The organism is Pseudomonas sp. R3-52-08, assembly GCF_003851745.1.
GTDB lineage: Bacteria > Pseudomonadota > Gammaproteobacteria > Pseudomonadales > Pseudomonadaceae > Aquipseudomonas.
Window position 1 is genome coordinate 2,962,045 of sequence record NZ_CP027730.1, and the last position, 57,671, is coordinate 3,019,715.

A 57,671-nucleotide genomic window follows, 5' to 3' on the forward strand; every position below is an offset into this window, starting at 1 on the left:
AGCGTAGCGCTCAGTTGAGTTGCTCGATCCAGGAGGACACCGGGTCACCACTGCTCATGTTCGGCCGGATAATCCCGTTGATCATGAACGTGGGCGAAACGTGGACGCCGTTCTGTCGAGCATACTTGCACTGCCATTTGATGGCCTGATCCAGGGTTGGAGTTGCGAAAGCCTCTGCCAGTTTGACGCCACTATAACGCTCAAGGCGCTCAATGATGTCTCTGGGCGTTACGTCCAGATTGGGACCTTCAGCGTGATTGTCGAATTCGAATTCCCTCCGGTGCGCTGCGACAGCGGCCATGACGCCCTTGGCATTTTTTTTTCCGCCCTCAAGCGTCGCCGCGGCAAGGATGCACCGGATGATGACGCCTGAAAACATATGCCAGGGCTGGGACTGCAGGCGAATGATCAACGTGATCCGGTCTTCGCCGGCCTCTGCGAGGAGCGCATCGAATTTGAGGAACGCCTTGACGGAATAGGGGCAGGTGGGCTCAAGAAAAACTTCAAACAGGTGAGGGCCATGGCCCCACGAAAGAGTGTCCACTTTCACTGGCTGGTCGTTTTCAGGTTTTTGCATAAAGGTACCTTTCAATGAATCAGATCGAAGTGGGGGGCCCCTGTGGGAGACAAAATAGCCTGAGTGCACTCAGGCATAGAGCACATCCCAGAGCCGTTTTAACTTGAGTGTCATATTGGTTTCAGACACGCTCTGAAGTGTTATGGCTTCTTTGAAATATTTGGCGTAAATCGCTTCAGTTACGTGTCGGACCTCGCCGTTTTCATCCAGTTCGACATCGGAAAATCGAAGGATACCTACAGGCTCGAACCCCGCACGCTCAGTGAACTGTTGCATGGCTTTCGACTTCATCGTGACGTATGAAAAAGCCATTGCGATACCCATCGCTTGAGCCAGGGCATCCACAATATAAGCCGCAAAAAGAGTAGCGCCCGTGCCCCGATGCGCCGGAGCGCACACACCATAGCGGCTATGGAGCGTCAGCGCGTCTCGATCCACTTCCAGGCACAAGGCGCAGACAATTTCCTCGCCGTGTCGACCGATGTAGACGATAACGTCCTTCGTCTCTTCACCCGAAAAGTAAACCTTCGCCTCATAGAATCGTGGGTCAATATACTTTTTGCCAGATCCGACACTGATGTCCGGATACCACGATTTGATAAGCGCGCATAGAAGGTCAATATCGTTACGTTCCAATTGCTCGTAGTTATATTCAGTCGGAGTGATGGTGTTTTTGGGCAGCTCCGTGAGTAGCGGCCAGGATGCGTGTTTTATCATGTCGATCTCTTGGTGCGTTAAAGTTCAGGCGTGATGCTGCTGACGATTTGAAAGCAGTTGTTTGCCCGGAGTTATGGATTTTCAGGCTCGAAGCCGGTCAGTGGTGCCTTAGCCATTTCAGAAACCCTCCAGGTACCGCCGTCGGCGCTTTCTGCATAAGAATGGAGCGGGCATGTTGCTGGCGGAGCATTTGGAGGCGGGTGAGGGACGTGCGTAATTGCGACCTTTCACCCATACACCGACGTACTTCATCCCGATGCAGTTGAAGTACTTTCACGGCGGAAAGCGCAATGAATTGCGCGCCGTTTGGCTTGTTATCCATGACGCCTTCTTCGCCTAGTACTTCCCCTGGCCCCATCCGCGCGACTTCGACCCAATGGGCTCCATCGTTCAACTGGACGGACACCACTCCACTGCCGATAACCAACAAGTATTCGCTGATTGCGTTGGCTTTCAACACAAAGTCGCCAGTTGCCAGCCAGGTTGATAGCAGGTTCATGGCAAGACGGTCTTTATCCTCTGAAGTGAAACTTGCGAAAATGCGCACGTCGTCCAGCACAAAGCGAGTGATACCGGCCACCGGGATTTCAGCGGAATTGGCGATATCAACGCCGGATGCGCGTAGATGCCTGTAAGCAATGTCGTAAAGGCGATTACGTGCTGCAATTTTTTCGGCAGGCGTGCCGACAAAACCGATGACCTCATACTCCAATAAGCCTTCCGTTATGTTTTTGAGGATGACCTTGGGCGCAGGAACTGGCAGTAGCGCTGAATAACCCAGCAGCGCCTGCTCGAGTATTTCCTGGACGCGTTCGGGTCGAAATCGCAGAGGCAGGTGCAGGCTTATCGTCACCCCGTGTTGATCTTGGGGCCTGCTCATGTTTTGTATTTTGGTTTTCGCCGCCACCGAATTGGGTATGACGACGATGCTGCCTTGCGAGGTCAGCAACAGTGTGGCGCGCCAATCGATGTCGGTGACCCTGCCTTCCATGCCATCGATTTGAATCCAGTCGCCCACTTGATAAGGGCGAGTGGCATTCAGGACAATCCCGCTGAATACATCGCTGAGTGTGCTTTGCAAAGCCAGGCCGACGATAATGGCCAACGCGCCAGAAGTGGCGAGCAATCCTTTGACGGGAAGTTCCAGTACGTAGGCTGCCGCTGCGACGGTGGCGACCAGAAAAATCAGAGCGCCGAGCACTTCCCTGAGCAAGCGACCGCCTCCCTCAGTTCTGGATATCAGGATTGCGCCGAGCAACTCCGTCAGCATCCGCGCGCTTAAAAACCACCAGACGAGTACCAGCAGTGTTGCAGCCAACTGCCAGGAACCAGAGTCAGGATCGCGCACGGGTTGCAAGGGGGAGTTGCCGGACAGAAAGATGGCAGCGCTGTAACAGGCGTAGAGACAAATATTAATGCCCACGCGCAACCCCTGCAGCCTTCGGGGAACAACCCACCAACCAATAATATCGGCGATTAATATCGCCCCGAGGAGGGCGCACAGCCATTCAAGTGTCACGATGTGGCCCTCCCGGAGTCTGGTGCATTCGTGCTTTCCCACAAGCGGCGGAACAGGCGATCAAATGGCGACGCCACGCCAGAACTGGTGGAGTTCAGCACTGATGAATTCAGGCTTTTCCTCAAATACCCAATGTCCGCACTGCGCGATGACACCACCTTTTGCCGACAGCGCGATGTGTTTTGCCGAGGTAAAACAATGGTCGCCAAATGACACTTCGCCACCCCAGGCCAACACTGGGATCTTTAGCTTCCCCTTGGTCAGTTGCGCGGTCTGCTCCGCCATTTGCGGGATAGAGCCATAGTGATTCAGGCTGGCACGCAGGTTGCCCGGTTGGCGCATCTGCATGACGTAATAGTCGATGTCTTTCTCGGGCATTGCCGTCGGGTTGTAGGCAAAATCTCTGAAGAAGTGCCGCAGGTACATATCCTCCCGACCTTCAATAAGGGCACGGCTGATGTCCATGTTCATGTGCATGCTCAGATGCCAGTAGGGCACCCGCGGATCGACATAACCTGGAAAATCCAGGCCAAAAAAAGGTGTTTCGATAGTGGCCAACGACAAAGCGCGTTCAGCCGCCAGGTAGGCCAGGGCAACCGAAGGCGGACCTCCCAGGTCATGGCTGAGGATGTGGAATGTATGAGCCTGTTCAACCTCCAGCAGACCGAGCATGTCTTTAGCGATATTGATGGGGTCGTAACCTTGATACGGCTTATCGCTGTCGGCGAAGCCGCGGAGGTCGGGGGCGATGAACGTGTAATGTTCTGCGAGCCTGTCGATGACCGGCATGAACTCTCGATGATTTTGTGGCCAGCCGTGCATACAGAGGACCACGGGGCCTTTCCCGGCAACCACGTAGTTGAGTCGAACACCGTTAACGGTGGCGCGTTTGTGCGTCAGGTTGGTCATGGCGAGTGCCTTTTTTGTCCCGTCTGACCCGGGCCTTTCGAGCCCGGGAGCGTAAGGCGGGTGTGCAATGTGATGCATGCCGGACCCGGCCGGGTGAACGGCATGCGCAAGGCTTGCTTAGTTAAGGTGAGCCTTGAGTTCTGTGCCCGCCTGCCTCATGGCCGCCTTGACTTCCGGTACCTGGCTCAACGGGTTCAGCAGGCCATAGTCATGGATCATGCCGTTGTAGCGAACCGCCGTGACATTGACCCCGGCCGCGTCCAGCTTCTGCGCGTAGGCTTCGCCTTCATCGCGCAACACGTCCAGCCCCGCAGTCTGTACGAGGGCAGGTGGAAGTCCTTTTAACTGATCGATGCTGGCCTTGAGCGGGGAGGCATGAATTTCCGTCCTGGCTTTCAGGTCGGTTGTGTAACTGTCCCAGAACCAGGTCATCATGTTCCTGGTCAGGAAGTGGCCTTCAGCGAACTGCTTGTAGGTGTCCGTCTCGAAGTTGGAGTCCGTGACCGGCCAGAGGAGCAGCTGAAATCGAATTTTCGGAGTGGCTTTTTCTTTAGCCATCAGGCTCACGACAGCGGCCATGTTGCCGCCGACACTGTTACCGGCCACCGCCAGGCGCTTGCCATCCACGTTGATCTGTTTGCCGTTTTCCGCCACCCACTTGGTGGCCGCGTAAGCCTGGTTAATGGCGGTGGGATAATGGGCCTCAGGGGATGGTGTGTAATCGACGTACACCGCGACCGCACCGGAGGAGACGACAAGGTCGCGGATCAGGCGCGCATGGGTGGGATAATCCCCCAGGACCCAGCCGCCACCATGAAAGAACATAAAGACAGGAAGCTCGCCTTTGGCTTTTTCAGGCCGAACCACCGTCAGCTTGATCGTCTTGCCATTGGCGGTAATGGTCTTGTCACTCACCTCAACGCCCGATAGATCAACCTTTACCGAGTTTTGCGCGCCCGTCAGCACCGCGCGGGCTTCTGTTGGACTCAATTGCTCGAGCGGCTTGCCGCCACCCGCCGCCAGCGCATTCAGAAAGGCTTGGGTTTGATGTTCCGGTATTGGATTGCCTGCGGCCATTGCGGACCCGACCGATAGGGCGATCATCGCCGGCACTGCTTTCACGACGTGTTTCATGTTGCCTCCTGAAGCCATTGGTTTGTATGAAGCGTGTAAGAACGAGGGCGACTATCGGTGTCATCCGGCCAGCCTCGTATGGGGGGTTATTGGGCGAGATAACCGTTGCGGGCGAATGCGAAGCAGGCGGCTCGACCAATCCCGGTTAATGCTCCGGTCACAAGAACGACGTTGCTCATCATGGTTTCCCTTCTAATAAGACATGGCCACGTCAGGACGACGCAGCGCGTGAGCTGTCTCGACGTCAAACCAGTCGCGAACCTCCATCGATATTGATCGTGGCGCCGTTCATGAAGCCGTTGCTCATCAGAAACACCACGGCTGCACCCGCTTCGTCCGCCGTGCCGAGGCGATGCAGCGGCAGGGTTTGCTCCAGCGCGGCGACATAGCCATCGCGCGCATCGCCCAAGGCTTTCGCAAGGATCGGCGTGTTGATGGGCCCTGGAGAAAGGGTGTTGACCCGGATAGGTGCAAGTTCCAGAGCAAGGCCACGGGCCAATGCCTCCATGGCAGCCGATGCAGCGGCGAGCACCGCGGTGCCGTAAGCGTTTGGCCGATCTGCCAACGCACCTGAAATCAAAGTCACCGAGCCCTTTTTGGAAAGGCGATCGCCGAGAGCCCGCAAGGCATGTACCGACGCCCAGATCCGCTCATCAAAAGCGCGCTGCAAGTACGGGATGTCCGCTTCGAGGACTTTGCCGGCGACGAAGGTCCCCGCCAACAGCACCAAATGGTCAACCTGCTGTATGTCTGCCATTGCGGCATGGATCTGTTCGGGCCTGGTGATATCGGCCGCGCGCCAGCCGTCCAGCTCATGGGTCTTGGCGGCCTGCTCTGCGCGTTGCGGATCTGAACCCAGAACAATGACCTTTGCACCCCGGCCCTTGGCCTGAATCGCGACAGCCAGGCCAATTCCGGAGGTCCCCCCAAAGACAACAATGTTTTTGCCTGCTAAATCACCGGTTAAGGCGTCCTGCGCGGAAGTAATAGAGTTCATGTCTTAATCCTCATACTGATAGCGGTGGTGTATTTTTGAAGTCTTGTCCGACGCTACTTGATGGTCTGCCGGAGGGACGTTCGGAGCCAGTTCGATACGGCCTGTGCAAAGGCTTCAACGTCTTTTCCATTGCCAGTGATGATCCACTTCAAGGCCACAACATCGTCGGGCATAAATATCGCGCCATAACTACTCAACTGGATCACCAATTCGACGGAGTTATTGATGGTTGCTTTTTTTCCAACCAAGATGCCTGCCTGGGCAAGCACTATTGCGCCAAGTCCAATTCCCGCAACCAACTTTCGGGCTTTATCGAATTCTTGTAGTTGAGCGATAACATTGATGTTATTCCACAAATACTCTTTAGTCCCCGCTCCCCCCATCACAGCGATGGCATCGAAACATTCACTGTACAGCTCTTCCAGATCTTGAGTCTTGATGTGTTCAAAAGTCATTCCGTGCGTAGTGCGTGCATCGACGGAGAAAATTTTCAGGTTATATTCTTTGCGCCATACACCCAGGCACGATAAGAGCATCGGTGCGTCTATACGTCTCGGCGGGATAATGATGGCTAAGCTTTTCATAGATGTATCCTAACGACCCAGCTAACTAAAGGTGCCGTATAAAAGTGCATATTGGCTATCGCCGTTATCTGTAGCCGCTGCACCGATTGCAGCTCTGGAGTGAGCATCACCCTGTCGCATTTAAAAATACAGGTGCGCTACGGATTAACACCTAAACTCTTGCGATGTAAATGCGTGCAGTCCAGAGTTTTAAAGGCGTAGCGGCATTAGCACTAAATTCATTTAAGTCCTAAATGCTGGCGTGCGTTCTCTTCTTCGCTGCTTGGAAATATGATCCAACTGCAAAGGGTTTACTCGTTGATCAATCTGCACGGTGACCCTTCCAAGGCGGCATGTCGTCAATTGAACATGTTAAGGAAATCCGTGAGGTGTTGAATGAGCGAGCCATCGGAAAAGCTGCAGGTGTTCGTAAGCTATAATCAAATCCGGGTGCAGTTCCATGCCTGTCCACCTCGGCCTTGGCCTGAACTACAAGATGCCCTCGATCGCCTCGCATCGTTGCCTGGGTGCGTTAATTACGCATTAAGCTATTGGACACATAGTGCATTCCAATGGTCGATTATGGGTGTATGGACTGACGAGGAAGACCGTGATCGTCATTACTGTAGTGAACAGATTCAAGTTCTTTTCAATTGCCTTATTCAGCAACATGCCGCATTGATCTGTTGCAGCGAGGGGCAGATTTGAGCTTTGTGGCGGGGAACGTCTGAGCGTCCTACATGCGGGAGAATAAAAGTAATGAGCTTCGAAAAGCGTTATCAACCTTATCGCGGCCCCGCAGCAGGATGGGGAGCTCTTTTGTCCGTTGCGAAATATTGGATGCGAAGTGGTAATGCAATGAAAAATGTCCGCGCGCTTCGACTGTGCTGCCGAGTAAAGCGCCGCTCAGGCGGCGCTCGCGCTAGCGCGTTGGCCCGGGATGGCGCCAATCAGCTCACGGGTGTAATCGCTGGTCGGGCGGTTGAAGATGCGCTCCACCGAACCCTGTTCGATCACCCGGCCATTGCGTAACACCAGCACCTCATGGGCGAAGTTGGCGACCACCGACAAGTCGTGGGACACCAGCACGTAGGCGATGCCCATGTCCCGTTGCAGCTCTTGCAGCAGTTCAAGGATGTGCGCCTGCACGGACACGTCGAGGGCGCTGACCGGTTCATCCAATAGCAATAGATCCGGTTTCAGCGCCAGGGCGCGGGCGATGGCGACACGTTGGCACTGGCCGCCGGAAAGTTCGCGCGGCAGGCGATCGAGGAAACTCACCGGCATGTGCACGCGACTGATCAGCTCGCGCGCGGCCTGTTCCAGGGCCGGGCCCTTGAGCAAGCCGAACGACACCAGCGGTTCGACGATGCTGTCGAACACGGTGAAGCGTGGGTCCAGCGCCGCAAACGGGTTTTGTTGCACCAGTTGCAGGCGCTGGCGCAGCGGGCGGAAGTCGCGCCAGCTGAGGTCGGTGACGTCCTGTTGCTCGAACCACACCCGCCCGCGGCTGGGTTTTTCCAGGCCGAGGGCGATGCGCAGCGCGGTGCTTTTGCCCGAGCCGGACTCGCCGACAATCGCCAGAGTCTGCCCGGGGTAGACCTGCAGGCTCAGGTCCTCCAGCGCCACAAAGGTCGCGTCTTCGCCCTTGACCTTGGGCAGCGCGAACGTCTTGCCAACGTTCTGCAGTTGCAGGATCGGCGGCTGCGTTGGATTCGGTCGAGCCAGTGGCTGGCGGCGCTTGGCGAACGCCGGCGCGGCGGCGATCAAGGCGCGGGTGTAGTCATGCAGCGGCGCGCCGAGAATCTGCCGGGGTGCCCCTTGCTCCACCACTTGCCCCTGTTGCATCACCAGGACGCGGTCGGCGCGATCCAGCGCCACGCCAAGGTCATGGGTGATGATCAGCAACGAAATCCCGCGCTCACTGACCAGCCGTTGCAGGTGGTCGAGGATCTTGCGCTGCACGGTGACGTCCAGAGCACTGGTCGGCTCGTCGGCGATGATCAAGCGTGGGTTGCCGGCCAGGGCAATGGCGATCAGCACGCGCTGGCGCATGCCGCCGGAGAGTTCATGCGGGTACTGGCGCGCGCGCAGTACCGGCTTTTCGATACCGACCTGTTGCAGCAGCTCGACGATATCGGCATCGACGCCGGGGTAGCGCTTGCCCTTGGCCAGGATCAGCGCCTCGGCAATCTGCTGGCCAATGCGCAGGGTCGGGTTGAGGCTGACCATCGGGTCCTGAGGCACCAGGCCGATGGTGCGCCCGCGCAGGCCGCGTCTCTGGCGTTCGCCGGCGTGGGTGAGGTTGTTGCCGTTCACCCACAGCTCGCCGGCGCTGATGGTTGCGCTGTCCGGCAACAGGCCGAGAATCGCGTTGGCCAGGGTGGTTTTACCCGAGCCGGACTCGCCGACAATCGCCAGCGTCTCGCCTTGGGCGATGGTCAGTGACAGCTGGTTTACCGCCAGGTTGCCGTGCCGGTAGCTGACACTAAGCTGGCGAACATCCACTAAAGCATTCATCGCTGAACCTCCTCGAACGTGCGGGCAATGTGGTTGAGGCTGAACACCACCGCGACCAGGAACAGGCCGGGCAGCAACGACACCCAGGGGGCGGTGATCAGAAAGTGCCGACCGTTGGCGATCAACGTGCCCCATTCGGCGGCTGGAGGCGCGGCGCCGAAACCGAGAAAACTCAGGCCGGCGGTGGCGAGGATGGCTGCACCGAAATCCAGGGTCGCCAGTACCGCCACTGGGCCCCACGCGTTGGGCAGGATGTGCCGCAGCAAGGTGCGGCCCCAGCTGGCGCCGCCCAGGCGTGCGGCTTCCACGTACGGCAGGGTCTTGACCCGCAGCACTTCGGCGCGGGTGGTGCGGGCGAATCCGGGGATAATCCCGACGCCCACGGCGATAGCCACTGGCACCGTGCCGAAGCCGATGGCGGTGACAATCGCCAGGGCTAGCAGCAAGCCGGGCAGGGCGAGCAACACGTCGACGAACCGCATGATCACTGCATCGATACGCCCACCGGCAAAACCGGACAGAATGCCCAGCCCGAGCCCGCCCAACAACGCGATCCCCACCGCCAGCAAGGCCGCCAGCACCGACAGCCTGGCGCCGTAGACCACTCGGGTGTACAGGTCGCGGCCCAGCTCGTCGGTGCCGAACCAATGGCTCAGGTCAGGCGCTGTGAGCTTGACCGCAGGTGCGGTGGCATAGGGGTCGAAGCTGGTCAACCACTGCGGCGCCACGGCGGCCAGCAATGAAAACACCACAATCAACACCGCCAGGCTGAAACCCGGTCGCCGCAGCAAGGGCATTACCGCCGCCGTGGCACGTTGTCGGCGGGTGCGGCGTTGCCAGAGTGGGGGCGCAAGGCCGAGGTTTTGCTCAAGGATAGTCATGGTCTAGGACACCTTTGGCGTGTGGGAGATGCGCGGGTCGAGCCACGGGTACAGCAAGTCCACCAGCAGATTGACCAGCACAAAGGCTGCCGCCGACACCGTGACAATCGCCAGCACCACCGGGATGTCCTGGCGCAGCACGGCCTCCTGGGCCAGGCGGCCGATGCCGGAGCGGGCGAAGATGGTTTCCACCAGCACCGCACCGGACACCGTGTTGCCCACCTGCAGGCCGATCAGCGTAAGAATCGGCAGCGCCGCGTTGCGAAACCCATGGCGCGCCTGCACCTGGCCGCGGCTCAGGCCCTTGGCGTAGGCGGTGACGATATACGACTCCTGCCACACGCCCTGGAAGCTGCGCTGCAGCACTTGGGCATACACCGCCGCACTTGGAATCGCTAGGGTGATCGCCGGCAGTACCAGGCTTTCAAAGCCCCGGCTGCCGGTGGCGGGGAGCCAGCCGAGGCCGAAGGCGAACACCTGGATCAGCAACAGGCCCATCCAGAACACTGGCACCGAAAACCCCAGGGAAGGCAGGCGCGCCAGGGCTTTTTTCAGCGGTTGCCAGCGGATATAGGCGGTCAGGTAGGCCAGGCCGACACCGCCGACCAGCGACAACACAATCGCCAGACCGGCCAGGGACAGGGTTTGCGGCAGGCGCTCGGCGAGCAACTCGGCGACCGGGCGGTTCAGCGACAGGGACTGGCCGAAATCTCCGTGCAAGGTGCCCAGTAGCAGGTCGACATATTGCTCGAAGAGGCCCTTGTCCAGGCCGTAATAGGCGCGTGCCTTGGCCAGGTCGGCCACCGACAGCGAATCGGCCTCCATGCCCGAGGCACTGAGCATGATCGACAGCGTGTCGCCCGGCAGCAGATAGAGGATGAAGTAGGTGATGCTATAGGCCCCCCACAGCACCAGAAGGGCTTGGCCGACGCGGCCGATCAGGTAGCGGCTCATGGCGTGCCGATCTCGATATCACCCAGCAGCGCGAAGCCCTCGGCGGTCCAGCGAAAGTTCTTCACCTTGGGCGACGTTGCGGCCTGCCACACGCGCTCGTACACCGGGAATGCCGAGCTTTCGTCGATCAGCAGGTCCTGCAGGTCGCCATAGGCGGCGGCGCGTTGTGCGCCTTGGGTGGCTGTAATGCCGGCATCGAACAAGCCCTTGGCTTTTTCCAGGGTAGCCGATTCGTAGGTGTTAGTGGCCACGGTGGAACTGTTGGCGCTGCGCGGGTCGAGGATGGTTTGCAGGATGATCGGGTCGGCGCGGGTCATGTAGTTGATGGTCAGGTCGTAGTTGCCGGCGGAGTTGTTGGCCACCCATTCGGCGCGGGTCACCACGCTGAGTTTCAACTCGATGCCGACCTTGCGCAGTTGGTCCTGGATCAGTACGTCACCCGCGGTTTCGGCCGGGCTGATGTTGTAGCTCAGGCTCAGGCGCTTGCCGTTTTTGCTGCGGTAACCGTCCGCGCCCTTGGCCCAGCCGGTTTGATCCAACAGTTTCTCGGCAGCTGCCGGGTCGTAGACGAGCTTGCTGCCCTGGCTTTTGAAGTAAGGCGTGGTCACGTCGAAAATGCCGTCCACCACCGGAAACTCGGCGTTATACACGGTGCTGGCGTAGCTCTTGCGGTCGATGGACTTCTGCACGGCCAGGCGCACGTGTTGATCGGCGAGGATGCGTTCGCCACGGGTGTTGGGGTACAGGTTCAGCGCCGGGCCCGGCAGCGAACGGCTCTGGATGGTCGCGCCCTTGGACTGGAACAGCTTCAGGTCGACTTCTGAAAACGGGTTGCGTGGCCACAGGATGTCGGCCTTGCCCTGCAGGAACAGGCCGTTGCGCACGCTTTCTTCGGGGATGTAGCTGATGTCGACGGCGTCCAGGTGTGCCTCACCCGGGTTCTTCATATTCGCCGAGGGCCACGCGTAACCCTTGCGTTTGGTCAGGTGCGCGCCGACTTCCGGGGTATAGCTGGCCAGCACAAACGGTCCGGTACCGATGATCTTGCCCAGCGAGCGCTCCTTGACCGTGAGTGCATAGGACGCGGGCGCGAGAATTGCCAGGTTGGTGGTCGAGGTGGCTTGTAAAAAGCCCGCGTTGGGTTTGGCCAGTACCAGCTTGACGGTGAAGTCGTCGACCACTTCGGCGTGGTCATAACCCGCCAGGTAGGTGGCGCCGAAGGTCGCCGGCAGCTCGGTGGCCAGGGCCTTGTCGCTGTCGAACGCGGTTTTCACCGCTTTTGCGTCGAAGCGCTCGCCGTTGCTGAACGTCACGTTGTCGCGCAGGTGAAAGGTGTAGGCCAGCGCGTCGTCACTGATCTCCCAGCTCTTGGCCAGCCAGGGGATGATCTTGCCGGTGGCCGGGTCCTGGTCGGTGAGCGACTCGGCGACATTGCGCAGCAGCACGCGGTGTTCCAGCCAGTAGACCTGGAACGGGTCGAGGCTGACCAGGGTGGTGTTGTCGCCAAAAAATGCAATATTCAGGGTTTTGTTCGCTTGCGCCTGGTCACCCGAAGGTGAGCAGGCGGCCAGGCTGATCGCCAGGGCGCAGGGGGCCAGCAGACGGCTCATCAAGTTGGAGGTGTTCAATGGGGTGCCCTCGTTTGGCGATGTGAATCAGAAGTCGTAGGCCAGCTTTGTGTACCAGTAGCCGCCGCCCGGATAGAACGGCGGGTTGCCGTAAGGCGCCAGGCCCAGGTTGCTGTAGACGGCGTGCCGGTCGGGGCGCACGTCGAAGATGTTGGTGCCGCCGATGCTGACGGTGATGCTGTCGACGAAGGTGTAGCTGACGTCGAGGTCGGTGATCCATTTGGCGCCGAAGCTGCGATCCCCGGTGGGGTTGACCGCCAGGGTCTTGACCGCGCCGTAGCGGGAGGTTTGCAGGTTGACCGCGAGGTCCTCGACCTTCCAGTTCGCGCCGAGGATCCACTTGGTCTTGGGCGATGCCTGCGTGAGGTCACCCTCGCGGTCGCGGCCCACCAGGGTCACGCCGGAACCGTTCAGTGCGGCCGGGGTGTCACGGGCGCCTTCGATGGTGGTCTTGTTCCAGTTGAACCCGAGGCTCCAGCGCACGTCGCCCCAGGCATCCAGCGGCGTGGTGTGGTCGGCCACCACATCCAGGCCACGGGTGCGGGTCTCGAAGGCGTTGGTGTAATAGTTGACCCAGGTGCCGGTGGGCACCCCTTGGGCGGCGAGGATCGCGTTGACTGCGCCATTGCCCTGGTCATAGATATTGCTGGTCAGGGCGATGCGGTCGTCGATATCGATCAGGTAGGCGTCGGCGGTGATGCTGGTGCGCGGCGCGGGTTGCCAGGTGAGGCCCAGGCCGAGGTTGCGCGACTTCTCCGGTTTCAGATCATCGCCACCCAGCGCCTTGGCCAGGTTGCTGCCCGACGGGGTCAGGCGGGTGACTGCCGGAACCACGTTGCCGTTGACGTCGGTGGCCACGCGGTTGTCCGCCACGGTGTAGCCGATCTGGGTCAGCGACGGCGCACGGAAACCAGTGCCGACGGTGCCGCGCACCGCCACGCTGTCGGTCAGCTCGTAGCGCGAGTTCACCTTGAGGCCGAAGGTGTTACCCGAGTCATCGTCGTAATGTTCGACCCGCCCGGCCACATCGAGGAACCAGCGCTCGGTGAGGTCAAAGCCCAGGTCCAGGTAGCCGGCGTAGTTGTTGCGGATCAGGCTGACCTCATCTTCGGGGCGAATGGTCACCGCCGCCTGTGCGCCCGATGCCGCCGGGTAGGTGCCGGTGATGTAGGCCTCGGGGTCGCCGGCGAAGGTGCTGAAATGCTCCCAGCGATGCTCCAGGCCGGCCGACACCTGCACCGGCGACGTGAGGTTGAACAGGCTGTCGTAACGGCGGGTGAAGTCGAGGTTGTTGACCCATTGCTCGAAGCGGAAGGTCGCCAGGTTGTCGAATTGGGTCGGCGAGGCGGTGCCCAGCGACGGGTTGATATTCAGGTCGCTGGAGTGGTGCACATTGTTGCGCCCGTAGGTGGTGCTCAGGTCCCAGTTCCACTCGGCCACTTGGCCCTTGCCGCCAAACAGCAACTGGTAGTCGCGGTCCTTGATGTTGTTCAGCGGAAAGTAACCGTCGGGGAACACCTCAGGCACCGCCGCGCGGCCGGTGGGCAGGCGCAAATAGTTGGCCGCTTCGGCGTCGCGCTCGCCGTAGGTGGAGAACGAATAAAGGGTCAGGTCTTCCAGCGCCAGCTCGGCGTTGTAGGCCAGGTTGAAGGCCTTGAGGTCGGGGTCGCCGTTCTTGATTGCCACTCGGTCCCAGGCCGCTTCCTTGGCCGGATCGTTGAACGCACGTACGCTGCTGTCGGCCTTGTCGTTCCAGGAGGCTTCGCCGCGCTTGCGCGCATCGGCCGAGAGGTGGAAGAAGCCGCCATCGCCGAGCTTGAAACCCTGGTCGCCGGCGACCTTGATGGTTTCGCCCTGGCCGGAATACAACTGGCCATAGCTGGTCTCCAGGTGCCCGCCGTTGTTGGTGGACTTGAGGATGATGTTGATCACCCCAGCCACCGCATCCGAGCCGTACTGGGCCGCGGCGCTGTCCTTGAGTACTTCGATATGGTCGACCGAGCTGACCGGGATCAGGTCGATGTCCACGGCATTCGCGCCGCTGTTGTCGATCGAGCCGCGCTGGCCGGTGGCACCGTTGTGGCGCCGTTTGCCGTTGACCAGCACCAGGGTGTAGGCCGGGCCGAGGCTGCGGTTGCTCAGCGGGCGGGTCACCGAGTTGTAGCCAGCGATATTGGTGCCGAAGTTGAAGGAGGGCAGCAGCTTGGCAATCGCCTCGGACAACTCGGCGCGGCCGGTCTTGAGCAACTGCTCGCTGTTGATCACATCAATGGGTGCCGGGCTGTCGGCGACGGTGCGCTCCTGGCCGCGTAAACCGGTGGAAATCACCGTTACCGTGCCGAGCTTGGCGTCCTCGGCGCAGGCGGGCACCGCCGCCAGCAGCAGCGAGCTGGTTAACAGCGACAGGCGGAATTTTTTCAGCGGGGCGGGGAGAGAAATATCTGGCATATCGAGAGAGATCCATGTCGGGAGTACGTCCTCCGCCAGGCATGGGGTCGGTCTGTGAGGTGAAGATATCTCTATAAAAAACTGCGGGGAAAGTCTTTTTTGGAATAAGCTAATTATTAGATAATGTTATTTTTCGGCTTAATAAGATCATCTATTTTTATTATCTGGCCGTTGGATGTGCGCGACGTCATCGCCTGTCATAATCCACCCGTCTCACCCCAGCCCCCACACGGAGTCCATACCATTGATGGTGCTGTTCAATCGATTGAGCGCGTTTTCCATCCAGGCGCGCAGGGCGCTGAAGCTGGTGTGGGGGACGTCGCGGTCCTTATTCATAGGCCTGCTGCTGGCAACCATCGTTGCCGGTCTGTTGCCTGCGCTGGCGGCCTGGATCGGCCAGCGTATTGTCGATGGCGTGGTGCACGCGATGCAAATTCACGCAGCCGGCAGCCAGGCGCCCGTGTGGCCAGTGATGCAATACGTGCTGGCCGAGGCGGGCGTGTTGGCGCTGCTGGCCGCCGCCCAGCGCGCGTTGTCGATGCAGCAATCGTTGCTGCGGGTGCAGTTGGGGGTGAAGGTCAACCTGATGATTCTGGAGAAAGCCCAGACCCTCTCACTCCTGCAATTTGAAGACGCCGAGTTCCACGACAAGCTGGTGCGCGTGCGCCAGGGCGCGTCGACACGGCCGCTGAGCCTGGTCACCAAGGGCCTGGGGCTGGTGCAGAACCTGATCTCGCTGATCAGCTTTGCCGTGCTGTTAGTGCACTTTTCGCCGTGGGCGCTGGTGATTCTGGTGGTCGGTGCCTTACCGGTGTTCTTCGCCGAGACGCATTTTTCGGGCAATGCGTTTCGCCTGTTCCACCGGCGCGCGCCCGAGACCCGTCAGCAGAATTACCTGGAATCGCTGCTGTCCCACGAGACCCATGCCAAAGAGGTCAAGCTGTTCGGCCTGGCGCCGCTGTTCCTCAAGCGCTACCGCGACAACGCCCGGCGCTTGTACACCGAAGACCGCCAGTTGACGGTGCGCCGGGATGCCTGGGGCTTTGCCCTGGGCCTGCTGGGCACCGCGGCGTTTTATGTGGCTTACGCCTGGGTGGTGCTGGACACTGTGCGCGGCCAGACCAGCCTGGGACAGATGACCATGTACATCGTGCTGTTCAAGCAGGGGCAAAGCGCGATCACCGCCAGCCTCAGCGCGATTGCCGGCCTGTATGACGACAGTCTGTTTCTGTCGGACCTTTATGAGTACCTGCTAACCCCGGTGGTCGTGCCAAGTGGCCGGCTTACCCAGGGCGCGCGTCCTGGCGACGGTCTGCGCTGCGAGCACGTGGGGTTCAGTTACCCAGGCGCTGAGCGGCCGGCATTGACTGATATCAACCTGCACCTGGCGCCGGGGCAAAGCCTGGCCCTGGTGGGCGAGAATGGCTCGGGCAAAACCAGCCTGATCAAACTGCTCACGCGCCTTTACACCCCGCACGAGGGGCGCATTCTGCTGGATGGCAGCGACTTGCAAGACTGGGATGAACAGACACTGCGCCAGCGCACTGGGGTGATTTTTCAGGATTACATCCGCTACCAGATGACCGTCGGCGAGAACCTTGGGGTGAGTGACGTCGATGCGCTGAACGACGAGGCGCGCTGGCGCACTGCCGCAACCCAGGGGGTGGCCGCCGAATTCATCGAGCGCCTGAGCAAAACCTACGGCACACAGTTAGGGCGCTGGCTTGGCGGCCAGGAGTTGTCGGGTGGGCAATGGCAGAAAGTCGCCTTGTCACGCGCGTATATGCGCCAGGAGGCGGATCTGCTGATTCTTGACGAGCCCACGGCCGCGCTGGACGCCGGCGCCGAGGCGGCGGTGTTCGAGCACTTTCGCGAACACGCCAAGGGCCGCATGACGTTGCTGATTTCCCATCGATTCTCCAGCGTGCGCAATGCCGACCACATCATCGTGCTGGACGGCGGGCGAATCCTGGAGGAGGGCAGCCATCACCAGCTGATGGCGGCGGCTGGGCGCTATGCCGAGTTGTTCGATGTTCAGGCGCGGGGGTATCGCTAGGTTCCCGAGCGCTCGTCCAGTCCATGGGGGCAGTCAGCTCGATTTCGCGCGCAGCAGGTCTGTTGAGACTATGCTCATCCCCACCTCAGGCCATGTACTGGCTTCAGTTGTCGTCCGCCAAGGAAAGGAGTCTGTACATGTCTGGTTCTTCATACCCGGTTCTATTGTTGCACTGGCCGAACGAGCAGTCCGACCCGCTGAAATGGCTTCATCGACAGGCTGTCGGCAGATGTAGAGGGATGACTGTGGGTCAATCCCGGGCGCGATGGAGGACGACATGAAGGCTCAACCGATCCACACAATCATGTGGCGCTTCGCCGGCTGCCTGGGTGGGCTAATGATGATTGCCGCCCATCCGGTCCAGGCCGCCGACGGTGGTATCGCCAGCGGCCCTACCGCAAGCTATGGCATTGCCTTCAGCAACTCCTATGCGGGCAGTGATTTTCGCAAGGTGATGGTGCGCAACTGGCAGGAGATTGCGCTCCAGGCGCAAAAAGAGGGTTTGATCGGTGAGGCTCCGGTGGTCAGCGCCAATAACTCGGCCTCGGAACAAGCGGCCCATATCCAGGAGATGATCGTCAACGGCGTCAACGCCATCGTCATCCTGGCCGCGTCCGACACGGCCCTCAACGGGGTGATCCGCGATGCCTGCAACGCCGGCATCGTGGTGGTGGTCATGGCCAGCCTGGTCACCGAACCCTGTGTCTATACGGTGGACTACAACTGGTCCGCCATGGGCCGCGTGGAAGTGGATTACATTGCCGAGCGCCTCAAGGGTAAAGGGACACTGCTGGAAATCCGCGGCATTGCCGGCGATGCCACCGATAAAAATATCAGCGACGGCATTCGCAAGGCCGCCAGTGACTATCCGGGCCTGAGGTTCGCCAAGACCGTGTACGGCAACTGGACGGAGTCTGTCGCACGCAAGGAAGTGGCGCTGGCGTTGCCATCGCTGCCCGGCATTGATGCCGTTGCTACCCAGGGAGGCGACGGTTATGGCGCGGCCATGGCGTTCAAGGCGGCGGGGCGTCCTTTGCCGATCATCGTGATGGGGAATCGTCAGGACGAACTCACCCTGTGGCAACAGGAGCGCGATGCCAACGGCTACGAGACCGTCTCCGTTTCCGCTTCTCCAAGCGTCTCCCAGGTGGGGTTCTGGGTGGCCCAGCAGGTGCTGGCGGGCAAGCAGGTGCCGAAGTTCGTCGAAGTACCGCTGGTGCGTATCGATGCGAAAGACCTCGACGCCTGGCTCGCCAGCATGCCGGTGGGCGGCGCCGCCAATCCGCTCTACAGCCAGGCTTCCGTCGCGGCGATGATCGACGCGGCCGCCAACCATACGGCGCCGTCGGCGCCTTTGCCGGAAGTTGCGAAGTAGTGGCGGGCGGGGGGCGCGGCTGCGGGGCGCCATGTTGATATTCAAACCCGTCAGCGATCGGCCCATTGCCGTCAAAATTGGCTTGGCGGTCGCCGCCCTGGTGTTCCTGATGTTGACGGTGTCTCTGGTGAACCTCTACGGCCTGCGAGGCATGGTACGCGCGGTGGACTCGGCCAGTCATTCCGCAGAAATCCTGGCGTCGGTCAACGCGGCCACCGGGCGGGTGGAAAACTTCATTGCCACCCGCGATCAGGAAAGTTTGTCCCAGGCCGAGGGCAGGGTGGCGACGGCTATCGCTGGCCTCACCGCCATTCCGGTGGCCGAGGCGGAATCGCTCAAGGGCAGTCTGGAGCGGCTCGCCGCCGCGATCGCCGCCTTGCGCGCGGCGAGCCTGACCATGGATGGCGAAACGGAGAACATGACCGCCCATTACGGCCGGATGCGAGAGGCGACGACTCTCGTCGAACAGGGCATCGCCGATGGGTTGAAGGCGGTCGACGCTCGCGCCGTTGAGCACCAGGCGCGGGTGAGCAACATCGAAAGTGCCCACCGCATCCTCGATGTCCTGCGCAACGGCGAACGGCTCATCACCGCCAACGTGGCCAGGATGCTGGTGACCGGTGACGGGGTCGCCGCGACTGCGGTGCGTAATGCCTGCGCGGCACTCCAGCCCCTGGTCGAACAGTTGCGCGAGGTGATGGGGACGCCGCAGGAGAGCGAGGTCCTCGACCAGTTGGCTGCGGCGCTCGCGGCTGCCAGTGTGACGATAGAGCGTCTTGGCGAGGCACCCAGGCTGCACGCAGAGGAAGTTTTGCGGCATCTCTCCGCCGTGGGGGATGTGGCCGGGCGCCTCGAGGCGCTGTTGAGTGATGTGGAAGGGGACGTTGCCCATGACGCCAGCGACATTCAGGCAGCCACCGGTTTGCTGCACAATGCAGCGGCGTTATCCAAGCGTTTCGCCGAGCGTGTGGCGACCCTGGAAGCGCAAACCCTGTCGTTTCGTCTGTCACCGTCGGCCGAGATCGCCGGCGCCGTCGGCACCCTCCTGGACGAGCTACTCCGTCTCTCTCGGGTGCTTCCTTCCTCCGTGGGGCTGCAAGGCACGGCTACGCCGCTGACTGTCAACGAGCAGATTGCCGGTTACCGGGCGGCATTCGCCAGGTTCCATCAGGCAAGCAACGCCTTGAGCGACGCGCGCGACCAGGTTCGCAACGAGGCCCGCAGCGCCGGCCTGTTGGTTGCGCGCTTCGCGGGTCAAGCGCGCTCCGACGCCCTGGTCCACAATGATCGCGGCATGCTTGCGACGATCATCGCGGTTACCGTCGCCATCCTGCTGGCCGGCGCCATTGCCTGGAGCACGTCGCGATTTGTCGCGCAGCCCATCGTGGCTCTGGCCTCGGTCATGCGTCGGCTTGCAGCCGGCGACCTGCATGCCGAGATCGCCAGCGTCGGACGCGGCGATGAGATTGGCATCATGACCCGCGCCGTTCGGGTGTTCCAGGAGAATGCCCTGCGCATCCGGGTGCTGGAGGCCGAGGCCGAAACCGAACGACAGCAAGTCCAGGCCTCTTTGGAGAGAATGGTCGCCGAACGCACCGATACGCTGCACCAACAGACCGAAGTGCTGGAAGCGCAAGCCGTCGAACTTATCCAGGCGCGCAACCAGGCCGAGACGGCCAATCAGGCGAAGAGCGATTTCGTGGCCACGGTCAGCCACGAATTGCGCACCCCCCTGACCCTCATTCTCGCGCCCCTGGAGCAGCTCTCGGCGGCGGCCACCCCGCCCGTGGATTGGCGCGTGCAGATCGAGCGCGCCCAACGCAATGCGCTGCGCCTGATGAACCGGGTGAACGATATCCTCGATTTCTCCAAGGCTGAAGCGGGCAAGTTTGAGGTGTGTCCAACGTCGGTTGATTTGAATAAAGCGGTGGGGGTGCTGGCCGAGGATGCCGCCATGGTGGCCGAGGGCAAGGGCTGCACCTTGACCTGCAGCATCGACCCCGCGCTCGGCAGCGTGTTTCTGGACCCCCGACACTTCGAGAAGATCCTGCTCAACCTGGTGAGCAATGCCATCAAGTTCACGCCCGCTGGCGGCACGGTGCACCTGGCCGTGACGCCGATCGATGGCGAGCGATTTGAACTGGCGGTGCACGACTCGGGGATTGGCATCGCGCCCGACAAACTGCCGCTGCTGTTCCAGCGCTTTTCCCAGATCGATAATTCCGCCACGCGCCACTACAGCGGCACAGGCATCGGCCTGGCCCTGGTCAAGGACCTGGTCGAATTGATGGGCGGCGAAGTCGGCGTCAACAGCGAGCCCGGACGGGGCTCGTGTTTCTTTGTTCGACTTCCACTGGGGGCTGAGCAAGACAGGGTAGCGACCGAAGGCGGCCCTCTGTACGAGCAGCCGTCACTGAGCACAACAAGCTCAACCGAGCAGCGCCACCTGCGTTTTGACGACGGCCACCAGGGCGCTCCAACGCCAGACGCAGGCGAGGAGCAGCACCCGGCACACGCCTCGCGGTCCAGAGTGCTGGTGGTAGACGACAGCCCGGAAATGCTCAGCTATCTCACCGAGCTTTTGCACGACGACTACAGTGTCGCCACCGCTACGGATGGAGAGCAGGCCTGGGCGCTCCTGCAGCGTCGACCGATCGATGTCGTCGTTTCGGATGTGATGATGCCGCTGCTCGACGGCTTCGGCCTGACCGCCAGAATCAAGGCCAGCACCGGTTTTGCCCATTTGCCCGTAATCCTGGTGACCGCCCGCGGCGGCGGTGACGCCTGCGTTTCAGGGCTGGAAAGTGGCGCCGATGACTACATCGCCAAACCCTTCTCGCCGCTGGAGCTCAAGGCTCGCGTTCGCGCGGCGCTGCGCATGAGCCAGGTGCAAAGCGAACTGCATGCCAAATCGCGCCAGGCGGGCATGGCCGAAATCGCCACGGCTGTGCTGCACAACGTCGGCAACGTCCTCAACAGCGTGAACGTCTCGGCAGACCTGGTCAGCAACCAGTTGCGCGCATCCAAAGTCCATGGCCTGGGCAAGGTCGCTCAACTGATGAACGAACACGTCAACGACCTGAGCGATTTTCTTACCCAGGACCCCAAAGGCAAGATGCTGCCCGACTACCTGCTCAAGCTGGCGCAGGTGGTGACGGCAGAGCAAAAAGGCATTGTCGAAGAGCTCGGGCAACTCACCAAAGGCATTGACCACATCAAAACCATTGTCGCTGCCCAGCAGTCCTATGCCGTTGCTGTCAGTGTCGTGGAGACAGTGTCGGTCACCGCGTTAATCGATGATGCCTTGCGCATGAGCGCCGGCTCGCTGGAGCGCCAGGGGGTGACGGTGGTCAAGGAAATCGCCGATGTGCCTCTGCTCGCGCTGGACCGTCACCGTGTGCTGCTGATTCTGGTGAACCTGATCAGCAATGCCAAGCACGCGTTGGAAGGCGTGGCCGATCGCAGCCCATGCGTCACGCTCGATGCCGCCCTCGTTGACTCATCAGGGCTGCGTATTTCGGTGACCGACAACGGCAGCGGGATTACGCCAGAGCACCTGGCGCGGATCTTTTCGCATGGCTTCACCACACGCAAGGAGGGCCACGGCTTCGGCCTGCACAGCTGTGCACTGGCTGCGCAGGAAATGGGTGGCCGCTTGACTGTACACAGCGACGGCGCTGGACAAGGTGCAACGTTTACCCTGGATATCCCCATTGATGCTTCGCTGAGTCAGTGATGAACAGTGGAAAAATGGATTACGCGCTGTGCCAGCCTGCCCAGAGAAGGAAAATTTTGCCCCCATGGGCTCTGGAATCCAGTGGAATTGGACGGACGGGGCTGAACTAAATTTAGCCATAACTTTATGTTAATAAAAGTTTTTTTGACTTTTTTTCACCCAGCAGCATGCGGAGTGCGTTTCAGGTCAGCGGCAACACCTGGCTCGCCTTGAGGCGTCACACGCAACCTGGAACTCTGCCCACCGCCAGCCGGTGCATCTGTCAGCAGGGTTGTCATGCGCGTGGCTAACTTGAACGAAAAGCGCCGAAGCTCAGGGACGGCGGTGGCTTCCCAATACTGCGCCTTGAGCATGGGCCCCACGTAGCTAAGCCAAGGGATCGGCTGATGCTGCTGATCCAACACGCGCAATTGGTCGTCCACAAGTATCCCGAAGCCACAAGGGGCAGCGCTGAGAAGCCCTTGCTCCAGCAAGTTGTTGACCAGGGAGGTATCGACTCGCTGGATGTCAAGGTTGGGCCCGGTGCAATTGATGATGTTGCTGACCCTGAGCGATACAGTTGCCTGGTCGCTGCGCCGTTTAAAGCCCACAATCAAGCCTTTGCCCAGCAGCGCCACATTGGTCAACCTGCCGGCATGAATGGCCAGCTGTCCACTTTCCAGATGATCTCGAAAGTGTTCGAAAGTGGCAGGCGCCAAACGATGACGATGGACGTCCCACCAAGGTTGGACATGCCGTAGAAATTGTCGCTGCTGCGTGGTATCCATCGCGCACCAGAGTTTTTGTACCCACGGACGCAAGCTGTCGATCACGGCTCGCCAATCGCCTCCTCGGCGCTGATGTTCCTTGACCCGCTTGCGCAGTGTCGCCATCAGCTGTCGAGGTGAGCCGCGCCCCAGGTGCACAGGGGCGCAAAGGGGGGCAATAACCTCCGTTGAGTGTCCAAGGGGCAAGAGCCCGCGCCGAGAGAGTAAATGGATTGGGCCGCGATGGCCTTTTTGAAGCAGTTGCAGTGCCATGTCGACCGCTGTCAAGCCGGAGCCGATCAACAGCACTGCGGCGTCTGGATCGGACGCCAGACATAGAGGAGGACTCCAGGGATCATGCGCGTAGGTCTGCGGACGTAGGGTCTTGTTCAAATTGCAGCAGTCGGCGGGAGGGAAGTTGCCAAAGGCGAGGATCACATGATCCGCCTCGAGGGTACATCCATCCGACAGCTTGAGCCGGGCGCCGTCACCGCAGGGTTGCACCTGTATGACTTCCGCGACAATCCGTGACAACTGCGCGCCAGGGTTTAAGCGTTCAGCGCCGTCGAGCACATCGTTCAAGTAGTCGCCATAAAGGTTGCGAGTGACGTACGAAGTAGACTCAGCGTTGAGGTGCCGGCTTCTGCAGAACCTCAAAAAATCTTCTGGTTCATCATCCAGCGCACTCATTTTCCCCACGTTGGCGTTCAATAGGTGGAGGGGGCTGCTGGTGCCGTAGGCCAGCCCTCGTGCCATGGCCCGCGTACGATTGACCAGTATTATGCGCAGTTTGGTGCCTGCGCTACGCAGGATCTGTGCCGCAGTGACCACACCGCTGAAGCCAGCACCGACGATAACGAGCGTCTTCATAATGGTTGCCCCATATGAATGTAACGGTTAGTTCCAGCACCGACGGTTGTGCAGGAATGCTTCGATGGTGCGCGCGGCCTGCTCGACAGAGGTCGTTGCGCTATCGATCAAGATGTCGGGGGATAGGGGCCGTTCATAGGGAGAGTCGATACCGGTGAAATTCTTGATCAGGCCCCTACGCGCCTTGGCGTACAGCCCTTTGGGGTCGCGTCGCTCCAGGACTGCCAGCGGCGCATCAATGAATATCTCGATGAAATCGTCGGGGGCGAAGAGAGCTCTGGCCATGCGACGCTCTTGTTCGAACGGTGAGATCAGGCACACCAAGGTGATCACGCCCGCATCCACCATCAGTTTGCCCACCTCGGCGGTACGCCTGATGTTTTCCTTGCGATCGTCATCGACAAAGCCCAGGTCGGCGGTCAGGCCCTGACGAAGCCGGTCACCGTCCAGCAGGCACGTGTGCAGCTGGTGCTCGTGCAGGTTGGCCTGGACCCGGTTGGCGATGCACGACTTGCCCGCGCCGGACATGCCGGTGAACCACAACAGGAGCGAACGGTGGCCCTTCAGATCGGAATGTTCCTGACGCCCTATCTCGAAGGGGTGCGGGACCAGGTCCGAGTGCACTGGGAGGGTTGGCGGTAGTGCCAGCGAAGAAGACATGAGGTATCTCCGTGGAATTTGTGTGGGTCAGAACTCAACGACGGCGCGATAACGCACCTGATTGTTGCGCAGTGCATCCAAGGCCTGATTGATTCCTGTCGCCGGAAATGTTTCGACCAGGGGCCAGACGTGATGCTCGCTGGCAAACGCCAACATTTGCAGCATGTCGTGACGCCCGCCAACATTGGCAGTGGAAACCGTCAGGGTTTTGTACGTCATGGCTGCGATGTCCAAGGTGACCGGGTTGGGCATACCTGCAAAGCACAGGGTGCCGCGCGGCCGCAGCAAGGCGATGGCGCTCGCCCAGTCCTGATCGTTGGAGGCCGTCACCAACAGGAAATCCAGGGTGTTTTCCTGGGCTTTCAGCGTGTGCGGGTCCAGGGTGCAGAAGTGGCTGGCACCCAATTCCATGGCTTGGGATCTCTTGTCCTCAGAGCTCGACAGCGCGGTCACGGTGCACCCGAACTTGGCGGCGAACTGGATGGCCAGGTGACCCAACCCGCCGATCCCTAGCACGCCGACCCGCATGTCCGGACGGGTGCCACGCAGCAGTGCGGTAAACACCGTCTGTCCCGCGCAAAACAACGGCGCCGCCATGGCTGAGGGCAGGGCATCGGGAATGGCGAATACGAACTTTGCGTCACAGGTCAAAAAGTCCGCGAAGCCACCTCGCTGCCCATTGCTGCACGTAGGCACTACCTTTGGACAATGCTGCTCTTCACCCTTCAGGCACCACTCGCACGCAAGGCATGCCCCCTTGTACCAGCCGACGCCGACACGTTGCCCCGCAGCGAGCCCCGTTACCGAGGACCCGCTGCGGACTACTTTTCCGACCACCTCATGACCACACACTTGCGGGTATTGGGAGGCTTCGCCCCAGTTTCCTTCGATCAAATGCAGGTCGCTCGTGCAGGCGCCGCAATGGGTGACCCGGATCTCGACTTCATTGGGACCCGGGTCCAGGCGGGGGTACGTAAAAGGCTCCAATGGCGAGCCTGGGCTATGGGCCGCCCATCCGGTGGTAGTCTGTGTCATGGGGTCTCTCCTGTGTCCAGGTTGAGTGCGGTGAGGTACTGCTGCGTCCATTCGGCATCGATCACCGGGCATTCCAGCTGCGCGACTTGCAACGGGGCCGGGTGGCTGAAGTGTTTGAAGTCTTCGATGATCATTGGAAGGATCAGCAACGTGCGCTGTAGCACGGCGTTGCCAGGTGCCTGGGCTTCGAGTCTGACGCGCCATTGAGCGAGGGGGAGTGCCGTGAACCGGTCCGCCCCCAAGAGCGTCTGGATCCAACTGCAGATCTGTTCCCAGCGGGTGTTTTCTGGGTTGTAAAGGTGATGGATTGACGTCGATTGCGTCATCGATCCGCCGAGGGCACAGTGCACGAAGATCCGTGCGACATGATCCACCGGCGTGAGATTCAGCGACCAGTCGCTTTGCGCCGGCCAGGCCTTGAGAGCAACACAGCTACGAATCATCAGTCCGACATAGTCGTCGGGGTTGATGCGGTCGCAGGCATTGGCCTCAAGGGGAGCGCTGATGTCCCCGCATCTCAGGATGTGCAGATCTATGCCGGTCTGTTCACGGAACCTTATCGCCACGCTTTCGGCAACCAGCTTGGCTCGGTTGTAGCCGGTGGTCGGAACCGTTTCGGGCAAGGTCGAGGCGATGACAACGCCGGCACCGCCAAGGGCAGCCAGATGCAGCACTTCCAGAACGCCGCCTACGTTAGTCTCGGCCAGGCGTTCATAACGCTTGAGCCAGTTGACCTCGGCACCACAATGAATGATGCAGTCGACTTCCGAAGACAATCGACGGTAATCCTCGGGTGACAGGCCTAGCCGGGGTTGGCCCAAGTCCGCAACTACAGCCTCCACTGACCCAAGATCCGCAACCCGCTGCTGTGCGTGAGCCGGGTTTTCGGCCCGCACCAGGCATAGAATGCGTTCCACGCCCACGGCCTGTTGCAGGTGGCGCACGATCATTCGCCCCAGGTACCCCGTGGCCCCTGTAACCAGTATCGTGCGCCGTGCCTCGCGTTGAGGCATATGCGTAACAGGCGCTTGCAGCCTGGCCAGGTAAAGCTCGGTTTCGGCTTCAACAGAGAAGGGGGCCTCCTTGACGGGCTCGCCTTGAAGTTTAAGCGCGATCAGCTGCGTAATGCCCGCCAGGGTAGCGTCGCGGGTGATGTCGGCAACGGAGAGATCGAAACGGAAAGTCCGGTTGATCAGGTTTATCAATTCCAACAGCAACAGGCTGCCACCCATGTCGAGGAAGTCACTGTCGGGGCCCAGGGTCACACCCTGAAGGTTCAGGCAGTCGCCCCATAAGGCAGCAACCCGGGATTGCAGGGGCGTGAGCGGCGGTTCGTCATCTGGCAGAGGGACCAGTGGCAGTTGCAGCAGTATGTGCGAACCCAGGCGCTTCTGACTGGCACCGGCCGGGATCGATGGGGTCAGGAAGTAGGCCACCGGAACGCTGAAGGCCGGCAAGTGTTGACTCGCCCATTGCCGCAGCGTGCTGGCATGGGGCGGGTGTTCGGCATCCGCTGGGGCGATAAAGGCCACCAGTTGCAGGTCAAGCCCGTCGCCGCGCGTGGTGACCAAGGCCGTGCGTACTTCGGGATGAGCAATCAGGATGCGTTCCACATCGGTGCTGAATACCTTGAACCCGCGCAATTTCAGATGCGTGCTGCTGCGGCCCAGCAGGTGGATATTTCCGCTTTCGGTGAGTTGCACCCTATCACCGGTGCGCAGCAGCCGCCGGGCCAGGTCCGGGTGGGTTGGCGCCAGCGGATTGGATACGAAGGCCGCCTGGTCGGCCGTATCGTCCTTCAGATAACCCAGCGTGAGTCCCTGGGTGTGCACGTAGAGTTCGCCAGGGCTGCCCAGGCGAACGCATTCAAGTGTCGAGTCCAGCACGAAGGCTTCGGTGCCGGGGGTGAAGTGCAAGCGGCCTTGCGGGCCGACCAGGGCCACGTCCCCGGCTTCGTTCGAGCCATACAGATCGAGCACCTTACAGTGGGGCAGCCAACGCGTGAGTTGTTCGCGAGTCGCGTCGGGTAGCGGCTCGCCGCTCAGCCACAGAGTATGCACACTGGCAAACGCCTGCTGGAATGCCTGTTCGTTTTGCAGCAGGCCGGCCACGAGACTGGGGGTGATCATCAATTGAGAGAGACGACTGCTTTGGATAAAACCTGTGAGAGCGTGGGGATCCAGCACCATGGCGTCCGGAATCAGGCAGGCCACCGCGCCGCTGAAGATGGGGTAGTAGACATAGCCGGTCATCCACGCATTGAGGCCGATGCGATCCCCGGGACGCAAATGCTGACGCCAGAAGGCGAGTGAATCGAGGCGAGCGTGTTCGCCAATTGTGACGACCTTTGCCATACCCGTCGTACCAGAGGTCAGCAAGCCATAGGCCACATCACCCAATGGCTGCGGTCGAACCTCTGGCGCAGCGTCGCAGCGCTCCGGCAGGCGGTCCAGCAGCAGCGTGCGATAACGGCCTGCCAGGGACTGGAGAGTCAGTGTATCGCCCACCACGACCACTGGATCGAGTTTCGCCAAGACGTTCGCAGTGGCGTCGGGGCCGTACCATTGCGGGATGTCCAGGTAGGGCCAGCGCAGCAGGCTGCAGGCGGTCATGGTCACCAGCGTGCGCAGGTCTTTGTCCAGGCGGATAGCCACCCAGCCGCCGTGGGGGCAACTGTGCAAAAGTCGCTCAGCCAGCTTGCGGGCCTGGTCACTCAGATCGCGGGCGCTCAGGCTTCGTTGGGGGCTGGCGGCGACCGTGCTGTCTGGGGCATCGCGCAGCAACTGACGCAGATGCGTGTGCCAGGAGGGCGTTGTTGCATCGGCCGGGGCGTTGAGACGCTGGGTCGTGATCTGCTGCTCGCGACTGTGTTGAGCTGCCGCCCGCTGGTACTGAGAAATCTGTAGGCTGACTTCATTCATCGCCGGGTTATCTCGATCGACAATGATCAGCTTGACCCCGGTGTGGCGTGCATATGGGCTGTCGGGGCAGATCAGGCACAGCTGGCGATGACTCAGACGGCCTACGAACTCGAGCGACACCGGGTCTTCAGAGGTCGTCAGCGTCACCAGAGGCAGGTCCTGCAACTGCTCAATCTCGCGGATGATTGCGTCGAAATGGCAGGCTGTGGGGCTGCTCCATAGCCAAACGGCATAGTCGCCAGGCAATTGCGCTGCCCATTGCAACGCACGCAGAAGCTGCTGCCTCGTCGATGCCAGCAACAACACGCGCAGATGTGCCTGCGCCGGTTCATGAAGGCAGGCAAGGTGATCCTTCGTGGGGGGCACGCGCTGCCAGGCAGCTGCCAGATGGAAAAACCTGTAGAGGGGTTGCTTGTCCCGTGCCGTGGATTCGACGGCATCCGGAAACGTGATTTCGGGGTGCGCGACTTGGGCGAAACCGCACGAGCGCTCGGCATCGTCATGCCAGCCTTGGAAAAATTGCCACTGTTCGACCTTTTCCGGTGCCCAGCTCAACAGGCGAGGCGAAAAGTCGATACCGGCGAAATCACAAAAGCGCGCCAGCGTGCCTCGCGTATCACCCATCAGGTCCTCATCACTGTCCAGGTACAGCACCTGACTGGCATCACACTGTTCGAGCACCCGCTCATGGATACGAGCCAGCTCATCGAAGCCGGATTCATCCGCATCGAAATAGGTGGTGCCACCGCTCTGGCTGACGCGATACAGCGAACGCATCACATCCCGCGGCTGGCGGACCAGGAACACATGCCTGAATTGCGCCAGCCACGTGCTATCGATCGAGTCGAAGTCGACGAAGTAAGCGATCTCCTTGGAGAATTGCAAGCGGTGCGGTGGTGCTGGACGTTCGCCGAGCAACGCCATCGCCTCGGCGTAACCGGTAATGCCGGGCGGTCCGTTATTGGTGCGGCGGGTGTGCTCAATCAGTGCATGTTTTTCGGGAAAGTGCTTGGCCAGAAAGGGTTCGGAGAGCCTTTCGTGCAACACCCTGACGCCCGGATGCTGCATCACGGCCCGCTCGAAAGCGGTAGAGCGGCTGCGGGAAACCGCCCACAGAATCACATTGGGCAAGGAATCAAATGACGTCAGCATAAACAGCTCCTTGTTAAGGCCTGTGCATGTGAAGCGTTCAGCGCGTAGCAGTGGGCTTGTTCAGCAGGATGAAGCCTGAAATCAGGATAAGGGCCAGACCGGCCGCGGTCCGGCCATTGAGCACTTCATTGAACAGCAACGCCCCCCAGGCAATCGCGAAGATCAGGTAGGTGTAATCGAATGCGCCGATGATCGAGGTCTCGCCGATTTGATAGGCCCGGGCGATGCCGGTACTGACCAGTACCATCAGAATCGCCAGCACCACCATCACGCCCCAGTCGCTGATCGCCATGGGCGACCAGTCGCCCACCAGAAATCGCAGGCCCTCGTTGGCCGGCAGGTGAGGGCCAGTCTGTGCGACGACAATGCTGCCGACCATTCCCATCAACAACAGGACGATATTCAGCGCCAGGGCCAGGTGCATGGGCGCCTCATTGGCGCACTTGCCCTTGGTCACGACCGCTGCGAGGGCATATAAAATCGCAGCGAGCACGGGCAGCAGTGTCCATAGGTTGAAGTCAGCCTGACTCGGTGCGAGTGTGACCAGCACCCCGGCGAACCCCACCAGAATGGCCACCCATTTGCGCGGTGTGACATGCTCGTCCAGGGTGACTGCCGAGAACAAAGCGATAAACAAAGGTGTCGTATAGATTGCCAATGCGGCTATGGTCAGGCTGATGAAGGGCAGTGCGCTGTAAAAGGCAATCCACATCAGGGCAAGCAGCAGGCTTCTTGCACCTATCCACAAAGGGGAAAGCGGCCTTTGCTGCGTTGTGCCGCGGCGGTACATCAGCAAGGCGACGAGCATGCCAATGGCCAGTACCGAACGAATCACGTAGAGCTGCCACATCGATGTCTCGGCGCTGGTGGCCTTGATAAGAGCATCTGAAACTGACAACAGGAACACCGAACCTACGACGATGAGTATGCTTTGTCGGTTTTCAGCGGCGGTAACGGTTGTGGTTGCAGACATGATGGGTCCTGATGTGATCGACCTGGAGGATTTTGGTTGAGCTCGTATTGCATTTAAAGTGACTTATGGTTACGCAGGAGGAATGAAAATTATGGATAACTTCAAACGCTCACTGCCCCCACTTTCCAGCCTGGTTCCCTTTGAAGCCGCGGCGCGTCTGGAAAGTTTTTCCAAAGCCTCGGATGAGTTGCATCTCACCCAGGCTGCAATCAGTAAACAGATACGATCCCTGGAAGAATTCCTTGGCGTCGCGTTATTTACGCGTAGAAATCGCGCCGTATTTCTAACCGAGGCGGGCGCAGAGTTTCGCGACGCGGTGCGCACAGCGTTCTTGGGCATTGCTTCACGCGCCGAAGACTTGAAGTCCGGGCGAGATAACAGTGAAATCGTCCTCGAGGTTCAATTGTGCGAAGCCTTTTACTGGTTGATGCCAAATATCACGCATTTGCACAGGAAGTACCCTGATCTGGAAGTTCGCCTTAATGCATCCATCCAACCTATTACCGAAACCGCGGAAAAATTCGATATAGCCATCCAAACCTCGGGTCGCCCATCCGGTGATCACACCCGGCTGTTGACCTTGAGTGATGACGTGTTTCCGGTGTGCAGTCCCGGCTACCTGGCCTCGTTGGGCGATCACCCTCTGACCTTGCGAACCTTGGTGGATCTGCCTTTGCTGCATCACGTCGCTACGCCTCAGTACTGGAGCACCTGGAGCGACTGGCTGGGGGAGTTTCATATCAGGCCCGGAGAACTCAAGGGCAAGTTCTATGACAGTTATCCGGTCATGATGCAGGCGTGTGTCGAAGGCCTGGGTTTTGCCCTTGGGTGGCGTCGAACCAGTGAAAAGATGCTCGCCAGTGGTGATCTGGTAAGGCCTTTTTCCGAATCCATACACCTCCCTGAAGCCCTGAGCGTGTACAGATGGCGTAATGAAACCCTGAACCTGTCGGCTCGCCAGGTGCTGGAATGGTTGAGTTCATCGTTCGCAGACTGACGACTGGTGGTCCGTGTGCAGCAGTCCCAGCGCGGCGAGCGTTTTTTTCTGAATATCGTGCACGGCATGCTCGCTGTTGGCCCCAAGTGCCGGGTCAACGATAAAGCGACCTTGCTGGTAGCCGTCGCTGTTCAGGCCGCGCTGCACACTGGCGCACAGGGGGATATCTTCTTCACGGATCACGGCGACGAAGTCGATGACCTCCTGCTCTTCCCGGGAGGGCGTTGCTGCCGTGCAAAACCATTCAACCACCTGCAGGGTCTTGTCCACGCTGACCGGCAGATGATGCAACACATTCATGTACCCTCCTGGATAGACCTCCAGGCAAAAGTTCGGCCACAGGTACCAGGCGCCAAATTCGCGCGATCGGGCCGAGCCTTGCTTCATCGTATAGCCCTGGTTGGCGCCACTGTCGCTGCTGATATGGGCGTGATAATGCTCGTGGATCGCCAGGTGATAACTTTTCAGGTCAAGGGTCGCTGTCGAGAGAGTGGGATGGCACATCGGGCAGTGGTAACACTCTGAGTAATTTTCCACAGAGACCTTCCAGTTGGACTGCACGCTGTATTCCTTGGAGTAGGCGTGGAACAGCTTTTCCGGGGCTGGCGAGAAGGTTCGGATTGATGACTCGAGCCCGGGTAGCAGGGCCTGCATGGGCTGCGCATTCCAGTCGAAGTTGATGAAGATGAAACCGCAGAACACCTCCAGGCGTACCGGCTTGAGTTGAACCTGATCCGTGCTGAAGTCCTTGAGATGCTCGGATTTACGCGCGCTGATCAACTGTCCACGGGTGTTGTAGGCCCAGGCATGATACGGGCAGGTCAATAACCCAGGCACATGGCCGCTGCCCTCGACCAATCGATGCGCGCGATGCTGGCAAACATTATGAAAGGCCTGCAGCGTACCGTCCTTGTCCCGGACCACCAGGGCACTTCGCCGACCGAGGTCAAGCACTCGGTAGTCACCCGCATTGGGAAGCGCGGAGACGTGGCAGACGTATTGCCAAGTACGCGCAAACACCGCTTCCATTTCCCGGTCGAACAACTGGCTGTCGATGTAATGTTCGCTGGGCAAGGTAAAAGACGCAAAAGGGTCGATGTCGAACCCGCGAGCCAGGTGCAACGGAGCAGGGGCGCTGGTCATGGAACCTCCATGGATCAGTTGGAAGGACAGTGAAATTTATCCGTATTGGGCGACGGGGTGCTCGAACTGCCGGGAGTCAAGCGTCAGCCCCAGGCCTGGGCGGTCACGCAGGTAGGCACGGCCTTGGCTGATTTCAAAATCCACCTCGGCCACACGCATCTCATGGTGTCGGCAGCAATTCCAGCTGGCACGATGCAGGCGGCCAGGGGTCGAGGCCGCTAGATGCATCACGGCGCTGTCACTGACCTGGGTGCCGCCAACGTCTTCAATATTCATCCGGATGCCGTGGTAGATGCAGAAGTCCCGAAGCTGTCGGGCTTTGGTCAGGCCTCCGACGCGGCCAATCTTTAACCCGATCAGTTGGGCGATGTTCTGGCGCTGGCCTTGTACCAGGTCGCCAAGGGTCACAATGGACTCATCCAGAATGATCGGGTTGCGTGTCAGTTCCCGCACCGCTCGACATTGCTCCAAGGATTCGCAGGGCTGTTCAAAGCACACTGTGGGGTCTTCCACGCTGTTCATCACAGCGACGGCCTCCGAAACCGTCCAGGCACGATTGACATCGAAAGTGATGACCTCCCCGGGCAGGCGCTGATCGAGCAGGCGCCGGATTTGACCCACATCCTCCTCCACCCCGATGCCGACCTTGCAGGAGTGGGTGCGATAACCTTCGCTGCGAGCGAGGGCCAAGTGGGTCGCCATCTGCTCTGTATCATCGGTGGGGATGCTGCTTTGCAAGGCGATCGACGCCTGGAACCGTCCACCAAGCAATGCATATACCGGCAGCTGGCAGTGTTTGCCGAGGATGTCCCAGCATGCCAGGTCGATTGCAGCTTTCACATAGGGGTGACCCGGTAGCATCACGTCCATGCGTGCATTGATCTGATCCAGGTGCAGTGGATTTTCACCCAGCAGGTGCGGCGCTAATTCCTCGATGCCGGCCCGCACGCCTTTAGCGTAGGCCGGCAAGTAAGTGGCGCCCCATGGGCAACTCTCGCCGACGCCCACCAAGCCGCTGTCCGTGAAGACCAGGACGATGGTGGAGTCGAGTGAGTCATAGTGCAGTCGTCCGCCGCTGAGGCTGTATTTATTCTTGAGCGGTATATCCAGTTGATAGACCTTGATAGAAGTAATTTTCATGGTGCGACCGCTCCCTGTCGCAATGCCGGCCCGACTGCGCGGGCAGGGGAGGGAAAGCCCAGAATCGACTGGTGAAAAATTTGCTCGATGACGGGCAGTCGCAGCGCCTGCTGGAGCTCGCCAACCGCTGCGATACTGATCCAGGCACGGTTCATAGCTATCCAGGTGTTCGGCAACCCAACTGGGGCCGCAACTCCAGTTCACCACCTGCTCGATCAGCGCGTCCGCAAGACCTATTGCGCGGCCGATTTGCCAGGCCTCGTCGAGGATGACCTTGTTGATGCAGGCCAAGAACTCCACTAGGTGCGAGGCCAGCTTGATCTTGCTGTTGTCGGTGAATACCAGGCCTGAATGAAACATCGGTGTGAGGGCTGGTGTGATACGGCCCATGGGGTCCTCAATCACTTCGCCGCTATGGCAATAGTCGCGGTTGGCGCCATAGGGCGAAGGTGCATGAAAATCGGGCAGGGTGAGGGATAGATCGTTTTCCCGCTCACTCAAGGCCACCACTTTTACATGATTGTCCTGGCTGTCGAACAGCGTTCCCGCCTGGTGATAGCGCTGGGCGACGATGCGTCCCAGCGGCATTGCCACCCCCAGTTCATCGGCCAGTGCCTCAGTGAGACTCGTGTCCTTGACGGTGATCTCCAACGTACAGGAATGATCGTAGCTAGCGTCGAATATGAACGGGGTCAACTGGTTGCTGACAAAGCAGTTTCCCCGCGAGACTTTCACGTAGTCCCAGAGCCAGTGCAGCGGAATATCGTGGGCCCTGGCCATGACCAGTAATTCGGCCCATACCACGGTGGCGGTGTAGAACAGCAGGTTGGTGAGCAACTTGACCGATTGGCCGGCGCCGATCTCTCCAACGTAGAAAGACTTGCGGCCCATGGTGTCGAGCGTGGTCTGGCTCAATCGATAGCCGCGCTCATCCCCGCCGATGTAGAAGCACACGTTGGCGAAATCCACGCCCATATGTGACAGGTTGCTGACGGGCGCTTCCAGGCTGAATATATTTTTTTGCCAGGCTAATTCAGCGATATGACGGGTGTTGTGGTAATCGGTGGTGGATGTGTCGATCCACACCGTACCTTCCGCCATGCCTGCCAGGGCTCCGTGCTCGCCTGTCATGTTTTCCAGTACATGGTGCGGTAGCGGCAGGCAGGTCACCACGATCTGGCATGTGTAGGCGCACAGCGCAGGCGTGTCTTTCCACACGGCGCCCAACTCGATCACCGGGCCCGCACGTGCGGGGTCGATATCATGCACCTGGACCTCGTACCCCGCGTTCAGCAGGCGCTCTATCAATGGACGGCCCATATTACCGGTACCGATAAAGCCGACTTTCGGCTTGGCAGCTTGCATATCGATTCCTCTTGAGGGTGTAATCAAGCGAGTTCGCGGGCCCTGCCGGCACCCTGGCCGGTTACCCAGATTGAGTTGAAGTTTTCAAGCATGACTTGCTGGCACGACAAGACCTGGTCGCTGCCCAGAGGGTTGAACCTGGCGTCCACATTCGGGTACACAAAAAACGGCAGCGATACACGGGCGCTGTCCGCACGGTGAATGACTTGGTGCGGTGTACTGGTAAACAGGCCGTTACTCCACTTCATCAGCATGTCCCCCAGGTTGATCACCACTTCGTGTCCCCGAGGCGGTACGTCGATCCAACGTCCTCGGGAAAAAGCGCGTAGCGCGCAGGCATCACCGGCCTCTTGGAAAAGCAAGGTGAATATGCCGTTGTCCGTGTGTTTGCCCGCGCCACTGCGCTGGGGTGGGTAGTACAGGGCGCGCTGGATCAGCACCGGATCAGAAAAGAAGGGCTCGAAAAATAGCTTGTTCAACCCCAATGCAAGCGCCAGCCCGTGTAATAATCCAGGCACCACGCGGTGCATGACTTGATCCTGCAGGGCCAACATTGCCTTGGCAAACGCGGGAGCTGTTTGCTCGTCTGGGAGCAGGTTCGGACCGGTGAAGGGTTTTTCACACAGGGCGGCCTCCCTTCCCATGTCGAAGTGCTGTTTACAATCGGGGCCCGTAGGCGCGTGCAACGTTTCGCCAAAGGTATGTACATAACCCCGACAAGTTTTGGGGCTGACCTGTTGGTGGTCTTGGGAGAACTGATTCTTGATCTCCAGCGGCAGTTCGAAGAATTGTCGCGCCGCAGTAAATGCCTGATCGATAAACGACGGACTTATACCGTGATCGGTTAAATAAAAAAAACCGTCCTTAATACAGGTTTCACGTAGACGGCGTACTTCGCGCGGCGTATCAATAGACTCAAGCATTTCAAGTGAAATGCGATTTAAGGCTTCCATGCTGCAGTCTCCTTATCGGGCAATTCTAAATGCCAGGTAGTGAGCATGTACCTCATCTAAATAAGGAGCGTTCATAAGTGACGGTAGAGAGGATAGTTTTTTGGCCGCGACTAAACTGTCCAACAGGTCCGCGAAGTTTTCTGCTGCATAAAACGTGCAGCGCGTGCTAAACAATAAAAGTCCGCCGGGGGAGGTCATGCGAATAAGTTCGTGAATGGCTTCTATGGGCAGGTGGCCTTCGATGAACGCACCGCAGCACAAGGTTACGTCATACCTGTTGTCCGCAATCAACGTGTTGTGTTCGGTCAGATCCACGCCGCCGTAGAGCGCCCCATACGCCTGAGTCTGACGCGCCAACTGTGTCATCGCCGGTGATAGGTCGCATCCTTCTATGTTGCTAAAACCTCGCTGGGTCAGTTCTTTCCCCACCAATCCGGTCCCGCAACAGGCATCCATGATGCGCAAAGCGCTACGAGGTTGTTTGTTGTTTGTGTCTGCGTTGCCAAGCAGCGATGTCAGCAGGTCGCTGATCACGAGTGGGCCACAATAGTTCTCTTCTGACACATCGTTGTCGTAATCAGTAGACCATGTCTCATAGTAATCCCAGAGGCGAAAGTAGTCGCGATTGAAGTTCAGGGCGCGATTGACCGATGTCGCACAATAGGCGTCGGAAGTTCTCGTGGCGTTATTTTCGCTGGCCATACTGTATTCTCCGGAAAATTATTTTTCAGGTTGAATGAATCAGGGTGGTGGCGTGAGTGAGTGTTCATTCTTATTCGCCAGTTGGTGCACTGTAAAGACCAAATAGACGACTTATCCTTCGTCTTTTTCCTACATTGGTAACCAGGTGTTATACATTCCGGCTGTCTGTGGGGGACGCAAGACAGGGGCTATCGGAGTATTTCTACTTCAACGTTCAGTTGGTTGATGATGGATCACACGCGCAGACAATGCGCGGCAGCGCTCACAAATAGTAGAAGAAACACCAGGCCCCCTAACGCAAATGAAAGACTGCTCATATGGGCAACGAAACCGATCACCGCCGGGCCTATCAAAATTCCTGCATAGCCCATGGAGATAACCGCCGGTATGGCGACTCTTTGGGGCATGCGGTCCTGTTTTCCGGTGGCGGTGAACAGCACGGGAACAATGTTCGAGCATCCTGCGCCGAGCAATGCATATCCCAGTAACGAGGCGGGCCAGCCCTCGAATCCAAGCGATACGAGCATGCCGGTGGCAGCAATCATTGCGCCATAAGCCACCACGAGCACGCCGCCGAATCTGCGTACGAGGGCATCCCCTGTCAGCCGTCCCAGGGTCATCGCCGCCGCAAAACTGGCATAACCCAAGCCGGCCAAGGTGGGCTCCATTTTTCGGCTGGATACGAGAAAGACAGCACCCCAGTCCAGTACTGCGCCTTCGGTTAAAAAAACGATGAAGCACAGCGCGCCCAGTAAAAAGACAATGCCTTTTGGGATTGCAAAGATCGGGCCGTCTTTTTCGGTTCCATAGGTCAATAAACTTGGAATCGCTTTATACAGGCACCCCATTACCACGATGACGACGCACAGCACTGAAAACACCGGTTCTAATCCCATGCTCAACAATGCAGTCAACGCGCCGGCACCCAGAATGCCTCCGACGCTGTACAGGCCATGGAACCCCGACTGAAGTGCCTCGCCACTGTTTTTTTCCACAATGATGGACTGAATGTTCATCGCGCAATCCAGCATGCCCATAGCCGCGCCAAACAGCACTACGGCCAATGCCAGGCCCGGCAGCCAACTGAGGCTGCTCAACAGTACAAGCAATACACATAAAGTCGCAGTGGAACACACAATGACTGGGCGGCAGCCGTAACGTGCGGTGAGGTGCCCGGCAAACGGCATGGCAACAATCGACCCCACGCCCAGGCCCAGCAGCAAAAGCCCCAACCCGCTTTCGTCCAACCCCGTGCGCGCCTTGGCAAGCGGCACTAAGGGCGCCCATGCCGACATGACAAGCCCTGCGATCAGGAAAGCAATACGGGTTGACGTGCGTTCGCCGTAATTGGCGTTGATCGCTAACGATGACGTAGTCATTTGAATCACCCAAACAGGCACACGAAGAAAGGCCTGGCAGCGACTGCGCTGAGGCCTGGAAGGAGGAAGGGGCAAGTTGCTAAGGCGTAAGCCTTTCAATGCACGACTGTATTGAAAGGCTTACCCACCAGGCATCGTTCTTATCCGACAGACTTCAAGGGGATAGGCCCCTTGATCCTTTCCATCATGGTGGCGCAATACCAATCATCGAATTGGCAGACACCGGTCTCTGCGGTCTCGGAATACGGGCCTGGCTCATAAGAGGGTGAAGTCACACCACGCTGCGTGCCTTCTACCAGAGTGCGGTCCTGATCGTTGGTCGCGATCCATACCTTTGTCAGCCGATCAATGTCGTAGTCCACGCCTTCTACGGCAGTTTTGAGCACCAACCACTTGGTGGTCACCAAGGTTTCCGTCGCGCTGATGGGGAGCACGCGGAAGCTCAGAGCGTGGTCCCCCAGGAAGTGGTTCCACGTCGACGGATAGTTGAAGTACAGCAGTGCGCCGATATCCGCTTCGCCGGTGGTATCCAGGCGGCTGGTCACCGCGGGCTTGCCGTCCATGGTGTAGCTCACCGCGCCCTTGGACAATGGGATGCGGGTCATGCGGAACTGGCCTTTGATGTCCATCACCAAGCGGCTCGGCAAGCCGGCTTTTTCGCATTTGTTCCAGTAAGCGGAAAGCTCGGGATCGTCGTCGCCGCTGGTGCCGCCCACGGAAAGGTTGTCCACGAACGATTGCAGCAGCTCGGGGTGAGATCCGTCGCAGTGGTAGCACTCACGGTTATTTTCGAAGACCAGTTTCCAATTGCCTTTCTCGACGATATTGGACTCAAAGGCCACTTTGCAGTCATCGAGGTTATGCGGGGCGACAAAGGGGGTCACGGCGGTACGGAAGTGTTCGAAATCCGGTGCTTTGCTCGCGACACACACATAAATAAAGGTGTTCACGATTTCGCAGTGAACGCTTTTGAGGTTGTATTCGGATTTGTCGAAATCCTGCCCCATGTTCCCGGCGAATAGCAGGTTGCCGTCCAGCTCGTAGGTCCACTTGTGGTAAGGGCACACCATTTTGGCGACTTTGCCATGGTCGGCTTCACAAATCTTGGCGCCACGGTGGCGGCAAGCATTGTGAAATGCTCGCACCTGGCCGTCCTTGCCGCGTACCACGGCCACCGGGTAGTCACCCACTTGCAGCGTGAAGTACTGACCGGGCTTTTCCAGTTCAAACGTGTGTCCGGCGAAGATCCAGTCTTTGTGCCAAATTTGCTCAAGGTCCTGGCGATAGACGCCTTCGCTGCTATAGAGCTTTCCCGGGAGTGAGTGCCATGGTTTACGTTGGGCAATCAGGTCAAACACGGTTTCTTTATTATCCATCTTATCCTCCCAGGATAAATAACGTGAGCGCTCACCTTTAACGGTGACTTTTATAGTGCTCTAAAAGTTCGGCATCGGTTGCCTGCTTAATGGCGGTGCAATAACTTCACGGCCTTTTTAGATAGATGACAGCCTAGGGGGCTGTCGCGACGCCCGCAAACGACATTTCGTAGGGGCAATCAATAATTCCAGGTTATCGATCAGCCGCTTCCTCGGAATGCGTAACGCTTGAAAATATAGGCTCCAGCGTCGTAATGGCTGAGTGCGCCTGACCCAATGAATGAATCGCGTGCTTCACCGCAAGGCTTCGTTCAACTCCAAGATGGCTACTGAACAGGTCGAATTTTCCATCCAGCTCAGCGGCCGTCATCGCGGTGTGCGGATCACCTTTTGCCGCTGTCACAGGGCTGACGATGATCGTACCGTCTTTCAAGGTAAGGGTAAGTCTGGAAAGAATTTCATCCGGGAAACGCGCGGAAATATCCGCCGCTTCGACAATCTCGATGCGTGAACTCAGCGAGAGAATATCGGGGGCGGTGATTGAGCCCCCCGTGATTTCATCAGGCCCCAGCTTGCCTCGCACAATCAGCGCTGCCAGCGGAAACGCCAACGCGTATTGGGCTTCATCTGCGTTACGTGGGGTATGGCCCTGCAGGCACATCGATTCGAAGAACGTTTCCACGCGAATTGTTTCAAGGGTGCTCGCGCTCACTTCGGGATGCTGGCGCTGTAATTCAAGCATTGCCGTCAAGGCGGGTTGTGCCCATCGGCATACGGGCCATGGTTTGAAGTACTGGCTATCGATTTCCCAGCGGTTTCCTATATCCGCCCAGTGCGGCGCGACACTTGGGTCTTCCACGATATCCGCAGGGGCACCGGTCATGCCTGCCTGCGCCATCAACAGTGCATTCAAGCCAACGTAAGCGCCTGCTCCATGTGCATCGCGCAACATGGTCGGTGCCAGCACCACACGCATCATTGGGCAGCGTGCGCTGAAATACTCGGCAATGCCCAATGCGTGCCGAAAGGTCGGCTCATCGAACTCAAGCAATCGTGCGCCAGCACACACCACCCCCATGGCGGAAAAACCACCAGAAGCGTGGTAGGTGGGTGAGGTTGCCATCAATGCAGTGCCAGCGCGCAGCGCGGTTTCATAGCCAATGCACAGCACCGAAAGAAGTTCGTGCCCGCTGATCTCCTGGCCGTTGTGGTGCAATGCGTCGGCCAGGGCCAGCAACGCCGGAACCACCGTTGCGCCGGCGTGCCCTTTGGATTTGAAGTGCCCTTCGTGAGCGTCCAGGCTGTCTGCGGAAAATCCGCCAGCCCAGGCGGCTCCAAGCATACTGACGCGCTGGCCATCGAACATCAGCCGACTGGTGTACACACCACCGGGGTAGTGGAGGCGTGCATAGCTGCGCATTATCTCGCTGGTGTCATTGGATGCCGCACCGGCCATCACACCGACGATATCCAACAGGCTGTTTCTGAGTATCGCTTGCGTGTGGGCGGGTGCTTGTTGGAGATCGAAATTGCGACAAAATTCGAACAGTGACATCCCGGGCATTCCTTACGAAAATCATTATGGTGTCGCTGCACGATGATCCAGCGAGGGCTCACCGTTCCAGCAACATTTTCGTAGGGCAATCGATAACAAAAATGACGACTCTGCTTCTAAGGCATGCGGCGTCAGCGGGGGAACTTGGCCAGGAGCCACTCACGAAACCGGCGCAGCTCATCTTCGTTCTCGGCGTTTTCTCGACAGCTTAAGTAGTGCGAACTGTTGCGCAGCTGAACTTGCTGCTGGATCGGCCGCACCAACACCCCACGCTCTACCAGCCGGGTAACCAGGTGGTTCCAACCCAGGGCGATACCTTGGTGGGTCAGCACCATGCTGATCAGCAAGTTGTAGTCGTTGGCATTGAAAATCTGGGGGCTGTCTTGCGGGCGGTCATCAATGTCAATCGACTGAAAGGCAAACCAGACACCCCAGTCAACGTGCTCGGCTACCTGGGATCGTCCGTAGGGGCTCAGGTTCAGCAGGGCTGAGTCTCTCAGGCCTTCGATCGTCGAGATTTCCGGGTGTTGCTCCAAAAATTGCGGGCTGCAAACGGGATAGATCACGTCATGGCACAACGGGTAGCTTTTATAGTCGTCCCGGACACGGGCCATTTTGGTAATGAAGACGTCCGGCTGTACCCCGGGCTCCATGGTCAGGAAGTTCTGCGTCGTGACCAGGTTCAACTCAATGCCGGGGTTTTGTCTGATGAATTCAGGCAGGTGGTCTGACAGCCATAGGGCGGAAAAGGCGGGAGAGCAGCAGACGGTCAGCATTTTTTTGGAGGACTGGCTGCTGCGGATTCGCTCGGCTGCCTGGGCGATGTTTACAAATGACAGCTGCGCGGCATCAAAGAACACTGCCCCGGCAGAAGTCAGTTCGACAGCACGCCCTACGCGGTTGAAAAGCTGCGCACCCAGGTACTCCTCCAGCTCGCGAATCTGCCGGCTGATAGCCGCCTGCGAAACACAAAGCGCCTCGGCGCCGAGGGTGAAGCTCTCGTACTTGGCAGCCGCTACAAACGCTTTCACGGCCCTCAACGACGGCATTTTCAGCAGAATGCTGTCAGGGTCGACATGCTTTGACATCCTTACGTTCTCCTCATGCAGCCGCTCCCCAGCGAAGCGACGCGAGAGTAACTGAAGCCAGGCGGTAAAAACGGTGTGCAGGTCGTTTTTGAGACATTACGGGTCGTTCCTGTGTGCCGCAGCAAGAAAACTGTCCGCTTGAGACGATCTATAACCCGACGTTATCCAATTGTCCCTGTAAATGTAGTTGGAATTGACGGTGGGTTACTACTAAATTTGAAACATCCCTCTTTCCTAGGGGCCAAAAAATAATAAAAGGAAACCCGTCGTGAAACTCTCTATTCATTCCCGCTGCCGTTTAAAACTATTTTCGATCGTTTGCGCATCGCTTAAAGCGAATAGTGCTGAACACGAAGGGGCAAGGTATGACTAATTCCGACGAAATCATTTCCGTCAAAAATGTCTATAAGGTATTCGGCACTCAACCGGACCTTGCAATGAAGTTGCTGGCTGATGGGGCCTCTAAAGAAGAGGTCTTTAAAAAAACCGGGCAAGCTATTGGCGTCTTTGATGCAAACTTCTCCGTCCGCCGCGGCGAGATCTTTGTCATCATGGGGCTGTCGGGCTCCGGCAAGTCAACCATGGTCCGCTTGTTCAACCGCTTGATTGAACCCACCAGTGGCTCGATCTTTCTGAATGGTAAGGAAATCACCGGTCTGGCGGATAAAGACCTTCTGCAAGTGCGCAGGAAAGACATGGGCATGGTCTTTCAATCCTTTGCGCTGATGCCGCACATGAGCGTCATCGACAACGTCAGCTTTGGTTTGGCGATCAGCGGCGTCGCCGAGAAAGAACGCTACTGCCGCGCCATGGGCGCGCTGGCCCAGGTTGGGCTTGCTGGTCAGGAGTTCAGCTTTCCCCATCAACTCTCCGGCGGCATGCAACAGCGCGTCGGCCTCGCCCGTGCCCTGGCCAATGACCCGGCGATCCTGTTGATGGACGAGGCGTTTTCGGCCCTCGACCCGATGATTCGTAGCGAGATGCAGGGCGAATTGATTAAGCTTCAGGCCGAGCAGAACCGCACCATCATCTTCATTTCCCACGACATTGAAGAGGCCGTACGGATCGGCCACCGCATCGCAATCATGGAAGGCGGTCGGGTGGTGCAAATTGGTACACCGCGCGAGTTACTGTGCAACCCCATCAATAAATACGTGCGCGATTTCTTTAATGGATTCGACACCAGTCGAATCCTGAAAGCGGGCGATATCGCTCAACAGGACACCAGCATCACCTATGAGCCTGGTCGTCACACCCCCCTAAAAGCAGAAGCTTCGCTCAGAGAGATTCTGCATATCGTCGCGGCCTCCGCAACGCCTATGCCGGTGGTGGATGAAGTTGGCCTGTATAAGGGCTCGATTTCCCAAGGCCATCTTCTGAGCTGCCTGAATAATAGTTAATTTGAATAATCAGAGCAGTCTCAAGTTCTGAGGGCGAGGAAGTATCATGTCGGACTTTAATTATTTAGACCCGTTCCAAAGTTTCACTGTTCCATTGGGCGCTTGGGTTGAAGCGACGCTGACTTATCTGGTACATAACTTTCGGGAAGTCTTTCGCTCGATTCGATGGCCGGTTGACCAAGTACTTGATGGTGTTCAGTGGGGCCTGCTTTCCGTGCCCCCCACAGTATTCATTCTTATCGCCGGATTGATCAGTTGGCAGATCGGCGGTAAACGAATCGCAATTTTCAGTATCGCTACATTGACCGGACTAGGCTTGATCGGTGTATGGGCCGATGCCATGGTGACTCTCGCTTTGGTCCTGACTTCATTACTCTTCTGTGCGGTTATTGGTATTCCCCTGGGCATCCTATGTGCCCGCAGCGACCGAATGGAAGTGATCGTGCGTCCGGTGTTGGACGCGATGCAGACATTGCCCGCTTTCGTTTACCTGGTGCCTGTGGTGATGTTGTTTGGCATCGGTAACGTTCCAGGCGTCATCGTGACGATTATTTTCTCGGTTGCGCCCTTGGTGCGCCTGACCAACTTGGGCATTCGCCAGGTACCCGCCGATAAGGTCGAAGCCGCACGTGCGTTTGGCTGCACCGCCACCCAGATGCTGTTGAAGGTCCAACTGCCCCTTGCGGCGCCGACCATGATGGCCGGATTGAACCAGACACTTATGCTTTCACTTTCGATGGTCGTCGTTGCTTCGATGATATCCGTTGGCGGGCTTGGGCTGATGGTATTGAGCGGCATCGGCCGCCTGGACATGGGGCTGGCCAGCGTCGGCGGTGCCGGCCTGGTACTCCTGGCTGTCTTCCTCGATCGTTTGACCCAAGCGATGGGTGAGCGCAGCAGTGATCTGGCAACCGGCCAGCGTTGGTACGAAACCGGGCCGGTTGGCCTAGTGATGAAATTCAAGAAGAAAAAGAACGTAGCACACCCAGTGACTAACTAAGCACACCTGCTCACCTACTATAAATTCAAGCGCGGTGAAATATGAAACTTGCAAATCTCAAGCAAACCGTCGTCGCGACGCTGATGGCGTCCATGTTGGGTGCAACTGCATGTTCGGCAGCGTACGCCGCTGATGCAAACAAACCGGGTGACGGTGTTTCCATCACGCCTATTTTCCCGACTATCGCTGAAGAGCGTTTTCGCGGTGAGGTGGCGATTGCAGGCTTGAAAGACCTTGGCTATGACGTGAAGGCCCCGAAGGAAGTTGATTATCCCGCGATGTTCCTGGCGCTCTCCTATGGCGATGCGGATTTCACCGTGCATGAGTGGGAGAACCTGCACGCTGCCTTTTATAAGAAAGGCGGCGGCGACGACACCATGGTGAAAGTTGGCCAGGTCATGAAGGGCGTGCTGCAGGGCTACATGATCGACAAGAAAACGGCCGACGCATACAACATCAAGGATCTCTCGGATTTGAAGAAGCCGGAGATCGCCAAGCTGTTCGACGCCAATGGCGATGGCAAGGCAGACATGACAGGCTGCAACCCCGGTTGGGGCTGCGAAGTGATGGTTGAATACCACATGAAAGCCTACGGCCTGAGCCCAACCGTCGTGGACAACCGGGGTTCTTACTTCGCGCTGATGGCAGACACTATCGCCAGGTTCCAGCAGGGCAAACCCGTGTTGTATTTCACCTGGGTGCCGCAATGGATCTCCAGCGTGCTGGTGGAAGGGCGCGACGTCGTATGGCTGCCGGTTCCGTTCACCTCGTTGCCTGATGGCAAAGACAGTAAAGACACCTTTTACCAGGGCAAAAATCTCGGTTTCCCGGTGGATACCGTTAACGCTGTGATGAACAAAGAGTTTGCCGAGAAGAACCCGGTGGCTCGCAAGTTTCTGTCGGAAGTCAGTATCACCACGGACGACGAAAGTGCCCAGAACCTGCGCATGCAAAAGGGTGAGAAATCACTCGCTGACATCAAGCGCCATGCGGCCGAATGGATCAAGGCTCACCAGGCGCAATACGATGGTTGGTTGAGTGACGCGCGCGCCGCAGCCAAGCAATAGAAAACAGCAAGGAAAGTGCTGCCAGCTCGATTGAGCTGGCCGTACGCGGGACCGGCTGCGTTTGTTTTACGTAATAAAGTGATCAGGTGGCGAAGATAATGGATACCTTCCAAAGCTCGTTGAAGTTCCAGAATATTGGGTTTCGGCAAACTACCGACTCGGTCGGTCATGAAAAAGTTGTACGGGTGGCATTCATTTTGCTCGACCACTTTTCATTAACCGCACTCTCAACAGCGATGGACGCGCTGGCGACCGGCAATCTGATCAACAGTAATACCGTCTACAAAGTATCGACGTATTCGCTCTTGGGCGGACTGGTTGAAAGTGATATCGGCATACCGTTGTCCTCGGAACGTTTGAACGTTGAGAAAATCAATCACGATGCACTTGTGGTTATCGGTGGCCAGCGGGTAAGGCTGTCCAGCAACCCCACCATTCGCCGCGCATTGAAAAAGGCGGCAGGGGGAAGGGGCATCGTCGCTGGTGTATGGAATGCTGCGTTTTACCTGGCCGATGCGGGCTTGCTCGATGACCAGGATTGCGCCTGTCATTCCGATAGTTGTGCGTTGATAAACGAGTATTACCCCCAAGTGAAAACGGGGGAGTCCGAATACACCTTTACCCAGCGGCGCGCGACGTGCGCTGGTGCTTCATCCGCGCTGGATATGATCCTGGCAATCATGCAGGACCTCAGCTCACAGCGCGATGCTGATCTGGTGGATGAAATCAAACGTGTACATCAACCCAAAAAGCCTCAATTCAATACTGTAACCCTAGGTGCTGTCAGCCTGGTTAAACCGGTACCTCGCCCTCTGAACGTTGCGGTCTCCCTGATGGAAAACCACATTGAAGAACCCATGGAAATCAATGAGATCGCCAGCCACGTGGGGGTTTCGCGTAGACAGCTTGAGCGCAGATTTGCGCGCTATTTAAACGCGGCGCCCAACCGCTATTACCTGGAACTGCGACTTACCCGCGCCCGCCAACTGATTATTCAAAGTAATCGCTCGTTGACGGACGTGGCACTCGCTACCGGTTTTGTCAGCTATCCGCACTTTTATAAGCGCTTCAAGGATTTGTTCGGCCTGCCGCCCATGACGTTCCGGGATAACTACTATTCCAGCGACTTTAGCAATTCGGAACGCTATGCAATTGCGGCAGGTTTTTGAAACGCGTTTTGCCGCTGTGTCGTCGGTAGTTACTCAGTTTATTTCGTCCTGCGCATTGTGTTGTGTTGGACCCGGTAATGCATTCAACTTTACGGTCCTACTATTATGAAAGTTACCTCGTTACCCGCCGACGATAATAGCTGTGGCTGGTTTCATTTAAGCCGGCCGCGTAAGCCTAAGCCCGCCCACCAGGGACACAGTACTGCCCGTTGGGTGATTGTTGGTGCGGGCTTTACCGGGCTGGCGGCAGCCCGGCAACTGGCGATGAGTTTTCCGAATGACGAGATCGTACTGGTTGAGGCTCAGGAGGTTGGTCTCGGGCCCTCCGGCAGGAATGCCGGGTTCGCTATCGATCTGCCCCATGATATTGGGGCAGAGGATTACATCGGCGACATCACCCTTGCCAGGACGAGCCTGAAGCTCAATCTGGCGGGGCAATCCATTCTGCGCGACTTGGTCGATCAACATGGCATCGACTGTCAGATGAAGGCCTGCGGCAAGTACCAGGCGGCCGTGGAGGACCGCGGCATCGCGGTACTCGAAGCCTATCGGCGCGGGCTGGATAAGTTGGACCAACCCTATCAAATGATTGAGCAAGATGAGTTGCCCAATCACTTGGGTACGCACTTCTACCGTAAGGCGTTATACACACCGGGTGCCGTGTTGCTTCAGCCGTCGGCACTGGTCAAGGGGCTCGCTGACCATTTGCCAGCCAACGTGACGTTGTATGAGCGTACGCCGATTCTCGAAGTTGAGTACGGTGCGAAAACCGTACTGAAACATGCCAATGGAAGTATCACCGCCGACAAGCTGATCCTCGCGAACAACTCATTTGGCATGCGCTTTGGTTTCCTCAGGGGCCGGATGCTGCCCATCTATACCTACGGCAGTATTACGCGGCAATTGACGCCAGAAGAGCAGGCACAACTCGGTGGAAAACCGTATTGGGGCGCGATCCCAGCTGATCCATTTGGGACCACCGTCAGGCGTACACCGGATAACCGCTTACTGATCAGAAACAGTTTTAGCTTTAATCCCGACGGCCGCAGCGACAGTCGATATAACGAGCGATTCATACGCCGACATAAAGCCTCGTTTGATAAACGCTTTCCCATGTTGCCCAACGTCAATTTCGAATACACCTGGGGTGGTGCATTGGCCATGACTCGAAACCACAACGGTTTCTTTGGTGAGTTGGCCCCCAACGTTTATGGGGCATTGGGTTGCAATGGCTTAGGCGTGACCCGCGGCACAGTGACAGGGCAACTGCTTGCCGAGTGGCTCGCAGGCCAACGTGATGAACGGATCGACTTTCTATTGAACGCACCCGGGCCGAACAGTAACCCGCCGCAGCCGTTTCTCTCGTTGGGTGTCAACGCAAATCTTAAATGGGGGCAGTACCGCGCCGGTCGAGAAAGCTGAGTTTATCTCAATGAACTGTTTCCCACAGAAATTCGCGCATTTGCGGTCGGCATAGGCACGTCGCTCTCACGCATCGGCGCCGCCGCGGGCACTTACTTGGTACCGATTTCATTGAGCAAGTTAGGGATCGCCGAAACCATGTATGTCGCCGCCGCCATTTCGTTGGTGGGGCTGGTGTTGTCTTGGGTGCTGGCGCCTGAAACGCGGTCACTCAACCTGCAACAAGCCGCCTCGTTGAATTAGCAACCCCTGGATCAACCCTTGGAATTACTGGAGAAAACAGCATGAACTTTGACGGCATTTTTACCCCCGCGATAACTCCGCTCTCTTCGGATGGTCAAGTTGATTACTCGGCCTTTGATGAAGTGCTTGAATACCTGGTCGAGTCCAAGGTTCACGGCATCATCATCGGCGGCTCCACGGGCGAGTATTACGCTCATACGCCTGCTGAGCGTCTGGCGGTGGCTGAACGTGCGAAGAGTGTCCTGCAAGGTCGTCTGCCGCTGGTTGTCGGCACCGGCGGGATCAGAACCGAGGATTCGGTGTATTTCGCTGAGCAAGCGAAAGCGATCAAGGCAGATGCGATCCTGGTGGGTTCGCCGCCTTATGCCTTGCCCACCCAAAAAGAAATCGCCGCGCATGTGCTGGCGGTAGACAAGGCAGCAGGCCTCCCCATCATGCTCTACAACTACCCGGCGCGTATGGGGGTGGCCATGGGGGATGAGTTCTTCGAAGCGATTGCGCAGTGCAAGAACATTGAAGCAATCAAAGAAAGCTCCGGGGAAATGAATCGCCTGCATCGCCTGGCCTGCGCCCATCCTTCGATCCAGATCTCGTGCGGTTGGGATGATCAAGCCCTGGAGTTCTTCGCCTGGGGCGCTCGCAGCTGGGTATGCGCCGGCTCCAATTTCATTCCTCGCGAACACGTTGCGCTGTATGAGGCCTGCGTGATTGAAAAGGACTTCGATAAAGGCCGTCGCATCATGTCGGCCCTGCTGCCGTTGATGGACTTTCTTGAAGGCGGCAAGTTTGTGCAATCGATCAAACATGGCAGTGAGCTGATTGGCTTGCGTGCCGGTGGTGTCCGCGCGCCATTGCAAGCGTTGGAAGAATCCGAGAAGCAGGCGCTGAAGGCGGTGATCCAAACGCTTAAACAAAACGTTGCGCACATTGTGGGAGGTGCTTGAAATGGCCGATTTGCTGAGTAAAGAAGCCTACCGCGAACTGGCCGGCAAGCTTGAGTTTCGCACTCAGGCGTTCATTGACGGCCAGTTTCGCAGCGCGAAATCAGGCCGTACGTTCACCACCACCAACCCGGCCACCGGTGATGTACTGGCCGAGATTTCGGCCTGTGATGCCGAGGACGTAGACGTGGCGGTGGCGGCTGCCAAGGCAGCGTTTGAAGATGCACGCTGGCAGGGTCTTTCACCTGCTGTACGTAAAAGCGTGCTGCTGCGTTTTGCCCAGTTGTTGGAAGACAACTCGCACGAACTGGCGGTACTTGAAAGCCTGGACAGCGGCAAACCCATCCGCGAGTGCCAGAACGTTGATGTACCAGAGACAATCCACACGCTGCGTTGGCACGCCGAACTGATCGACAAAATCTACGACGCTACCGCGCCGGTGGGTTCGGGCGCTGTGACTATGGTGGTACGCGAGCCCATCGGCGTAGTGGGCCTGGTGCTGCCGTGGAATTTTCCGCTGCTGATGCTCGCCTGGAAAATCGGTCCGTCGTTGGCCGCAGGTTGCTCGATCGTGGTCAAGCCAGCAAAGGAAACCTCGCTGAGCGCGCTGCGTGTCGCTGAGCTGGCGTATCAGGCTGGTGTTCCCGCCGGTGTGTTCAATGTGGTGCCTGGTGGCGGCAAGGAGGCAGGTGAACCGTTGGGCCGGCATGGTGACGTGGCCATGGTCAGCTTTACCGGCTCGACCGATACGGGCCGGATTTTCCTAAAGTACTCCAGTGAATCCAACCTCAAGCGCATCGTGCTGGAATGTGGCGGCAAAAACCCAGCGGTGGTGATGAATGATGCCGAGGATATTGACCAAGTCGCGCAGCATGTGGTGAACGGTGCCTTTTGGAACATGGGCGAAAACTGCTCGGCGTCTTCGCGCCTGCTCGTTCATACCGATATCAAGGAAGCGTTGCTTGAGCGTATTCAGGTGCACCTCAAAGACTGGAAAATGGGCGACCCACTTGACCCGGACAACCGCTTGGGCTCAATGGTCAGCAAAGCGCATTTTGAGAAAGTGCGGTCCTACATCGAGCATGCCAAGGACGAAAAGCTGACTGTTCTGGCGGGCGGCAATACTGTTGACAATATCTTCGTAGAGCCGACCATCCTGGACGGAGTAGGGCGTAGCAGTCGCCTGTTCCAAGAGGAAATTTTCGGCCCTGTGCTAAGTGTCACCACCTTCAATACCCTTGATGAAGCCATCAAGCTGGCCAACGATACGGCCTATGGTTTGGCAGCGTCGGCGTATACCGGCAACCTGCGTAATGCGCTGAAGCTCTCACGCGGCATCCGCGCCGGCATTGTGACCGTCAACTGTTTTGGAGAGGGGGATGCGTCTACACCCTTCGGTGGTTACAAGGAGTCGGGGTTCGGTGGGCGGGACAAATCCATCTGGGCGCACGACCAATACACCGAGATAAAAACCATCTGGATCGACGCCTCCTGAGTGCTGCAGAGGGCGTGACGGCCTTATCGCCCCAGTCGCGGGACTGGGGCAATTCCGAGGCTGTAAAGGGGTGGGGCGAGCTGGGAAGCAACCGACGGAGTTGTCGTGAATAGCGAGCAAGGTCTCTACGAACGGCTGAAGCAACAGATCCTGACATTGCAACTGTCGCCCGATCAGTTGCCTGCCCAACGACACCTAAAGACTCTCAGGGTCGCCAAAAAACATCTGAATCCGCGACCGCAACCAACGCTCCCCCGGATCATTATCCTGCGACCCACGCCACGCCATATGCAGCTCAAACGAACGCACCGGCAGCGGCGGGTCTTCGGCTCGCAAACCACCCGCTGAGGTCAGCGCCTCTGCCGCGTAATCCGGTACGGTGGCGAGGATATCGGTGCCCGCCAGTAACGTGCCCAGCCCATTGAACTGGGGCACGGCCAGCACGACGTGGCGTTTGCGATCGAGCTTTTCCAGCTCTTCGTCGATAAACCCGCTCAGGTCACCGGCAAACGATACCAAGGCATGCGGGCGGGCGCAGAAGTCGTCCAGGCTCAGTGGGCCGGGTACGCTGTCGGCGCGCAGCAGTTTCGGCAGGCTGCGGCGCAGGACCTTGCGCTTGGCGTTGGCCGGCAGGTCGGCGGTGTAGCTGACGCCGATGGAGATTTCGCCGGAGGCCAGCAAGCCAGGCATCAGGATGTAGTTGACGCGACGCACCACCAGCACGATGCCGGGGGCTTCGGCGCGCAGGCGTTTGAGCAATTGCGGCAGCAGGGCGAATTCCACGTCATCGGACAGGCCGATACGGAATACCGCAGTGCTGGTAGCTGGGTCGAATTCGGCGGCGCGGCTGACGGCGGTGGAAATCGAGTCCAGGGCCGGGGAGAGCAGGGCGAAGATTTCCACGGCGCGGGCTGTTGGCTCCATGCTGCGCCCGGTGCGTACGAACAGCGGGTCGTCAAACAGCCCGCGCAGGCGTGACAAGGCCGCGCTGATGGCCGGCTGGCCGAGAAACAGTTTCTCGGCGGCGCGGGTCACGCTGCGCTCGTGCATCAAGGTTTCGAATACGATCAAGAGGTTAAGGTCGACACGACGCAGGTCGTTACGGTTCATCTTGTGTCCTGGAAGAGTCAGCGAACTTGACGAGAGCGGCCATATCCAGAACCTCCAAGGTTCCGTTCAGAAGCATGACCGGCATGAATCTTACGGGGAAAGGCTGGTACTCTGCACAAGATAATTGAGTTTTCCTACGATAGCTGAGGTCTATGCCTCACAGCGGAATCAATGACAGACATGTCGACTATTAATGGCGACCGGTGGTCTTACCGGGAAAGCCCAGATAGAGTTCATGGCATTAGAGGTTACTTTGACGAGGTTTGCGATGTCCCGCACGATTCGTTTTCACAAGTTTGGTCCGGCCGAGGTGCTCAAATGCGAAGAGCATGCAACCGCGCAGCCCGCACCGGGCGAAGTGCAGGTGCGTGTCGACGCGATTGGTATCAGTTGGTACGACGTTTTGTGGCGCCAGAACCTGGCGTCGTCACATGCACGCCTGCCGTCTGGCCTTGGCCATGAAATGGCCGGCGTGGTTGTCGCCCTGGGCGACGGCGTGGACGACTTGGCGGTGGGCGACAAGGTCGCCAGTTTTCCTGCCGAAAGCCCTAACGATTACCCGGTGTATGGCGAGCAGATCGTTCTGCCCCGTTCGGCCCTGACCCGTTACCCGGATGTCTTGAGCCCCATTGAAGCGAGCGTGCACTACACGCCGCTGCTGATTGCCTACTTTGCCTACATGGACCTGGCGCGGGTCAAGCCTGGGCAATTTGCGTTGGTGACCGATGCCAGCCACTGCGCCGGGCCTTCGTTCGTGCAGTTGGGCAAAGCCTTGGGGGTACGGGTGATTGCCGCGACCAAAGACAGCGCGGAACGTGAATACCTGCTGTCGCTGGGGGCGGAAAAGGTCATCGTCACCGAAGAGCAGGACCTGCTCATGCAAATCAACAAAATCACGGGTGACCGTGGCGTCGATGTGGTGTTCGACGGCCTGGGCGGGCCGCAGATGTCGCTGCTCGGTGACGTGCTGGCGCCGCGTGGCAGCCTGGTTTTGTATGGCCTGCAAGGCGGTAACCAGACACCTTTTCCGGCCTGCGCCGCGTTCCAGAAGAATATTCAGTTTTTCGTGCATTGCATCGGCAACTTCACCGGCAAGCCGGAGTTGGGCATCATCCAGGACCAGGTTGCGTTGCAGCGCGCTTTGCGGGATATCAACCAACTGACTGCCGACCGGGTACTGGTGCCGTTGAAAACCACGGTGTTTCCGTTCAGTCAATTCGTCGAAGCCCACCGCTATATGGACGAATGCCCGTGCCGCGAACGAGTTGCGTTGCAGGTTGAAGCTGTTTGAGCTGTAGGAGTATTCGCAAATGAATACTCCAGCGTCTGCGCGGATGCAGCAGATGCGCCATTTGTCAGGGCTTAACCCACGATCGGGTTGAGCCACTCCGAGGGCGTTGCGCCCTGCAAACAATACCTTTGGCCCTTATGCCGCCCTGAAATCCAGCGCGGCGCTGTCGTGTGGGCGTCACTGAAGTTCGCGCCGCAGATCATCTGAACTGCTTTCCTGCGCGGTTCTGTATCTATTAATCATTAGTTGAGTGCCGATAATTGCGGCTTAACCATCATCTCAAGGATTGAGCAATGATCAGCTGCCCGACATTACTGTCTTGTATCAGCAAACTAACGAGGCGTTACCTTGCCCGTCGAAAAAAACGTTCGAAACATCCCTTCTTCTTGCAAGAAGCCAGATTAAGTGGGTGATTTATTATTTGTCGGAGGTTTCGCTAATTAATTAGTTAACGCGCTGTAGGATAGTGTCGGAACATTCCTAGGAGTTGCCACTTGAGCACACGCGACTGCGGGTTAGCGCGTCTGTCTGTGGGATGGGGTGCCCGCGACTCAGGTGTCCGCTCCGGTAATTTTGTTGCAGGGTGCTAATGTTTAATCATTCTTATGCCCTGCCGCGCAAGACAGACCTACAGATGTAATGGGTCAGGCAACGACGTCACAGAGTTGCTTGAAACTGATATTTCAACTCAGGTAGTAGAACAATGAGCGCAATTCACGAACAAGCCATGAACTATGTTTATCAGCAAGTTCTGCAACGTTTGATGGGGCACTTCACGCGTGCCGAACGGACTGCACTTCAATTGTTGATCCAGCGAATCGTGGTGGCGGCAGGCGGCATGGAACATGTGGGTAACTATAAAGTATTGATCGCCCACGGCGGCGGCGAAGTCAGCAGTTATACCCTGGCGCTGCTGCGCGCGGCACAGTTGAGCATCGCCGGCCGTACGCCCAAGACCTTTCACCTGCGCGTGGCGACGCTGCGGCATGCAGGGATGACCCAGGCCACACTGGGCAGGCTGAATGAGGGCTATAGCGCGCTGTTTTTTCACGATGACCCTCGGGTGGAGGTGTTGATGGTGGAAAATCAGGAGGTGCAGCCTTTCAATCATCAGCGGCCCGCTTCCAGCGCCGGCCGTGAGGTCAACCAACGCGACCGGCTAATGATCGGGCACCTGACGTCCGGGGATGTGCGTGCCACGCTGTGCAATGACACTTACCTGGCCCTGGGGGATTTCTACCAGCGTGTGAGCGCGTGGAACGGCGGCGTGCATGCGCTGGTCAGCGGCGATTCTGCGCGCAAGCAAAGCCAATACCTGGCCTGGCTGAAGCGTTCGGCCCTGGCTGCGGGTGTCGCTGTCCCGCCGCGCCAGTCCGCGTCGCTCAATATTCTGTTCGCGCGCATGGAAGAGTGGAGTACCGGTTGCTACCGCGACCTCTACGGCGAGCAATACGTGGAGGCCCAGAGCCCGGGGCATGGCGGGCACCGCCATCTGGCTTATATCGGGGTTGCCGACCTGCTCGACGAGGTTGACGTTGCCTCGTCACCGCTGCTCACCGAGTTCCTGGCCCACAAACCGGACCCGTTCGACTTTCACTTCAGCCATCCTGACTATCCCAACCCGTTGCTCATGGCGCATCTGCACGGGTTGCAGGCCCAATGCCTGCGTGAGCTGTCCTACGGCGAAGGCGTCGAGGCTTTTGTGCGGCAGGCGAGGGACGCGATGAGCCGTCGACACATTCCAGACACCTTGATCGACGCATTGGGCGGCCACGATGGGCGCGTATTGTCGACGACCTATGCCCAGGAGTTCTTCGGCCTGGACGAGGGCCAGTTGACTTGCCTGTTGTTCTCGCCCTTCATCCATCATGGCGAGCGCCTCGAGGGTTACCTGCGCCAATGCCACCCCGGCATGCTGGTGGGGCTTCCCGAGTTGCACAAGGCGCTGCAGGGCAAGCCCGCCGCAGATATGCTGCAGCAGTGGCTGATTGATACCAGCGGCCTGCCATTGCCTCTGTTACAAAACCTGTACCGCAAGCGTCCTCAGCAGGCGGGTCGTGGCACCCAGGCGCGCAAACGGCGTGGGGCCCAGGCGCAGATTGCGCAAGTGTCGGGGCGTTAGCCGCGTGCCTGTGCGTGCGAACTCGGGCGGGCGCTCATGAGACTGCGCGGGGAGCGGCAAGCGGATTTTGCCTACCAGGCGGTGTACCGCTACATGATCAACCTGATCAACGAAGTCAGCCTGGAAAAACCGGTAAAGCTGCCGTCCCTGCGGCAGTTGTCGACCCGCTTGAAGGTGTCGATCTCGACGATCCAGTACGCCTACTCGATATTGGAAAAGGAAGGGCGGATCTACTCGGTGGCCAAGTCCGGCTACTTTGCCTGGCCGGTGGCCGCTAACGCGCCAATGGCCACGAGTGGGGACTTGCTTGAGCGCCTTTACGCGGCAGCGCGGCGGCCTGGCATGGTGGTACTCAGTGGCGACGAACCGGCGCTGCTGGGCTCACTCGATGGTGCGTTGCTTTCACTGGAGCGCCAACTGATCCGCCGCTATCCGCACCACCTGCAAACCCACTCGCAACCCTCCGGCGTCTGGGAGCTGCGCGCGGCGCTGGCGGCACGTTATACCTCATCGCCCACGCGCTGCTGGCAGGCGGATGAGGTGTATATCGGCGCCGACGTGCGTGGCGTCCTGGAGATCCTGATTGACGCCCTGGGCCTCAAGGGCACCGTGGTGGTGGCCGAATCACCCTGCGATTATCTGGTCTTGCGCCTGTTGCAGGGGGCCGGCGTGCGGGTAATCGAATTGCCCTGGCTCGCCGACGGCCGCTTCGATCTGAGTACCTTTGAACACCTGCTCAGCCACGAGCCGGTGCACCTGGTGGTGCTGTCATCGGTGGTGAGCATGCCGTCGGGCAGCGTGCTGTCGGTTCAGGAGCGCATGCAGGTGGCGCAATTGCTGGACCGATTCGGCTGCTGGCTGCTGGAGAATGACACCTTTGGCGAACTGAGCTTCGCACCGTCCTCCGTGTCCCTGCGGCACCTGGTCGACCCTGAACGGCTGATAGTGTTCTCTTCGTTCGAGAAGATCCTTGGCCCGGAAGCACCGTTTGGTTTTGTATTGTCGCGCCAGCTGAGCCGCGAGCTGCAGCGTCAGTTTTTATTGCGTGCATTCCGCTTGTCGTCGATTCGTCAGCGTGCCATTGCCCGCTTGTACGAAAGCGGACGGTATGACCAGCATGTGCAGACGTTACGCCAGCGCCTGCGTGAGCAGGCACAGGCTATGGGCCTGCGCCTGGATGCACGTCTGGAGGGGTGGGTGAGCTATCGGATGCCCGTCGCCGGCGCAAGTTTCTGGCTGCAGTCGACGGCGGCTGTGGACATGCGCCATGTGTTCCAGCGCATGGTCACGCAGCAGGTGGTGATCGCTCCCGGTGAGCTGTTCAGTCTCAGCGGTTTGCATCACCAGCATATGCGCCTGGGGCATGCGTTCAGCGGGCATCCGAACCTGGACATCGCCTTGGATACATTGGCCGAGGCACTGCAGCAGGCGCAGATTTGACGCGTATGAAATTTCTATATTAGTTGTGGGATCGATACCGTCGCGCCGTAGTCCAAGTCACCGTAAACTGTCATTTTTCCGAATCCTTATTTTTCTCGAGGTTTATGCATGACTATCAGTCCTTTTGCGGGCAAGCCGGCGCCAGCCCAGTTGCTGGTGGACATCCCGCGACTGGTCACGGCCTATTACACCGGCCAGCCTGATGCAGCGATCTCCACCCAGCGCGTGGCCTTTGGTACCTCCGGGCACCGTGGCAGCTCGTTCGAACTGAGCTTCAACGAATGGCATGTGCTCGCGATCAGCCAGGCCATCTGCCTGTACCGCCAGGCCCAGGGCATCGACGGCCCGTTGTTTGTCGGCCTGGACACCCACGCGCTGTCGACGCCAGCCGGCGCCAGTGCGCTGGAAGTGCTCGCCGCCAACGGCGTACACGTGATGCTCGCCGAGGGCGACGAATACACACCAACGCCGGCAATTTCCCACGCGATCATCTGCTACAACCGTGGCCGCACCAGCGGGCTGGCGGACGGTATCGTCATCACGCCGTCCCACAACCCGCCGCAAAGTGGCGGCTACAAGTACAACCCGCCTAACGGTGGCCCGGCCGACACCCACGTCACCAAGTGGATCGAAGCCAAGGCCAACGAGCTGCTGGCCAACAAGCTCGCCGGAGTCAAGCGCATCACCCACGCCCAGGCGCTGAAGGCCGATACCACGCACCGGCATGATTACCTCAACAGCTACGTGGCCGACCTGGTCAATGTGATCGACATGGACGCCATCCGCAGCGCCGGCCTGCGCCTGGGCGTAGACCCGCTGGGCGGAGCAGGGGTGCGCTACTGGTCGGCGATTGCCGAGCACTATCGGCTGAACCTGGAGGTGGTCAACACCGAAGTCGACGC

At 58.8% G+C, this 57,671-nt stretch carries 40 protein-coding genes and 4 pseudogenes (1 of these 44 running past the window's edge); 18 read left to right on the forward strand and 26 right to left on the reverse strand.

What is annotated here, in order from left to right; all coding sequences use genetic code 11:
* Window positions 1-10: 10 nt before the first annotated feature.
* The 12 genes from C4J91_RS13560 to C4J91_RS13620 form a co-directional block, all read right to left on the reverse strand.
* Window positions 11-577, reverse strand: a complete 567-nt coding sequence (locus tag C4J91_RS13560; RefSeq protein WP_164484537.1) for a thioredoxin domain-containing protein — start codon at window positions 575-577, stop codon at window positions 11-13.
* Window positions 578-646: 69 nt separating this feature from the next.
* The gene (locus C4J91_RS13565) at window positions 647-1,294 is read right to left on the reverse strand and encodes a hypothetical protein (RefSeq protein ID WP_124362802.1); all 648 of its coding nucleotides are present in this window, start codon (window positions 1,292-1,294) and stop codon (window positions 647-649) included.
* 97 nt (window positions 1,295-1,391) lie between these two features.
* Window positions 1,392-2,813 (reverse strand): mechanosensitive ion channel family protein, encoded by a 1,422-nt coding sequence (locus C4J91_RS13570; protein WP_256681576.1) that lies wholly within the window; start codon window positions 2,811-2,813, stop codon window positions 1,392-1,394.
* 60 nt (window positions 2,814-2,873) lie between these two features.
* Window positions 2,874-3,722, reverse strand: a complete 849-nt coding sequence (locus C4J91_RS13575) for an alpha/beta fold hydrolase (protein ID WP_164484538.1) — start codon at window positions 3,720-3,722, stop codon at window positions 2,874-2,876.
* Between the two features lie 117 nt (window positions 3,723-3,839).
* Complete coding sequence (locus C4J91_RS13580; protein ID WP_124362804.1) at window positions 3,840-4,856, reverse strand: alpha/beta hydrolase; 1,017 nt, start codon at window positions 4,854-4,856, stop codon at window positions 3,840-3,842.
* Window positions 4,857-5,100: 244 nt separating this feature from the next.
* The gene (locus tag C4J91_RS13590; RefSeq protein ID WP_124362805.1) at window positions 5,101-5,853 is read right to left on the reverse strand and encodes an SDR family oxidoreductase; all 753 of its coding nucleotides are present in this window, start codon (window positions 5,851-5,853) and stop codon (window positions 5,101-5,103) included.
* 53 nt (window positions 5,854-5,906) lie between these two features.
* On the reverse strand, window positions 5,907-6,437 hold the full coding sequence (locus C4J91_RS13595) for a DJ-1/PfpI family protein (protein WP_124362806.1): 531 nt from the start codon (window positions 6,435-6,437) through the stop codon (window positions 5,907-5,909).
* Window positions 6,438-7,322: 885 nt separating this feature from the next.
* Window positions 7,323-8,936, reverse strand: a complete 1,614-nt coding sequence (locus tag C4J91_RS13600) for an ABC transporter ATP-binding protein (protein ID WP_124362807.1) — start codon at window positions 8,934-8,936, stop codon at window positions 7,323-7,325.
* On the reverse strand, window positions 8,933-9,817 hold the full coding sequence (locus tag C4J91_RS13605) for an ABC transporter permease (protein ID WP_124362808.1): 885 nt from the start codon (window positions 9,815-9,817) through the stop codon (window positions 8,933-8,935). Before C4J91_RS13605 ends, C4J91_RS13600 begins: the two co-directional genes overlap by 4 nt.
* A gap of 3 nt (window positions 9,818-9,820) precedes the next feature.
* The gene (locus C4J91_RS13610) at window positions 9,821-10,771 is read right to left on the reverse strand and encodes an ABC transporter permease (RefSeq protein WP_124362809.1); all 951 of its coding nucleotides are present in this window, start codon (window positions 10,769-10,771) and stop codon (window positions 9,821-9,823) included.
* Window positions 10,768-12,381, reverse strand: coding sequence for an ABC transporter substrate-binding protein (locus tag C4J91_RS13615; protein ID WP_124365150.1), 1,614 nt, complete (start codon window positions 12,379-12,381; stop codon window positions 10,768-10,770). Before C4J91_RS13615 ends, C4J91_RS13610 begins: the two co-directional genes overlap by 4 nt.
* 45 nt (window positions 12,382-12,426) lie before the next feature.
* Complete coding sequence (locus C4J91_RS13620) at window positions 12,427-14,847, reverse strand: TonB-dependent siderophore receptor (RefSeq protein ID WP_124362810.1); 2,421 nt, start codon at window positions 14,845-14,847, stop codon at window positions 12,427-12,429.
* Between the two features lie 247 nt (window positions 14,848-15,094).
* Between C4J91_RS13620 and C4J91_RS13625 the strand changes: the two genes are divergently transcribed.
* The 5 genes and pseudogenes from C4J91_RS13625 to C4J91_RS28160 all read left to right on the forward strand — a co-directional run.
* Window positions 15,095-16,903, forward strand: coding sequence for an ABC transporter ATP-binding protein (locus C4J91_RS13625; protein ID WP_124362811.1), 1,809 nt, complete (start codon window positions 15,095-15,097; stop codon window positions 16,901-16,903).
* A gap of 277 nt (window positions 16,904-17,180) precedes the next feature.
* Window positions 17,181-18,278, forward strand: a complete 1,098-nt coding sequence (locus C4J91_RS13630; RefSeq protein ID WP_124362812.1) for an ABC transporter substrate-binding protein — start codon at window positions 17,181-17,183, stop codon at window positions 18,276-18,278.
* Between the two features lie 1,294 nt (window positions 18,279-19,572).
* A pseudogene (locus C4J91_RS28150) lies at window positions 19,573-20,622 on the forward strand (sensor histidine kinase); the annotation flags it as partial.
* Between the two features lie 246 nt (window positions 20,623-20,868).
* Window positions 20,869-21,157, forward strand: a pseudogene (locus C4J91_RS28155) (response regulator transcription factor); the annotation flags it as partial.
* Window positions 21,158-21,675: 518 nt separating this feature from the next.
* Window positions 21,676-22,014: pseudogene (locus tag C4J91_RS28160) on the forward strand (ATP-binding protein); the annotation flags it as partial.
* Window positions 22,015-22,169: 155 nt separating this feature from the next.
* On the opposite strand, the gene C4J91_RS13640 reads toward C4J91_RS28160, so the two are convergent.
* The 5 genes from C4J91_RS13640 to C4J91_RS13660 all read right to left on the reverse strand — a co-directional run bounded on the left by C4J91_RS13640 (window position 22,170) and on the right by C4J91_RS13660 (window position 30,371).
* The gene (locus C4J91_RS13640; RefSeq protein ID WP_124362814.1) at window positions 22,170-23,630 is read right to left on the reverse strand and encodes an FAD/NAD(P)-binding protein; all 1,461 of its coding nucleotides are present in this window, start codon (window positions 23,628-23,630) and stop codon (window positions 22,170-22,172) included.
* A gap of 27 nt (window positions 23,631-23,657) precedes the next feature.
* The gene (gene cysC, locus C4J91_RS13645; RefSeq protein ID WP_256681692.1) at window positions 23,658-24,197 is read right to left on the reverse strand and encodes an adenylyl-sulfate kinase; all 540 of its coding nucleotides are present in this window, start codon (window positions 24,195-24,197) and stop codon (window positions 23,658-23,660) included.
* A gap of 120 nt (window positions 24,198-24,317) precedes the next feature.
* Window positions 24,318-25,325 (reverse strand): NAD(P)-dependent alcohol dehydrogenase, encoded by a 1,008-nt coding sequence (locus C4J91_RS13650; protein ID WP_164484539.1) that lies wholly within the window; start codon window positions 25,323-25,325, stop codon window positions 24,318-24,320.
* On the reverse strand, window positions 25,322-29,398 hold the full coding sequence (locus tag C4J91_RS13655; RefSeq protein WP_124362816.1) for an SDR family oxidoreductase: 4,077 nt from the start codon (window positions 29,396-29,398) through the stop codon (window positions 25,322-25,324). The genes C4J91_RS13650 and C4J91_RS13655 overlap by 4 nt, the downstream gene beginning before the upstream one ends.
* Window positions 29,399-29,435: 37 nt before the next feature.
* Entirely contained in the window at window positions 29,436-30,371 is a 936-nt protein-coding gene (locus tag C4J91_RS13660) for a DMT family transporter (RefSeq protein WP_124362817.1), read from the reverse strand.
* 91 nt (window positions 30,372-30,462) lie between these two features.
* Here C4J91_RS13660 and C4J91_RS13665 point away from each other — a divergent pair, with 91 nt between their 5' ends.
* Window positions 30,463-31,368, forward strand: coding sequence for a LysR substrate-binding domain-containing protein (locus C4J91_RS13665; RefSeq protein ID WP_124362818.1), 906 nt, complete (start codon window positions 30,463-30,465; stop codon window positions 31,366-31,368).
* On the opposite strand, the gene C4J91_RS13670 is transcribed toward C4J91_RS13665, so the two are convergent.
* From C4J91_RS13670 to C4J91_RS13710, 8 genes are all read right to left on the reverse strand, one after another.
* Window positions 31,351-32,511, reverse strand: coding sequence for an aromatic ring-hydroxylating dioxygenase subunit alpha (locus C4J91_RS13670; RefSeq protein WP_124362819.1), 1,161 nt, complete (start codon window positions 32,509-32,511; stop codon window positions 31,351-31,353). The genes C4J91_RS13665 and C4J91_RS13670 overlap by 18 nt on opposite strands.
* Window positions 32,512-32,547: 36 nt before the next feature.
* Complete coding sequence (locus tag C4J91_RS27795; RefSeq protein ID WP_256681577.1) at window positions 32,548-35,016, reverse strand: enolase C-terminal domain-like protein; 2,469 nt, start codon at window positions 35,014-35,016, stop codon at window positions 32,548-32,550.
* Between the two features lie 23 nt (window positions 35,017-35,039).
* A complete protein-coding gene (locus C4J91_RS13685; RefSeq protein WP_177412826.1) occupies window positions 35,040-35,969 on the reverse strand; it encodes a 2-oxoglutarate and iron-dependent oxygenase domain-containing protein in 930 nt (309 codons plus the stop codon).
* A 12-nt stretch (window positions 35,970-35,981) separates the two neighbouring features.
* A complete protein-coding gene (locus C4J91_RS13690) occupies window positions 35,982-36,671 on the reverse strand; it encodes a class I SAM-dependent methyltransferase (protein WP_124362821.1) in 690 nt (229 codons plus the stop codon).
* A gap of 233 nt (window positions 36,672-36,904) precedes the next feature.
* Window positions 36,905-38,050: an MFS transporter gene (locus C4J91_RS13695; RefSeq protein ID WP_124362822.1), complete on the reverse strand. Its 1,146-nt coding sequence runs from the start codon at window positions 38,048-38,050 to the stop codon at window positions 36,905-36,907.
* A gap of 140 nt (window positions 38,051-38,190) precedes the next feature.
* The gene (locus C4J91_RS13700; RefSeq protein WP_003181861.1) at window positions 38,191-39,426 is read right to left on the reverse strand and encodes an aromatic ring-hydroxylating dioxygenase subunit alpha; all 1,236 of its coding nucleotides are present in this window, start codon (window positions 39,424-39,426) and stop codon (window positions 38,191-38,193) included.
* 193 nt (window positions 39,427-39,619) lie between these two features.
* Window positions 39,620-40,981: an MmgE/PrpD family protein gene (locus tag C4J91_RS13705; RefSeq protein WP_124362823.1), complete on the reverse strand. Its 1,362-nt coding sequence runs from the start codon at window positions 40,979-40,981 to the stop codon at window positions 39,620-39,622.
* A 131-nt stretch (window positions 40,982-41,112) separates the two neighbouring features.
* On the reverse strand, window positions 41,113-42,069 hold the full coding sequence (locus tag C4J91_RS13710) for a LysR substrate-binding domain-containing protein (RefSeq protein ID WP_003181858.1): 957 nt from the start codon (window positions 42,067-42,069) through the stop codon (window positions 41,113-41,115).
* 365 nt (window positions 42,070-42,434) lie between these two features.
* Here C4J91_RS13710 and C4J91_RS13715 point away from each other — a divergent pair, with 365 nt between their 5' ends.
* From C4J91_RS13715 to C4J91_RS13750, 8 genes and pseudogenes are all read left to right on the forward strand, one after another.
* Window positions 42,435-43,469 (forward strand): glycine betaine/L-proline ABC transporter ATP-binding protein, encoded by a 1,035-nt coding sequence (locus C4J91_RS13715; RefSeq protein ID WP_124362824.1) that lies wholly within the window; start codon window positions 42,435-42,437, stop codon window positions 43,467-43,469.
* A gap of 46 nt (window positions 43,470-43,515) precedes the next feature.
* On the forward strand, window positions 43,516-44,469 hold the full coding sequence (gene proW, locus C4J91_RS13720; RefSeq protein WP_027616458.1) for a glycine betaine/L-proline ABC transporter permease ProW: 954 nt from the start codon (window positions 43,516-43,518) through the stop codon (window positions 44,467-44,469).
* A gap of 41 nt (window positions 44,470-44,510) precedes the next feature.
* Window positions 44,511-45,536, forward strand: a complete 1,026-nt coding sequence (gene proX / locus C4J91_RS13725) for a glycine betaine/L-proline ABC transporter substrate-binding protein ProX (protein ID WP_164484540.1) — start codon at window positions 44,511-44,513, stop codon at window positions 45,534-45,536.
* Between the two features lie 98 nt (window positions 45,537-45,634).
* Window positions 45,635-46,705, forward strand: coding sequence for a GlxA family transcriptional regulator (locus C4J91_RS13730; RefSeq protein ID WP_124362825.1), 1,071 nt, complete (start codon window positions 45,635-45,637; stop codon window positions 46,703-46,705).
* 102 nt (window positions 46,706-46,807) lie between these two features.
* Window positions 46,808-48,127, forward strand: a complete 1,320-nt coding sequence (locus tag C4J91_RS13735; protein ID WP_124362826.1) for an FAD-binding oxidoreductase — start codon at window positions 46,808-46,810, stop codon at window positions 48,125-48,127.
* Window positions 48,128-48,370: pseudogene (locus tag C4J91_RS13740) on the forward strand (MFS transporter); the annotation flags it as partial.
* A gap of 41 nt (window positions 48,371-48,411) precedes the next feature.
* Entirely contained in the window at window positions 48,412-49,314 is a 903-nt protein-coding gene (locus C4J91_RS13745; RefSeq protein WP_027616461.1) for a dihydrodipicolinate synthase family protein, read from the forward strand.
* A gap of 1 nt (window position 49,315) precedes the next feature.
* Window positions 49,316-50,806 carry an aldehyde dehydrogenase gene (locus C4J91_RS13750; RefSeq protein ID WP_003181840.1) on the forward strand — a complete coding sequence of 497 codons (1,491 nt, stop codon included), beginning with the start codon at window positions 49,316-49,318 and terminating at the stop codon, window positions 50,804-50,806.
* A gap of 195 nt (window positions 50,807-51,001) precedes the next feature.
* Here C4J91_RS13750 and C4J91_RS13755 read toward each other — a convergent pair whose 3' ends face one another.
* Entirely contained in the window at window positions 51,002-51,916 is a 915-nt protein-coding gene (locus tag C4J91_RS13755) for a LysR family transcriptional regulator (RefSeq protein WP_124362827.1), read from the reverse strand.
* A gap of 268 nt (window positions 51,917-52,184) precedes the next feature.
* Between C4J91_RS13755 and C4J91_RS13760 the strand changes: the two genes are divergently transcribed.
* From C4J91_RS13760 to pgm, 4 genes are all read left to right on the forward strand, one after another.
* Complete coding sequence (locus C4J91_RS13760) at window positions 52,185-53,207, forward strand: zinc-dependent alcohol dehydrogenase family protein (RefSeq protein ID WP_124362828.1); 1,023 nt, start codon at window positions 52,185-52,187, stop codon at window positions 53,205-53,207.
* A gap of 703 nt (window positions 53,208-53,910) precedes the next feature.
* Complete coding sequence (locus C4J91_RS13765; protein WP_124362829.1) at window positions 53,911-55,329, forward strand: hypothetical protein; 1,419 nt, start codon at window positions 53,911-53,913, stop codon at window positions 55,327-55,329.
* A 36-nt stretch (window positions 55,330-55,365) separates the two neighbouring features.
* Window positions 55,366-56,769: a PLP-dependent aminotransferase family protein gene (locus C4J91_RS13770; RefSeq protein WP_124362830.1), complete on the forward strand. Its 1,404-nt coding sequence runs from the start codon at window positions 55,366-55,368 to the stop codon at window positions 56,767-56,769.
* Between the two features lie 108 nt (window positions 56,770-56,877).
* Window positions 56,878-57,671: the 5' end (the start) of a phosphoglucomutase (alpha-D-glucose-1,6-bisphosphate-dependent) gene (gene pgm, locus C4J91_RS13775; protein ID WP_124362831.1), read on the forward strand. The gene runs 850 nt beyond the window's last position; 794 of the gene's 1,644 nt are visible here — the first part of the coding sequence; it begins with the start codon at window positions 56,878-56,880; the stop codon falls past the right edge of the window.

Excerpts from the sequence above, each read along its gene's own strand:
- C4J91_RS13595 (WP_124362806.1), bottom strand. The coding sequence starts at position 6,437 with ATGAAAAGCTTAGCCATCATTATCCCGCCGAGACGTATAGACGCACCG.
- C4J91_RS13650 (WP_164484539.1), bottom strand. The coding sequence starts at position 25,325 with ATGACACAGACTACCACCGGATGGGCGGCCCATAGCCCAGGCTCGCCA.
- C4J91_RS13665 (WP_124362818.1), top strand. The coding sequence starts at position 30,463 with ATGGATAACTTCAAACGCTCACTGCCCCCACTTTCCAGCCTGGTTCCC.
- C4J91_RS13615 (WP_124365150.1), bottom strand. The coding sequence starts at position 12,381 with ATGAGCCGTCTGCTGGCCCCCTGCGCCCTGGCGATCAGCCTGGCCGCC.
- C4J91_RS13765 (WP_124362829.1), top strand. The coding sequence starts at position 53,911 with ATGAGCGCAATTCACGAACAAGCCATGAACTATGTTTATCAGCAAGTT.
- C4J91_RS13565 (WP_124362802.1), bottom strand. The coding sequence starts at position 1,294 with ATGATAAAACACGCATCCTGGCCGCTACTCACGGAGCTGCCCAAAAAC.
- C4J91_RS13715 (WP_124362824.1), top strand. The coding sequence starts at position 42,435 with ATGACTAATTCCGACGAAATCATTTCCGTCAAAAATGTCTATAAGGTA.
- C4J91_RS13745 (WP_027616461.1), top strand. The coding sequence starts at position 48,412 with ATGAACTTTGACGGCATTTTTACCCCCGCGATAACTCCGCTCTCTTCG.
- C4J91_RS13580 (WP_124362804.1), bottom strand. The coding sequence starts at position 4,856 with ATGAAACACGTCGTGAAAGCAGTGCCGGCGATGATCGCCCTATCGGTC.
- C4J91_RS13755 (WP_124362827.1), bottom strand. The coding sequence starts at position 51,916 with ATGAACCGTAACGACCTGCGTCGTGTCGACCTTAACCTCTTGATCGTA.
- proX (WP_164484540.1), top strand. The coding sequence starts at position 44,511 with ATGAAACTTGCAAATCTCAAGCAAACCGTCGTCGCGACGCTGATGGCG.
- C4J91_RS13655 (WP_124362816.1), bottom strand. The coding sequence starts at position 29,398 with ATGCTGACGTCATTTGATTCCTTGCCCAATGTGATTCTGTGGGCGGTT.
- C4J91_RS13750 (WP_003181840.1), top strand. The coding sequence starts at position 49,316 with ATGGCCGATTTGCTGAGTAAAGAAGCCTACCGCGAACTGGCCGGCAAG.
- C4J91_RS13690 (WP_124362821.1), bottom strand. The coding sequence starts at position 36,671 with ATGGCCAGCGAAAATAACGCCACGAGAACTTCCGACGCCTATTGTGCG.
- C4J91_RS13710 (WP_003181858.1), bottom strand. The coding sequence starts at position 42,069 with ATGTCAAAGCATGTCGACCCTGACAGCATTCTGCTGAAAATGCCGTCG.
- C4J91_RS13670 (WP_124362819.1), bottom strand. The coding sequence starts at position 32,511 with ATGACCAGCGCCCCTGCTCCGTTGCACCTGGCTCGCGGGTTCGACATC.
- C4J91_RS13560 (WP_164484537.1), bottom strand. The coding sequence starts at position 577 with ATGCAAAAACCTGAAAACGACCAGCCAGTGAAAGTGGACACTCTTTCG.
- C4J91_RS13620 (WP_124362810.1), bottom strand. The coding sequence starts at position 14,847 with ATGCCAGATATTTCTCTCCCCGCCCCGCTGAAAAAATTCCGCCTGTCG.
- C4J91_RS13705 (WP_124362823.1), bottom strand. The coding sequence starts at position 40,981 with ATGTCACTGTTCGAATTTTGTCGCAATTTCGATCTCCAACAAGCACCC.
- proW (WP_027616458.1), top strand. The coding sequence starts at position 43,516 with ATGTCGGACTTTAATTATTTAGACCCGTTCCAAAGTTTCACTGTTCCA.
- C4J91_RS13700 (WP_003181861.1), bottom strand. The coding sequence starts at position 39,426 with ATGGATAATAAAGAAACCGTGTTTGACCTGATTGCCCAACGTAAACCA.
- C4J91_RS13630 (WP_124362812.1), top strand. The coding sequence starts at position 17,181 with ATGAAGGCTCAACCGATCCACACAATCATGTGGCGCTTCGCCGGCTGC.
- C4J91_RS13625 (WP_124362811.1), top strand. The coding sequence starts at position 15,095 with ATGGTGCTGTTCAATCGATTGAGCGCGTTTTCCATCCAGGCGCGCAGG.
- C4J91_RS13695 (WP_124362822.1), bottom strand. The coding sequence starts at position 38,050 with ATGACTACGTCATCGTTAGCGATCAACGCCAATTACGGCGAACGCACG.
- C4J91_RS13760 (WP_124362828.1), top strand. The coding sequence starts at position 52,185 with ATGTCCCGCACGATTCGTTTTCACAAGTTTGGTCCGGCCGAGGTGCTC.
- C4J91_RS13770 (WP_124362830.1), top strand. The coding sequence starts at position 55,366 with ATGAGACTGCGCGGGGAGCGGCAAGCGGATTTTGCCTACCAGGCGGTG.
- C4J91_RS13600 (WP_124362807.1), bottom strand. The coding sequence starts at position 8,936 with ATGAATGCTTTAGTGGATGTTCGCCAGCTTAGTGTCAGCTACCGGCAC.
- C4J91_RS13685 (WP_177412826.1), bottom strand. The coding sequence starts at position 35,969 with ATGGAAGCCTTAAATCGCATTTCACTTGAAATGCTTGAGTCTATTGAT.
- C4J91_RS13660 (WP_124362817.1), bottom strand. The coding sequence starts at position 30,371 with ATGTCTGCAACCACAACCGTTACCGCCGCTGAAAACCGACAAAGCATA.
- C4J91_RS13605 (WP_124362808.1), bottom strand. The coding sequence starts at position 9,817 with ATGACTATCCTTGAGCAAAACCTCGGCCTTGCGCCCCCACTCTGGCAA.
- C4J91_RS13730 (WP_124362825.1), top strand. The coding sequence starts at position 45,635 with ATGGATACCTTCCAAAGCTCGTTGAAGTTCCAGAATATTGGGTTTCGG.
- C4J91_RS13640 (WP_124362814.1), bottom strand. The coding sequence starts at position 23,630 with ATGAAGACGCTCGTTATCGTCGGTGCTGGCTTCAGCGGTGTGGTCACT.
- C4J91_RS13610 (WP_124362809.1), bottom strand. The coding sequence starts at position 10,771 with ATGAGCCGCTACCTGATCGGCCGCGTCGGCCAAGCCCTTCTGGTGCTG.
- C4J91_RS27795 (WP_256681577.1), bottom strand. The coding sequence starts at position 35,016 with ATGCAAGCTGCCAAGCCGAAAGTCGGCTTTATCGGTACCGGTAATATG.
- C4J91_RS13590 (WP_124362805.1), bottom strand. The coding sequence starts at position 5,853 with ATGAACTCTATTACTTCCGCGCAGGACGCCTTAACCGGTGATTTAGCA.
- C4J91_RS13575 (WP_164484538.1), bottom strand. The coding sequence starts at position 3,722 with ATGACCAACCTGACGCACAAACGCGCCACCGTTAACGGTGTTCGACTC.